This window comes from Calothrix anomala FACHB-343 (assembly GCF_014696435.1).
Taxonomy (GTDB): domain Bacteria; phylum Cyanobacteriota; class Cyanobacteriia; order Cyanobacteriales; family Nostocaceae; genus Aulosira; species Aulosira anomala_A.
The window spans coordinates 57672-115342 of the sequence record NZ_JACJQG010000019.1; the positions used below are offsets into that span (position 1 = coordinate 57672).

The window sequence follows — 57671 nt, forward strand, 5'->3', positions numbered from 1 at the left end:
CGGTAGGCATTACCAAGATTTCCCAGTGCTTTACCCTCACTTTGACGGTTTTTGATTTCCCGTGCTAGAGCCAAGCTTTGTTGATGGTAGTCAATGGCTTTAGGGTAGTCTCCCAAGTAACGGTAGGCATTACCGAGATTTCCCAGTGCCCTACCCTCACCTTGACGGTCTTGAATTTCCCGATAGATAGAGAGTGCTTGTTGCCAAGACTGCATTGCTGCTTTCCATTGACTGGTTTGATACTGCTGAATACCTTGGTCTAACAGACTATCAGCTTGAGTCTTTCGCGGGTCTGGTGTTTGCGCCAGTACTGGTAATTCTCCTGGTGAGGCGGAAAGGCTGAAAGTTATTTGTGTGGAGGTTGTGGCGATAACTAGGGCGAGGAAACTTAGACCAAGGTTAGGGTAACGCATAAGGAATGATGAAATTAAGATTGGGTGGTGAAGTATGGGGGTTAAGTAATTAAGTTAAGCTGTTTTGTCAAGGAATATGCTAAAGAGTTGGTGAATTTGGCTAAATTTTGGATAATTTAACCGCAGCACCAGAGTTATTTAATGGCTTATTGTTATATAGTTCTGAGCAGGGTGGGGGTTATGCAGTTTTGCGGGGAAGAAATTCACCAAATCGCCAATTACATCAAAAAATTCCCATAAACTGTAGGGGTTTGCCTTGCACCATACCTGTCAACTTAAGCTAAAAGCTATCACGGCGCGTGTTGTACAAATCCCTCGCCCTCATCCCCTAACCCCTTCTCCCCCAGGGAGAAGGGGAATTGAATCTCTTGCTCCCCTCTCCCTGAGGGAGAGGGGCTGGGGGTGAGGGTAAAACTTTTGCACAAAGCGGGTTTCACATTAAGGTGACACCAATAGGTAATGCCAAACTAATTCGTAATACTTCGACAAGCTCAGTACAAGTTCGTAATTCCCTGGGGGAAGGCTTGCGTCTATCTAATTCGTAATTCAACGAATGGTAAATGTGTGGTACCAATTCTTACCAATAGAAAAAATCATGCAACAGGTAGGGGCATTGGCACTGCCATGCCCTCTAGAATATATCAACACGCCGCCAATGATTAACCAGTATCAAAGACTCAACGACGAGAAAAAAAGCCTCATTAAGAGACTTCCAAATAAAAAAATATTGCGATCGTTAACTTACCAAACCTGCAACTCGTAAGGGCGGGGAAAACCCATACGTGTCAACTTAACGTGAAACCCGCTTGGCGACAACGTTCTGCCCTCACCCCCAGCCCCTCTCCCACCGGGAGAGGGGAGCAAGAGATTTAATTCCCCTTCTCCTGGGGGAGAAGGGGTTAGGGGATGAGGGCGAAAGTTTTTGTACAACGCCCGCTCTATATAGCTTTTAGCTTAAGTTGACACGTATGGGGGGAAACCCCGCCCCTACGGGTTAAAATCGTTCGTGGAATGTGCGATGAATTACATCAAGTTGCTGTTCTCGCGTTAATTTAATAAAGTTCACCGCGTAACCGGAAACTCTAATTGTTAACTGGGGATATAATTCTGGATGATCCATTGCATCCATTAACATTTCTCGCTTGAGGACGTTAACGTTAATATGGTGTCCGCCATCATGGAAGTAACCATCTAGCATTCCTACTAGGTTGCTGATTTGATCGACTTCTAATTTACCTAAAGCTGATGGTACTACAGAGAAAGTGTTGGAAATTCCATCTTGGGCGCATTGGTAAGGAATTTTCGCGACGGATTCCAGAGACGCAACTGCACCTTTACTATCTCTTCCATGCATGGGGTTTGCACCAGGCGCAAAGGGTTCGCCAGCTTTTCTCCCGTCGGGGGTGTTACCGGTTTTCTTGCCATACACAACGTTTGAGGTAATTGTTAATACCGATTGTGTTGCTGTGGCTTGGCGATATGTGGGATGTTTCCGCAGTTCGTTCATGAACTTGGTAACTAAATCTACCGCTATTTCATCAACGCGATCGTCGTTGTTGCCATATTTGGGATAATCGCCGGTAATTTCATAATCAACGGCTAATCCCTCGGTGTTACGCAATACTTTGACTTTGGCATATTTAATTGCTGATAAAGCATCTGTGACTACAGATAACCCAGCAATCCCGCAAGCCATTGTGCGTAAAATATCGCGATCGTGGAGTGCCATTTCGATGCGTTCGTAGCAGTATTTATCATGCATGTAATGGATGACGTTCAGGGTATTAATATACGCCTTGGCTAACCACCCCATCATTGTTTCAAATTGCTCCCGTACCTGTTGATAATCTAGGTAGTCGGAAGTAATTGGCGCGATCGCACTTGCAACTTGTTCGCCAGAAATTTCATCTTTACCGCCGTTAATCGCATATAGCAAACACTTGGCTAGATTGACTCGTGCGCCAAAAAACTGCATTTGCTTACCGATGCGCATTGCCGAAACGCAACAAGCGATCGCATAATCATCACCCCAGTAAGAACGCATCAAATCATCGTTCTCATACTGAATTGAGCTAGTCTGAATGGAAACTTTAGCGCAAAAACGTTTAAAATTATCAGGTAACTGTTCCGACCACAACACAGTTAAATTTGGTTCTGGTGCTGGGCCTAAATTAGACAAAGTATGCAGAATCCGGAAACTATTCTTCGTTACCAAAGGCCTACCATCTTCACCCACACCGCCAACGCATTCTGTCACCCAAGTGGGATCGCCGGAAAACAGTTGATTATAATCTGGTGTCCGCAAAAATCTTACCATGCGTAACTTCATCACAAAATGGTCGATGAGTTCTTGCAGTTGGGATTCGGTAACTGTTCCTTGTTGTAAATCTCGTTCAAAGTAAATATCTAGGAAAGTTGAAACCCTTCCCAAAGACATCGCCGCACCGTTTTGTTCTTTCACAGCTGCCAGATAGCCAAAATATAACCACTGCACAGCTTCTTTCGCTGTAGCTGCGGGTTGACTAATATCAAACCCGTAACTAGCAGCCATTGTTTTCAATTCAAACAAAGCTTTGATTTGTTCGGAAATTTCTTCCCGCGAGCGAATTGTATCTTCAACAATCTCATCTAACTCTAAAGATTGGAGTTGTGATTTTTTATCATCGATGAGACCATCAACACCATACAACGCTACGCGCCGATAATCGCCAATAATTCTCCCCCGTCCGTAAGCATCTGGCAATCCGGTGATAATACCATAGCGCCGACATAAGCGCATTTCGCGAGTATAGGCATCAAATACGCCGTCGTTATGAGTTTTGCGGTATTTGGTAAATATATCTGCGGTTTGGGGATTGAGTTCGTAACCGTAAGCTTTTAATGCATCTTTAACTACACGAATGCCACCAAACGGCATAATAGCGCGTTTTAGCGGTTTATCCGTTTGCAATCCGACAATCTGTTCCAATTCGCGGTGAATATAACCCGGTTGATGGGAGGTAATTGTGGAAACAACTTCTGTATCTGTATCTAAAATACCTTTCTCGCGCTCAACTGCCATCAAATCCTTGACTTTATCCCAGAGTGCTTGAGTGGTGGGAGTCGCACCTGTTAAAAAAGATTCATCGCCACTGTAAAGGGTGTAATTCTTTTGGATGAAATCGCGGACATTGATTTCTTCTGTCCATTTACCACTTGTGAAGCCTTGCCATTGTGCCAACATCGGAGATTCCCCCCAGTTGATGAAGCTAAATAATTGACTGCGGTATCTTTGCTTGGGATAACGTAGCACACCTAATTGTGATATTAGCGCAACTGTAAGTGGTGATTTTTTATGAGTCTTGTGGGATCGCGTCGCCTTAATAGTTTTGGGCAAAAGTTAAATTTTTATTCTCGCTATAGCTGGATTTTTACTGAAGGAAAGGTTGCAACTCATTAATTAGGTTTGCGACTTGTAAACTTACTTTCTGAGTCATTTAGCAACAGTTATGACTCGCAAACTTACTTTCTGAGTCATTTAGCAACAGTTACGACTCGCAAACTAACTTTCTGACTCGCAAACTTACTTTCTGAATCATATTTTAGCTTCACAACTCATACATAAGGTTTTTAGAGCATAAATTAATGTTTAGGGTTATAAATATATAAATTACAAATTTTTACACCTAATTTATTCATTTATTGCCATTCATTAAAATAATCTAGCTCCCATGCTCTGCGTGGGAGCGATGATCGTGAGGCTCCGCCTCAATTTATCAGCTTTCGAGGCGGAGCCTCGCAATACGCATTTCCAAAAGGAGGCTGTAAACGAGATAAGGGACATCCAATTTTTTAAATACCCAATAAATTGGTAATGCGAGCATCTTGCTCGCTTTTGAACACCAGCGAGCAAGATGCTCGCACTACGAAATATGGGTAATTTATTCTTTGTAAGTCCCTAAACACCAATATCTACGTTGGGTTTCACGATCTTCTACCCAACCTACACCTAAACTTACTCTCATACAAATGACCATTGTACGCGATTCATCGCGTCTCTGATAAATAAAAAAACACCCCTATTTATTACTAAACAAGGGTGATAATTGTGTGGATGAGAAGAAAGCAATGAGGTTAGACTTAAAGCTAGAATTGAGTTACATTGTTTGTAGGTGTATGCTCAATTATTGCTGGTAGTGTTGGTTGGGTAATTGGTAACTCTTTTTCTAAGAATTTGTTAATAGCTTGAGAGATAGATCCTTTAATATCAGCTATTACTACATCCAATCCGCTAGCAACATTTACTCCGCCAGCAACCCGATCTAATTCTTGTTCGCCAATTTCAACAGCACCGAGATTTTCAATTTTCTTATTCATGGCTTTACTCATTAACCGATCGCAATATTTAAACCAGCAGAACTAGAAATTTCTTTTAAGCTAGCAATCGAAGCAGTACCGCTACCATTGGGGCCTGCGTAGGTTTGTTGTGCAACTATTAACTCTTTTTGGAAGAAACCGTTACTAGCTTGAGAATTATAGCCTTGAGCATCACCAATGACTACAGATAATCCACCAGCAACATTATCTAATTCTTGTTCAGAAAGTTCAACTACAGCGATGTTTTTGATTGATTCAGACATTGTTTTTACTCCTAATTATGTTTTGATGTTTGAGTTGGGAAAAGAATGAGAATTAACTAATTGCAATATTCAACCCAGCAGAACTAGCAACTTCCTTCAAGCTAGTAATTGAACCAGTGCTGCTACCATTGGGGCCTGCGGTGGTTTGTTGTGCAACTACTAATTCTTTTTGCCAAAATTTGTTACCAGCTTGAGAAGAATATCCTTCAACATCACCTAGTACTAAAGCTAGTCCACCAGCAACCTTATCTAATTCTTGTTCAGAAAGTTCAACTACAGCGATGTTTTTGATTGATTCAGACATGGTTTTTACTCCTAATTTTGTGTTGATGTTTGAGTTTTGTAAGAATGAGAATTAACTAATTGCAATATTTAAACCAGCATTAGTAGCAATTTCTTTCAAGCTAGTAATAGAACCAGTGCTGCTACCATTGGGGCCTGCGGTTGTTTGTTGCGCAACTACTAACTCTTTTTGGAAGAAATCGTTATTAGCTTGAGAAGCATAGCCGTTAACATCACCCAGAACTAAAGCTAGTCCACCAGCAACGTTATCTAATTCTTGTTCAGAAAGTTCAACTACATCAAAGTTTTGGATTGAATGAGACATGGTTTTACTCCTAATTTTGTGTTTATTGGTTAATTTGATTGAGGCGTTGCGTTGCATATATTCGGGAATATCGGCAAAGTTAAAACTAATTTTTTATTCCTGATTTTCGCAACGCCAATTTTGTATTACTTGGCGATTGGATTAACCAATTGCAATATTCAAGCCAGCAGAAGTAGAAATTTCTTTCAAGCTGCTAATAGAACCAGTGCTGCTACCATTGGGGCCTGCGGTTGTTTGTTGCGCAACTACTAACTCTTTTTGGAAAAAGTTATTACCAGCTTGAGAAGCATAGCCGTTAACATCACCCAGAACTAAAGCTAGTCCACCAGCAACGTTATCTAGTTCTTGTTCGTCAAGTTCAACTGCACCGATATTTTTGATTATGTTAGACATGATTTTGCTCCTGATTATTTCTTGATATTTTTGGATGTTTTGATGATGGATAATTAACCAATTGCGATATTCAAACCAGCAGAACTTGCAACTTCTTTCAGGCTGGTAATTGAACCAGTGCTGCTACCATTGGGGCCTGCGGTTGTTTGTTGAGCAACTACTAACTCTTTTTGGAAGAAATTGTTGTTAGCTTGAGAAGCATAGCCGTTAACATCACCCAGTACTAAAGCTAGTCCACCAGCAACGTTATCTAATTCTTGTTCAGAAAGTTCAACTGCACCGTTGTTTTTGATTGTGTTAGACATTGTTTTTTTCCTTGATGTATATGTGAATTTGTCAGATTAAGCAGCGTTTATTAACCGTGTTATAATTTTTTATCTTGGTTATCTCGCTGCGCTTTTCGTTTCGCTTGATGTGTTCATAGTAGGAAATTTGCCCAAGGATATACATCGGAATAAAGTTCGGATTGCCAGAAAATTTATCTCCTCCGAACTGTCTCCTACTAAAGTTGGAAATGAATTAAAGGTGCGCAACGGGAGTAGAGAAATTTTGGCGCAATACCCTAGAAGGGTATCGCTATAAGAACAAAGCCTGTCTTCACAGGCTGTAAAGCAATACGGTTCAGTTAAGGATAAATGTAGGTTGGGTTGAGGAACGAAACCCAACATTTTCCGAAGTTTGTTGGGTTTCACTTCGTACCCTTCGGGAAGCAAGCTACAACCCAACCTACGCGGTTTAAGGTTTTTGACTGTAAATTTCTACGCAAAAACTGCAATAGCCTTCTCCAAAGCTGGAAAAGGCTATTGCGTGAGGAACTTATAGAAATTTTGTTTAAAGATGCACCTGATTATAATTTGGTATTACTTATTACTGCTGAGAATCGCCAGGTTTACTGGTTTCAGAATTAGTATCACTGTTGCTAGGGTTGGTGTTTGACTGGTTTGCGCCTGAAGATTGGCTATTTGTTAAGGTATCGTTTTGATTGTCGGAACTGGGGGATTTACTGGTAGAACTGGGTTGAGTGGGAGTATTAGGTGATGTAGTTGGCGCTGTTTGAGTAGTGGGTCGCTGGGGTGGAACTGTAATATTAATATTTGGTTGTGTAGTAGGTGCAGCTTTGACTGGAGACTGCTGTTGCGGAACGATTACAGGTACTTCTCTGGTTCTTTCGATGATTGTGGTTCGCGTTGGTGGAGATTGGCTAGCTGCGGGAGAAGGGCTGGCGTTAGATGGTACGGGAACAAGTACGGGGGTTACATTATCATTAGCTGTGTTGTTGCGCTGGTTAAAATACCAAAATGCGCCTACACCCAAGGTAACTAGTGAAGTCAAAATCACACCTAATAGTAACCCGTTAGCTGTATTACTGCTATCGCGTTCTGCTAAATTTGCTTGTTGATATCTCCGCTCGCTATCACGGCCATTTACATAACCAGTTCCGTAAGTATTAACGTTAGGTGTATTGTTAACTGTTTCGGTGGTTCTCTGCACACGAGTCCGGGTTTCACCGTTAGCATCTGTGTAATATTCTTGCTGACTTTCACTGCGATAATTTTCGCGATCGCCTGGATTATTCATAAGTTTTATTCCACTCCTCGATAGTAAAATTTGGTGACCTGAATCAAGCAATAGTCAAAGGTTTCTAGTTGGTTTTAAAATCTTTTTATCTAGATTTGAATGGGTTTTATTTATCATTTAACCTTCGATATTTCTGAGAATAACCTTTAGCTTCAGGGCAATGGCTCTATCGCGAGTAGGGATTTTTTCCTCCGTCTAAAGATGGAATATTATCAAGATTTTATGAAGTTAGGTGAGATTTATTACTCAGCCAAAGGGGACACTAAGCAAATCGAAGTGTCCCATCTCCTTGCTTATTTGAGTTACCAGTTAATCAGAATTAGCTTTATAAAAAGATTAATATCTTATCTCCAAGACCAATTGAGGTAGAACCAATTTTTAATTTTCTGACACCATCTTTTAACTAAAGGTTGAGAATTAGATACAGGTCTTGCTGATTTTGACCATCTGTTTGATGAGTAGGTAAAGGGAGTTTTGACACCGTTCAATTCTTGTTCTAGCTGTGCGGCTTTATTTAAATCTGAGGTGGCTCGATGTTCGTAGCCTAATTGAGAGCAAACAAACCCGCGATATTTGTAAGCCTGAATATAGCGAGGATTGAGGCGAATTGCTCTGGTAAAATCTGCGATCGCATGTTGATATCTCCCTTGGCTAGCGTTTTGTACACCCAAGTTGTAAAAAGTCTCTGCATTCCAGCTATTGACAGCGACTTTAGAGGAATTTCTCGGTTTAGCTGTTGATGGCGGTTCGCTGGTTGTGGGTAGCGGTTGAGATTTCAGGTGGTTATAAGCGACGTTGATTTTTTTGATTTTTTCTTCAGCTACCCGTTTTTTATCTGGATCGACAAAGCGATCGGGATGCCAAGTTTTAATTAAATTACGGTATGCTTGCTTAACCTGCGCCAGCGATGCTCCAGGTTTCAGCCCCAGAATTGCATAAGAATCATTAATGTTGAGTTTAAAATGCGATCGCGGCTGGTCGTTAGACATATCGCCAAATGAAAAAATCACTAACTTTCTACATCTATGCTAACGATTTCGCATTTATAATGCGTAATTCAGAAAGTCAACAGTCAACAGTCAATAGTCAATAGTCAACGGTCAACAGTCAACAGTCAACGGTCAACAGTCAACAGTCAACCGTCAACCGTCAACCGTCATCTGATCGAGTTCATAGGCTCCAGATATATAGGTAAAAAACATGGTTGATGGAATTTACCAACATGCTTGCGCGTCTAAAACTGGCTTCTCAATTTACGCTGTTGCTGTCACTGATTTTTATTACAGGAATCGGATTAGGGGGTTTTGCATTGTCGAAAGCGCTGGAACATAAGGCGCTGATGGAAATGAATGCCAGGGGACAAATGGCAATGAATATGATTAACTCGGTGAGCAGTTATACCAGTAATGATATTGCCCCACTGATTACCCAACTCGCAGATCCCGAAACTACTTTTATTCCCGAAACTATCCGCAGCATTGCAGCCAGAAGGGTATTTGAAAATTTTAAAAGTAATTGGCAATACAAAGACTTGATGTATAAACAGGCGACGCTCAACCCAACGAATCGTGACGATCAAGCTGACCGATTTGAAGCCAAAATCATTGAACGCTTTGATAGCGATCGCTCTTTAACCACAATATCCGATTTTCGCACCGAAGCCGGAGAGCAATTATTTTACACGGCTCAACCTGTAACCGTGAATAGTTCTAGCTGTTTGTCCTGTCATGGTAACCCAAATCAAGCTCCCAAAAGCCACGTGAAAAAATACGGTACACAAAACGGTTATGGCTGGAAGCTAAATCAAGTTATCGGTACTCAAATTATATATATCCCTGCCAGCGAAGTTTTTGCCAACGCCCGCAAAGCACTTTTTTTATTTATCAGCATCTTCATGGGCATTTTTGCATTAGTTATCCTCTCCATTAACTACTTACTCAAGTGGAGAGTAATTCAACCGTTAAAACCAATGGCTCAACTTGCGCAAACAATTAGTAGAGATACCGTCAGCATCAACGAAATCAGGGAATTAGAACGCCAAGGACTAAGCAAAATTGCTCATCGCACCGATGAATTAGGACAATTAGGGCGAGTATTTCAGAAAATGGTACGCGAAGTTTGCGATCGCGAACAACAATTATCCGCCCAATTACAACAATTGCGCGTAGAAATCGACCAAACAAAACGAGTACATCAAGTAGAAGAAATTGCCGAAAGCGATTATTTCCAAAAATTACAGCAAACAGCTAAAGAAATTAGAGAAGGAAGTAAGGGAGATAAATAATACCAATTTTGTATGAAGATGCGCTTAATTATTTTAAGAGAAAAAACGAACCGCCAAGATGCCAAAAAATAAGATATTAAGCGAATTTGGTACAGGTAGCTTCATATAGCAACGGTATAACAAATGCCAAAACACAAATGACAAAGGACAAATGACTAATGACCAAAATAATTTCAATACATTCTTTTCGCGGTGGTACTGGTAAATCTAACGTCACTGCAAACCTAGCTACTTTAATTGCGCGTACTGGTTTACGAGTAGGAATTGTTGATACAGATATTCAATCCCCAGGTATTCACGTGCCTTTTGGTTTAGATGAAACTAAAATTAAGCACACTTTGAATGATTATTTATGGGGACGCTGTGCAATTGAAGCTGCTACTTATGATGTCAGTTCTGTATTTGCAACTAAAAAAGGTTGGTTTACCAATAATCGCGGCAAAATTTATCTAATTCCTTCCAGTATTAAAACCGGGGAAATTTCTAGGATTCTCCGGGAAGGCTATGATGCACGGTTACTCAATGATGGTTTTCGCCATTTAATGCAGCGTCTTCAATTAGATTATCTCTTTATTGATACGCACCCAGGTATTAATGAAGAAACTCTACTTTCTGTAATTATTTCTGATGTACTATTGGTAATTTTGCGCCCTGATAAACAAGATTATCAAGGTACAGCAGTCACAATTGATGTAGCACGAAAATTAGAAGTTCCTAAAATGTTATTAGTAGTCAATAAAGTATTACCTAGTTTAAATACTCCAGCTTTAAAACAACAAATTCAAGATAGTTATAAAGTACCTGTAGCAGGGATTTTACCTGTGTGCGAAGAAATGTTTCATCTAGCCAGCAGCGATATTTTTTCAATGCGCTATCCAGAGCATCCTTGGACAAAAACTATAAGTGCGATCGCCCAATGTTTAACTGATAATCCTAAACCCACAAATCCGGCATTTAATTTTGGCAGAATAGCCAGATAATTCAAAATTCAAAATTCAAAATTCAAAATTAAAGACAGTAAATGTGTAGCTTGGATAGAACCACATCTATGGTAGGGGCACGGCATCGATAATATTTTGGTACATCCAATAATTTTACTGGTGCCGTGCCCCTACAGCGTGGTCTATTTACAGGAAGATGCTGTAATACCAATTGCAAAAAAGAATGCGACAGATTGTAGGGGCACTGGCACTGCCATGCCCTCTAGAATATTTTGATGTGTCGCAAATATTATTTAAATTGGTATAACTTAATTTGCGCGGTTTTCTCTGCGGCTCTGCGTGAGCTTTGCAAACTCCTAGCCCACACAGACCAAATTAATATCCTGACTGTGGAGCAGTAACTTTCCTTTCCGGTACAGGATTACTACCATCCCAAACAGACCTTTGTCCATCAGCATTAATGATAGTGATTTTGACTTTTTGAGCAGTGAAATTATCACCAAAAACTTGTAACCACTCATACCATTGTTGATCGGGAAGCGCATTCATGTCTTTAAAGTTAATTCGCAATTTTTTGCAAAACTCTCCCGGATAATCAGGATCGGGTTCTTGAGTACATAAGTTCTCTTGTTTTACCTCAATCCGCGTTTCCGATTTTTCATTATTAGACTCATCTAAATAGACCATTTGCACGATCGCACTTGTTGCTTGCGAAAGGTGTTCACCAGATATAGTTAAGTGAGGCTCGGCTTGGGGATTTTGTAATAAATCTTGCGGCTCATCCCACAGTACTACCTGGGTAACATTAGGGCCTGCTTTGCGCACAGCTTTACCGCTAATATAACCACCCGCGCTAATTCCCATCAGCACTAAAATTTCTTGGGGAATGCTTGGTAAAGAAGATGCGGTTGTATAGGTAACTAGCAAAATGACAATAAACGCAATCCCAATAATTAAATTCCAAACTACCTGCTGTACCCGTTCTAAGGCGATTATACCTCCATGTACTACTAAATCTGACCAAGAAGGATTCACATCGCCAGATCCTTTAGTACCACGGATGTTAGAAGTTGCTTGTGCTGTGACTAATGTGACTAAACTAATCAAAAAAGTATAGGCAAATCCAGATAAAGGAATGAACTCCCAAATATTTTGAATAATTCCCCTACCAATGAACAGAAATAAATAGCCAAAGACAATGATTGTCAGCCACCAAACAAACTGAGTTCGTGCCAAACTATAGGTGTTTGTTTGTCGCTCTAGTAATAGCCACTCTAAAGCATTGAGTTCTTTTTGATTAGGACTTTTGAGAGATTTTGGAGATACGTTACCTCTTTTTGATTCTTTAGCTAGCAGGTAGATAATTCCTACTAAAAACAAAGTCGCCAGGGTAGTTATACCAAAGACAATTAATGTAGTCAAACTACTGATAGGACGGCTGATATTGACCTGTAATTGCTCTTCGGTAATTTGTGGGTCAATACTAGTGGCGTTTCCGGCGACTTCTACTTTGATAGGATGAGTACCTCTCGGTAAATTCTTCAATTGAGAGTTGCTAAATGTAGCAAAAATTGCCTGCCCATCTTCTGCCACTTTGACAGTATTAGTAGTCGCAGAATCAGGAGGATTACCAATTCTGACGGTAATTTTATTTTTAGCCGAACTCTCAGCTTTAGGGAAATTGTTTCCTGTAATTACCAAATTCAGTTTGTCTTGGGAATCAGCACGAAAACTTTCTGCTACGAGTGACTGAGGAATGCTGACATACAATTCTTTCGGACTGACACCCCGAATTGAAGCTACATCAGCTACAGTCAAGGGATCGCTAGTTGGTTGTTGAATTACTGTGGTTGTGGGTGCGGGAGTTGACTCTGGAGTTGACTCTGGAGAACTTTGTTCTTCCTGGGCTTGACCAACTCCAAAAGAGGTAAATAGTAAGATGCAAACTAGCGCCAAGGATAGGAGAGGATAAAAATACCTCTTGCTGATACGTTTTCCGGCAATTTTGAATAGATGCATAAATATTGTCTACTGTCAAGCTATCTCTGAACCTATTTAACACACAAGTTACAATTCCCCAACCTCAAATTGCGTTGATTTAGTTGATGTGTTTCAATATTGCACCAGCTAACCTGACGCATCTTGGTTATGGGTATGAAAATACTGGGGGATTTTAGATAATGAGTTTTTTAATACATCCCAGTATCATTGTTTATTAAACTGCTGACAGTGCCTTGAGGCGATTAATTGTAATTTTTATTTAGTATTCAGCAATTTTGCTTGCTTTCTTGGGGAAAAGCGAGGTAAAAATTAAAACAATACCCCTGTGTAGCGAACAGAAAACCGTAAAATCTCCATCAAAGTGCAATCGTTGGTGAGAATTAACATTTGTTGGGGTAAATGCGATCGCTTCTCAAATCCCATCTGGAAAATAAGCTTCTAAAATAGAATAATGTTGTCAACTCCCACGCAATTATTACGTATATCCCAAGGACAACTCAATTTACTAGAACGTTGTCCCCGTCAATTTCAACATACCTATTTAGAAAACCTCAATTCTCCCGCAGATCCCCAACATGAAGAACGGCAAACTTTAGGTAGCCGCTTCCACCTGTTGATGCAGCAGCGAGAAATGGGTTTACCAATTCAGAGTTTTTTACAAGCAGATACCCAACTCCAAAGTTGGATGTCAGCCTTTGCTGCTGCTGCACCAGAAATTTTAGCACCTGCGACTAATAGCCAAATCTTCCGCGAAAGCGAACATTTTCGGACTCTGCAAGTGCAAAACTATTTGCTGACGGTTGTTTATGACTTATTAATTGCCGATAAACAAACAGCGCAAATTCTCGATTGGAAAACTTACCCCAAACCACCCCATAAAAGTAAGTTAGAAAAAAATTGGCAAACAAGGCTTTATCTCTATGTTTTGACAGAAACTAGCGAATACTTGCCAGAAAATATTTCTATGACTTATTGGTTTGTCCAATCGGCAGGTAAACCGCAAAATATTAAATTTAATTACAATTCTGTCCAACACCAAAAAACCGCCAATGAACTGAAAGAACTATTAAACGATTTAACTTATTGGTTAGAACGTTACCAACAAAAAGAATTATTTCCCCAACTCCCAGTAGGGAATAAAGCCTGTACCTATTGTCAATTTTCCACCCGATGCGATCGCACTCAAGCCAGCGAACCAGAAAGCGATGTATTGCCCAACCTTGCCAGTATAAAAGAAGTAGCATTGTGACGGCTAGGGGCTAGGGAGACAATTGTACAGACGCGATTCATCGCGTCTCTAATAAATGACCAATGACAAATGACTATTATGACCAACATTGACGATCAAGACGCCGTTTATGTGCGTGATTTAGGAATTGATGATATCGCTGATGTTTACCATTTAGGTGAAGAATTATTTACCAGCGATTTATATCCTTATTTATATAGAACTTGGGATGAATGGGAAGTTATTGGACTTTACAATACAGATCCCGAATATTGCTTGGTGGCGGAAATCGATGGTGAATTAGCCGGATTTATTTTAGGAACTATTATTACCAAAGCTTCTTGGACTTATGGATATATTCTTTGGCTAGGAGTGAATCCCCAGTTTCAACGCAAGGGAGTTGCAGATAAGTTAGTTGATAAAGTTGTCGCCCGAATGATTGAAGATGGGGCGCGGTTTATGTTAGTAGATACAGATCCGACTAACACGCCAGCAGTTAAGTTTTTTAACCGCAAAGGCTTTGGTAATATCCGGCAACATATTTTCTTGTCAATGAATCTCAGTAAGCACCCACATTATGGCAGACTGATAGATTATGAACATCAAAAAGCTGAAAGAGCAGGTTACAGGCGATCGCGTCCTGCTGCAATTCGTAGCCGCAAACCTGAGGGATTTTCCAATGAAGTAGTCCTCAATCCCCTAGTTAATGAACCACAGATAGATTTAATTATTAATGATGAATAGGGTATTGGGCATTGGGCATTGGGCATTGGGCATTGGGCATGGGGCATTGGGCATGGGAAATATATTAATTTTGAATTTTGAATTTTGAATTTTGAATTTTGAATTTTAATCATGCAGTGGACTTTAGCCGCAACTGAACAACCGCCAGAGTGGTTTATCAAAGCTGTGAAAAAGTATACTCCGGCATCAAGTGGATTGTATGCAGCCCAATTATTATGGCAACGGGGTATAAAAGATACATCGCAATTAGAAGGGTTTGTTAACTATAAAGCTTATCAACCAGCTAGCCCCTTTGAATTTGGGGAAGAAATGCATTTAGCTGTTTCTCGGTTGAAATTAGCCCGGAACGCTGGTGAAAAAGTGGCTATTTGGGGTGATTTTGACGCTGATGGAATTACCTCTACTTCCGTGCTTTGGGATGGTTTGGGGCAATTTTTTGCGCAAAACTCTCAGTTAAGTTACTACATTCCCAATCGCCTCAAGGAATCTCACGGACTCAATAATGCGGGTATTGATAATTTAGAACAACAAGGTTGTACTTTAATTGTCACCTGCGATACAGGCAGTACTAATATTGATGAAATTATTTATGCGCGAAAGCTAGGTATTGATGTCATCGTTACCGATCATCACACTTTACCCGCAGAACGCCCGCCAGTGATGGCAATTATTAACCCGCGCAATTTACCTAACGAACATCCCCTGTATAATCTTTCTGGGGTAGCGGTAGCTTACAAGTTGGTAGAAGCACTTTATCAAAGTCTGCCTGATGTCCCGCAACAGCCTTTAGAAGATTTGTTAGATTTAGTAGCGGTGGGGTTAATTGCTGACTTAGTGCAGTTAAGCGGCGATTGTCGCTATTTAGCCCAATTGGGAATTCAACGTTTACAAGAAGATTTTAAACAACCGCCCACAGCTAGACGACGCCCAGGTGTGGGGAGATTATTAGAATTGTGTCAGAAAAGTGGCGATCGCCCTACAGATATTTCCTTTGGTTTAGGGCCGCGCATTAACGCAGTAAGTCGGATACAAGGCGATGCGAGGTTTTGCGTAGAATTACTCACAAGTCGCGACATTAAACGATGTAGCGAACTAGCAGAAGACACAGAATTAGCCAATTCTCGCCGTAAGTCTTTACAGAAAGATGTACAAAATCAAGTAGCACAAAAGCTGAGTCAATTAGATTTATCTACCACAAGTGCGATCGTTTTAGCAGATGCTCAATGGCCTGTAGGCGTACTCGGTTTAGTCGCGGGGCAAGTAGCACAGGAAACAGGAAAACCCACCATTTTACTAAGTACAGAAGTCCCCCCAGAAGATGAAACAGAAACTAGCACCCAGCCTCTCGCCCGTGGTTCCGCTCGTTCCATCAATTCTGTTGATTTGTACCAACTAGTAAAAGACCAAGCACATTTATTACATCGGTTTGGCGGACATCCCTTTGCGGCTGGGTTGAGTATGGTAGTGGAGAATATTCCGTTATTTTCCCAAGCGATTAACCAAAGGTTACGTCAATCTTTGGGTGGTAAAACTCTCACGGCAACCATTCAAGCAGATATCACCGTCACCGTTGCAGATTTAGGCAAAGATTTATTTTTAGAATTGAAAATATTAGAACCTTGCGGAATGGGTAACCCTGTTCCCAAGCTATTAATTAAAAATTGCTGGTTTGAAAATGCTTGGCATCGCAATCAACAGGATGCCCAAGGAAAGAAAGTACAATATATCAAAACCGAGTTTGATATTCGGGATGATTCCACCAGAAACGCCTTTGCAGGGATTTGGTGGGGACATTACAAAGACGAATTACCCATAGGTAGGTGTGATTGTATAGCCGAGTTGGACTATAACACCTTTAAGAAACGCTATGAAATTCGGTTAATTGCTGTGCGTGCGAGTGTGGATTCTGTATTTACCACTCATAACTCAGATTTAATATTAGACTGGCGCAATCAAGAAAAATCAGAATTAAGTAATCAGCAACCAACGGTAGTTGTAGCAGAATGTCCGACAAGCTGGGATGATTTACGCGCTTGGTGGAAGCGATCGCTTTATACTAATCAACAATTAGCGATCGCATGGAGTAAACCCAATCAACAATCACCTAACGAGATTTGGCTGACTCTAGTGGGAATTGCTAAATATCTCAGTCGCACTAATCAACTAGTTACCCGCATTCAACTGTTACAAAAATTAGGTATTGGCGACCATACTTTATTATTGGGACTCAAGGCTTTAAAATATTTAGGGTTTACAGTACAGCGTCAAGACCGTTATTTACACATCAGTCAAGAAGCAAAAAATACGGCGAATGGGGGAACCCCACCTACACAGGCTGATACTGCTATTGCTAAATTTTTAGCAGCTGTGCGCGAGGAACAATTTCAAAGAGCGTATTTTGCAGAAGTACCCCTATCTACCATTGTGACGATGGTTAATAGTCAGTAGTCTTGCGATGCATAAAGATTGAAATGAATGAACCGCCAAGACGCCAAGAACGCCAAGCTAGTTAAGATTAGTATAGTGTGTCTAAGTTTTCTTAATCTCTGATCTCTATGTTCTCTGTGTTCTCTGCGTCTCTGTGGTTCAATTAATTCCTTTTTAACCGCAGAGAACGCAGAGGCGCAGAGGAAAAACCAGATTTGACAAATTTAACGCGGGTATAACAAAATGGAGCGCGATCGCCCTCTAAATTGCCGATAATTTGGTTGATAATCAGGACGCTGATCGAATACAGGATTTCTCAACGGCTGGTTACGAAACATCGGATGCACCATATTCGGATAGGTGACACTAGGATTGATAATGGTTTGCGGATAGGGAGGATAGGAATAAATGGTAGTTCTACGATAGTTATCGTCACCGCGACGGCGATAATAATTACCTCTGTTACCAGGGTGCTTATATACCCGATTTATAGGTATAGGAGTTGCTATCGAGCTACCGTAATCATACGAGCTTACCCCTGGTTGTGTATCGCCATAAATAATAATCACCGATTGGGCAGAAGCTGGGGCAATTGTAGCGCCTAACAATGCTAGCGTTGCACCTGCGCCTAACCAAGTCTTTTGCCAATTCTTGCTATTATGCATATTTTTATACCTCAAAAATTTGATAAACAAGAATTTTTAATTACACTTTTAACTACACTTACTGGAAAAAATTCCTCTACCAGCATTTTTGACATAATTCTTGAAACTGACGGGAAACTTCATCCTCTTGTAGCGTGCCGTAAAATCTTTTATATTTCCCACGCTCACAAATTCCATCCCCTCATGGGTAGAGTTTTTTATACCCATGCTCCATGCCCGATGCCCCATGCCCCATGCCCAATGCCCCATGCCCCATGCCAAATTTCCCAAAAACTGCTCGCATTGGCACAATAAATTAAGGCAGTAATGATTTGTGTGTAGAACGTGAATACTGAAAGTTTAGAAATTGCTAAATCTCACTACCAAGCCGGAAGAGTTGCTTTTGAAAACGGGCAATATCGAGAAGCTGTAGAGAATCTAGAGAAAGCTAGCGCCCTTGTGTCTCGCAATACTAAGCTTGGGGGTGAAGTAGATATTTGGCTAGTAACAGCCTATGAAGCGGCTGGGAGAGGTGAAGATGCGATCGCACTTTGCGAAAAACTCAAGCGTCATCCCTACTCAGAAATTAACAAACAAGCGCGGCATTTACTTTACATTTTAAAAGCACCAAAGCTGAAAAGACCGAGTGAATGGATGACGGAAATTCCTGACTTGGGTAAATTACCAGATAATGACGCCCAAACTCGTGTCACGCTCAAACCTCGCTCAACTTCTAATACTAATAAAAAATCTCCAGAACCGGAATTTGTCGATCTCAGCCAGGTCAATACAAAGGATAATCGCTTTATCTGGTTAGGGTTAATTGTGATCGGATTCATCCTTTCTTACTTGGTTTGGTTGAGTTTTTAAGAAAAACTTTCTTTACATCAACCCTAGCAAAGGTTACAAGTAAAGATTGGTTAAATATTCGCGCTTTTCGGAGATTTATAGTCATGAATTGGTTGTATTTAGGAAAGATTTTGGCACGGTTAATTAGACCATTAAGTTTTGTATTAAAAAAGCAAGAATTGTTTACAAAAAATGCTACTTACAAGTCGAATAGCCGTAACTTTCCTACACCACGCAACAGTCGGAACGGCAAAATTCCCAAACCGATTTTATGGTTTGTTTTATTAACATCTTTGCTGTTAACTGGTTGCGTAAAGTATGACGTAGGCGTAAATTTTGACCACTCCAATCATGGCGAATTTGTGCAGCACATTAAACTAGGCGAAAGGCTAACTAGTTTTAGCGGCGACTATGTATATGAATGGTTAGATAGTATAGAACGTCGGGCGCGGAAATTAGAAGGAAAAAGCAATAGGATTTCTCAAGAAGAAATAATTGTCTCAATTCCCTTTAATAATGGGCAGGAATTACAAGAAAAGTTCAACAATTTTTTTAATTCCCACGTTAATCAAAAAGCGGAATCTGTAGAAAATGAAGCAAATTCAGAATTACCAAAAATTGAATCTAACTTGCTCATAGAAGAAAACAACTTTTTACTATTAGTCAGGAATCGCTTAATTTATGATTTGGATTTGCGATCGCTCTCGTTAATCGCCAGCAATGGTAATGTTTTATCAAATACGGGTTCAATTCTCGATTTGGATTTTAGCTTAACAACTCCCTTCGGAGCGAAAAATTTAGCGATCGCGGAAAACGCCATTGAGCCAGAAAAAATCAACAATCAACTCGTCTGGAAGCTAAAAACCGGCGAATTAAACCATATAGAAGTACTATTCTGGCTTCCTAGTCCGATAGGTATTGGTGCATTGTTAATTGCTTTATTTGTTTGGGGTGGCTTATATCTCAGATATACATTTATGCCAGATCCCAGACTGCAATTAGCAGCAAAGGCTACTGTTACAGAATAGTTGAGTTTAGCTGTCAATAGTCAATGGTCAATAGTCAATGGTCAATGGTTAATGGTTAATGGTCAATGCTCAACTAACTATATCTTGGACTCTTGACTGTTGACTCTTGACTGTTGACTCTTGACTGTTGACTCTTAAATTAGATTAAAAAAGGTGAGACAGCTTCGAGAACTTCTGCTGGGTATTCTTCATGGAGTCCCAAGGAACCAGGAAGAACAACGCTGCGCACTCCTGGTAAAGCCGCGATCGCTTCCATTTCGGCTTTGGATTTTGGCGGACTCGATTCTGCAATGACAATCATTAGTGGTACAGATAGCGATGTCTGGCGACAAGCTGCTACGCATCTACGCACTAATGCGAGAAAATCAGATTGACTGTGTACCGCATCAATATTACCAGTGACAAAAGCCGCAGAAGCAAATCGCGCTCCTGGTTTTTGGGTAGTTTGCCATTTCTTGTCCATAAAACTGGGTGTTAATCTAGCCGCATCGACAAACACGTGGCGACGGTACATCCAATTTAAGAAAGATGGTAGGGTATTGAGTTTGTAGAGAATTTGACCCACAATAGGCGATCGCACTAATCCTCTCACCATACCTGCAATTTGCGAACTTGCGCCCATTGTCGGTAAAGGCCCCCGCCAAGTGGGAGCCGTTAACACAATTTTGTGAAAACTAGCAGGCTGTTTAACAGCTAATTGCAAAACGTAACTAGCCGCATGACCGGCTGCTATAACGTTAATTGCTGTGTTAAACACCGAATTAACAAAATCTGCTAAAAATTGCTGATATATCTCAGGACGGTAATCTAAACTCAGTCGCGAAGATTCGCCAAAACCAGGCCAATCTACAGCGACGACTTGGAAATGCGGCGCTAGTAGCCTCGCCAATTCGCCCATTTCTTCGCGGGTGGACACACTACTAAAAGCAGGGAGTAGCAATAAGGGAGAACCATGACCAAGAGTTTCGTACACTACCTTTAATGGTTGATTTTCCCAATTCCAGACAAATTCTTTAACTACTCCACCAAAGCCAACAGCGCTCTCAGTTGATAATAAATTGGTAGACATGAGTTTTTACTCGGCACTCACTACTACTGTTCTAATTTACATTCCAATGCTTTTTTCTGCATAGTTTTAAAAATGTTATAAAAACCGTTAGCGCGGGAAGGTGTCAGACTAACATTTAAACCAGTAGCTTGGATAAAATCTGGTGCGAGTTGGACAATTTCTGTAGGCGATGAACCATTTAAACCTTCAATTAACAGTGCTACTAATCCCTTAGTTAACTGCGAATCGGAATCACCTTGAAATTTCACCTTTCCATCATCCAAGCTTGCGGTGACATACACCTGAGAAACGCAACCAGGGACTTTATTTTCGGGTATCTTGTCAGCTTCCGGGAATTCTGGGAGTTTTTGCGCGTACCAAATCAATTGTTCATAGCGCCGCTTCGGATCGGAAGCACGTTGAAAGCGCTGAACAATCTTAGCTAAAGCAGGTGGTAAAGAGTCTGTAGAAGAAGACATAACAGGACTGGCAAATAAATCGGTCTTCCCTTGAGTGTAATTTATCTAGAGTGCGATCGCGTTTATCATGAGCATTTCCCAAGACTTGTGTACCCATTCATTGGGCAGTCGGGATTGAGGATTTTTGATTTTCCAGTTACTCCAGTTGCTTATGATATACATTGTAACTACACTGTAAGTATGAGCCAGTTGAGATTCGAGTGGGATGAACGCAAGGCTAAGTCTAATGAGCAAAAGCATGGTGTATCTTTCGAGGAAGCAGAAACTGTCTTTTATGATGAGAATGCCCGCTTAATCTATGACCCTGAGCATTCTATAGAGGAGGATCGCTACATACTGTTAGGGATGAGTGATTCACTGCGTTTACTATTGGTATGTCATCTCTATCGAGAAAGTGAAGAAGTTATTCGCATCATCTCTGCTCGAAAAGCTACGAAACAAGAGAGTCAGCAATATCACAATTTTTCCTTATGAAAGAAGAGTACGATTTTTCCCAGTCTGTTAAAAATCCCTATATTAAAAAGCTGAAGAAGCAGGTAACAATTCGGCTTGAAGAAGATGTGGTTGATTATTTCAAGGCTCTAGCTGAAGAAACTGGTATCTCCTATCAAAGTCTCATCAATCTTTATTTACAGGATTGTGTAAAATCCCAGCGCAAGCCGTCTTTAGAGTGGGTAAAGTCTAGTAAAGCGATGAAATAGCAGCGATCGCGTTTATCATGAGCATTTCCCAAAACTTGCGTACTCAGTTGTCTATCGCCACTGACTTGTACCGTTAACTTGTGTCGTTAACTCGCAGTGCGATCGCCCCTGCAAGAAAAAACAGCCCCCAAATTATTAGGGGCTGAAATTGTCGATTTCAACAAACTAATGAAAGCTAACTTAATCTTGCAAAAGTACTCCCGCTGAAAGTCCTAGGCGGCGAAATCCATAAATGATACATCACTGTTATCCAACAGAGGTTTATTGCTCAGAACCGCAAATTGTCCTCCAGAACCTAATCCGGCGACTGCACCATCGGCATTATAGAAAAGGTTGCCAGTAAAAGTATTGTAAACAATGAAAGCAGTGCTACCTCCTGCTAGACTGACTTCAGTAGCACTATCGGCAGTAATTGCGACAAATTCATTGGCAACTATGCCATCATTACTCATGGTTAAGGAATTAAATACACTATGGGATAACAGGATGAGATCGGTGCCCTTGGTAAAGTCGGTTATGGTATCTGTGCCTAAATCGCTAAAGTTAGCCACTCCACCAAAGCCAAAATAATCTACCCCTTCACCCCCTGTGAGGCGATCGCTACCTTGAGTGCCCTGGAGGAAATCGTTCCCTGTTCCACCAGAAAGGGTATCATTACCAGCGTCACCTATGAGGGTATTATTACCAGCATTACCTGTGATGATGTTACTGAGGCTGTTGCCTGTACCGTCGATATTTGCTGTACCTGTCAGGGTTAGCCGTTCAACATTATCTGTCAAGGTGTAGCTAATTGAGGCATTAACTGTATCTGTGCCTGAGTTAGCATTTTCGATGACTACATCTGCTAAACTATCCACCGTATAGCTATCGTTGCCAATTCCACCGTTGAGGGTGTCATCACCAAGACCACCGTTGAGGGTGTCATTACCAGCACCACCTGTGAGAGTATTATTACCAGCATTACCTGTGATGATGTTACTGAGGCTGTTGCCTGTACCGTCGATATTTGCTGTACCTGTCAGGGTTAGCCGTTCAACATTATCTGTCAAGGTGTAGCTAATTGAGGCATTAACTGTATCTGTGCCTGAGTTAGCATTTTCGATGACTACATCTGCTAAACTATCCACCGTATAGCTATCGTTGCCAAGTCCACCGTTGAGGGTGTCATCACCAAGACCACCGTTGAGGATATCATTGCCATCACCACCGTTGAGGCTATCATTGCCATCACTACCTATGAGGCTATCATTGCCAGTGCCACCAATCAGGGTATCATTGCCAGCGTCACCTGTGAGGGTATCATTGCCAGCGTTACCTGTGAGGGTGTTATTGCCAGCGTTACCTGTGAGGGTGTTATTACCAGCGTTACCTGTACCGTCGATATCTGCTGTACCTGTCAGGGTTAGCCGTTCAACGTTATCTGTTAAAGTGTAGCTGATTGAGGCATTGATGGTATCTGTACCTGAGTTAGTATTTTCAACGATGACATCTCCAATACTGTCAACCGTGTAAGTATCGTTGCCACCGCCCCCTGACATGGTGTCGTCACCAGCTTTACCATCTAGGGTGTTACTACCACTGTTACCTGTAATCGTGTTGTTGAGTGCGTTACCCGTACCTGAAAGGTTGCTAGTGCCTGTTAACACTAACTTTTCTAGATGATTTCCCAAGGTGTAGCTGATGGCAGCGTTAACCGTATCTATCCCTTCGTTGAGGTTTTCTGTGACTACATCGCCAACACTATTAACGGTGTAAATATCATTGCCTGAACCGCCAATCAGGGTATCATTACCGAGACCTCCATTTAGGGTATCATTGCCAAAATAACTTGTGAGGAGATTATTGCCACTATTTCCTATGATAAAGCTATCAAAATAACGTCCAGTGCCGTTGATGTTAGTCGTACCCGTTAAAATAAGATTTTCTAGGGCACTTCCCAAGGTATAGCTGATGGCAGCTTTAACTGTATCTATGCCTTGGTAACCTATTTCTATGATCGTATCCCCAACACTATCCACAATGTAAGTGTCATCGCCAGCGCCACCTCTGAGGGTGTCATTTCCGGCTTTGCCATCGAGGATGTTATTGCCGCTACTACCTGTGATGTAGTTATTTAGGCTGTTTCCTGTTCCATTGATGTTAATAGCAGCACTTAACATCAAATTTTCTAGGCGATCGCTTAAAGTATAACTAATGCCGGCGTAAACGATGTCTATCCCTTCGTTGAGGTTTTCATAAACTCGATCCCCAACCTCATAAACATAATAGGCATCATCTCCCAATCCCCCGATCATGGTATCGCTACCATCTGCTCCGTTTAGGGTATCATTGCCCAGTCCCCCTATCAGACTATCATTGCCCCCAATTCCTCCAGAGATATAATCATTACCTGCACCGCCTTGTACAGTGTCATTACTTGCATCGCCACCGGAGAGAAAGTCATCGTAGGGCGTTCCTGTAATATTGACCCCTTCAAAGTTCAAATAGTAAAAGTAATAATTACTAGTGGGGTTCTGAGAAGTAATATAGCTAGCACCGTTAATAATCCCCTGATTATTCACCCCAATGTTCGCACCAGTTGCAGTGCTATAGTCTGCGTATAAGATATCGATTCCGGCTCCGGCATCAATTGTCCCGCCAAAGATATAATTCGTGACATTGAAGATATCATTGCCACTTCCTGTGTAAATCGGGTTGATTCGTTCCAAATTTTGAACGATAGTATTACTATCTCCGGCTAAAGTGACACTAGTATCGGTCAAATTTAATGTCAAATTGTTAGTCGAATCCTGTAAATATAAAAAGAGGGTATCTATACCTTCTCCCCCATCTACGTTATCTCCTATACCCACTTTTAGGGTGTCATTCCCTATCCCCGCTTGTAAGATATCACTTCCTCCAGCCCCATCTAAATCATCATTCCCTTCACCCCCTTCTAAGACATCACTCTCACTATCCCCGTATAAAACATCATTCCCTGTACCGCCAATCAGCAGATCGCTTCCTTCTCCACCACCAATGACATCATTTCCCCCTGAACCGTCAAGGGTATCACTCCCCTCTAACCCGCTAATGTAATCATCTCCACTACTTCCGACAATCAGGTTAGGTTTTTCATCTCCGACAAAACTGGCCATTTCCACGCCGATATTTACCCCATCCAGGCTAATAACTGCGCGATCGCTCTCGGCTTTCAAGTGTCCTAACTCTGTCTCAGACAAACTCTCTCCCATCACCAACGCCGAGAAAATTCGTCCTTCATCCCCATCACTATCATTATTGCCATTCAATACCCCATCTATATAATGGCCATATTCCTCTAAAATTAACCCTACTAACCCTTGAATATCACTAACTTGCTGTAAATACTCATAAGCTAGATAAATTGTCCCTGTTTCTGCACTATAAGCCCCAATTGCTCCATTTAGGTCAGACTGATAGCGAATTTCTAAAAGCGGAAAATTACTAAAATCCCCATTTATCCAGGTTGTCTGTAAGCTATCTGCTTCCGGGTTTGGGTTAAAAGCCAATGCCATTTTAGAGACAAATTCAGGTTCCTTGGCAAAGCTTTGTAATCTAGATTGACTTGATAAAATTCCCTGTTCTAAGACAGCTAAAACAGATAGATCGAGTTCTAGAGAATTGACCGTTAAAGAGAAAATTGCAGTCATAACTAATTCCAAAATCAAGAATGAAAACTCGCTTTTTACACCAAGGTAAAAAGTTAGGTTGGTGCGTTGTGCTGTGCAATAACAAGATTTACGCTAATACTGAACACATAAGCACTTTTTGAAATACAACAACTAAATATTTTTTTACGGAAAAATACTGAAGTTTTGTGATGAGAAATTAGTAACGACTGCCTTCCTGATGTTTGTCCCATTCGTTACTTTGAATGACCAGCCCCTAGCTCCTACGATCAAGACAAGTTAAAATAATTCCTAATTGATAATTCGTAATTCGTAGTGTAGGGGCGGGTTCACAGATATCCTTATTGGGTATCGACGATCCAAATAAACCCGCCCCTACAGACGGGGATTCAGACCCAGACTCAAACTGGCTCCACGTATAGACGAAGGGAAATTAAACCCAAAAATTACGAATTACGAATTACGAATTAGTAATTACTTAAAGTACAGACAACAGACTTAAAATTAGGCACAAAAGGAGCGCGTAACCGATGGGGAAGGGGAGATTAGAAGCGTTCAGTGATGGAGTGTTGGCGATTATCATCACGATTATGGTGCTAGAACTTAAGGTACCGCATGGTGCTGATTTAGCCGCGCTGCGTCCGTTGATTCCGGTATTTTTGAGTTATGTGCTGAGTTTTATTTATATTGGCATTTACTGGAATAATCACCATCATTTATGGCAAGCTGTCAGACATGTGAATGGTAGAATTCTTTGGGCTAATCTGCATTTGCTGTTTTGGTTGTCGCTCATTCCCTTTGTGACTGGCTGGATGGGTGAAAACCATGTCTCTGCTTGGCCGATCGCTCTTTATGGTACGGTATTGTTGTTTTGCGCGATCGCTTATTACATTCTCACAGTAGCTTTAATCAATCATCACGGTAAGGATTCTACTTTAGCGATCGCCATCGGTCGAGATATTAAAGGCAAAATCTCACTGGTATTTTATGCGATCGCTATTCCCCTATCTTTTGTCAATTCCTGGATAGCCTTTGCATTCTACGTTCTCGTGGCGATTATGTGGCTCATTCCCGATCGCCGCATTGAAAAAACTCTGATGTCCTAAAGTATAGCCGGTACTCTGGCTGAGAATTCCTCAAGGCTGCTGGAAAGGGGGGATATACACAAAAACACCGCAGCAGTACAACTGTAAAAGTTAAGTATTTAGAATAATCGTTAAATATTGCTGCAAAAGTAGTGTGATTTCTTGAAATTGGTTGGCAAATATTCAGATCATATTGCTAAACGATCAACAAGTTTTAGGAGCGAAACAGTTGCTTACTTCAACCTTATTAGCTGCTTCCACTGTACCCACAACCCTACAATGGAGTCCAACCGTTGGGATTATCATGATTATCGCGAATATTATTGCGATCGCCTTTGGCAAATCTACCATCAAGTATCCCAGCGTCGGCCCTGCTTTGCCCTCACCTAATTTATTTGGTGGCTTCGGCGCACCTGCATTACTCGCTACCACCGCTTTCGGTCATATTTTAGGCGCGGGTATTATCTTAGGGCTGCATAACCTCGGCAGAATCTAGGTTGTTAGCTGATTTCACCTACTCTTTTGTCTATAACCATTAAATTAAGCTAGAGATTCATTTCTCTGGCTTTTTTGCGTTCAATACCAAGTTACCAACAATTGTCTTAATTAACTTTTTTAACCAGCAATTGTATGGTTAAAAACACCAAAGTGTAGTTTGACTTACTAACAAGACATCACCAAAAATCTTTCTTTCCGTCAACAGTCAACAGTCAACAGTCAACAGTCAACAGTCACTAAACAGGTAGAGGCGCTAAACCGTGTAACTGACGTATAGCGTTGATACACACCGGACAATCACAACCAAATAACTTGATTGCTTCATCACTTTCTGCTTCAGTAAATTCTAGTTCTGCAGGTTGATCGGGTGATTGCACTTGCGGTACTTGCGCTACTGTCATCTCTGGTTTAGTTGGAGAAACAGTATTCTCAACTTCTATGCATACCTGTTTAGTCTCTGCTGAGTGGGGGGAACGTACACAAGATAAATGAGTACCTACGGGAGTAACTGTTTGATTAGCATGTACAGGCTTGGTCATCATGACCATAGATAGCATAGATGCAAACAGTGCGGGGGAAGAAAGCAAGGATAAGACAAATCTTTTGTTCATTTATTCTCCAATTTTGGTCAATAAAGATGCGACTTATGTTTTCACATCATCGGCAATCGATCAGTCCATCTTATACAAATTCTCATCAAATGGCTTGAGATGAGATGACCAAAATTGTACAGGTATTTGAGCTTGTATTTTAAACTACTTGCTTGGGCTGAGATTTTGCTAACTCACTAGGCGCAAATGCACCATGTTCTGTAATGATGGCTGTAATTAATTCTGCTGGTGTAACATCAAAAGCGGGATTATAAAATTCCACCCCTTCCGGCGTGAGTCTGGTATCACCTACTTGATAAATTTCTTGCGGATTGCGTTCTTCAATGGGGATTTGGCTACCATCGATTAAGGCAAAATCAACGGTAGATAGAGGCGCAGCGACAAAAAAAGGAATATTATGTGCTTTAGCTGCGATCGCAACGCTATATGTACCTATCTTATTCGCAGTATCGCCATTAGCAGCAATTCTATCTGCACCCACAACCACAGCATGAATTAAGCCTTGTTTCATGCAATGGGCTGCCATATTATCAGTTATGACAGTCACGGGAATCCCTTCTTGCACGCATTCCCAAGCTGTGAGTTTTGCACCTTGTAACCGGGGACGAGTTTCATCAGCAAACACCCGCGCTAATCTTCCTTCTCGCCAAGCAGAACGCACCACACCTAAAGCAGTACCATAACCAGCAGTTGCTAATGCACCAGCGTTACAATGAGTCAAAATTGTCAGCTTTTGGGGGGTTTTGGGTAAAACTGCTAAACCATTATCGCCAATCGCCTGACAAGTTTGTAAATCTTCAGCGTGGATAGTTTGGGCAGTTTGTAACAGCGTTTGTTTCAGTTCTGCAACTGTGCCGATACTTTCATAGGCTGTTCTCATCATCCGACTAATTGCCCAAAATAAATTTACCGCAGTCGGACGAGTAGAACGCAACAATTGAGCGACTTGCTCTAAGCGTTGTAAAAATTCATTGCGGTTGTCGGTTTCAATCTCCCTCGCACCAAGATAAATACCATAAGCTGCGGCGACACCAATCGCTGGCGCACCTCTAACAATCATCGTTGTGATTGCTAAAGCCATATCTTCACTGCGGTGAATTTCTACAAAAGCATACTCGTTAGGTAAGCGAGTTTGGTCAATCAGCGATACTGAATCATTGTGCCAAATAATTGGATAAACTTGGTTAGAAGCAGAGGTCATAAAAATCGGGAATTATTGCAATTAGGGATTAATTATAAATGTTGGCAACACATCAATATATTCTAAAGTACAAGGCAATCTTCCCTACAATTTGTCGCATTCTTGTTTCAAATTGCTATTAGCTATGTTTACAGGTTTTAGACGCCGTAAAAAAATATTAGGCTTAGTCCTATTATTTATACTGACTGTATGCTTTACCCTGGTAAATGTGCGTTCATTTGGGGAAACAATTATGACATCAGCGCCGCAATTGCTGACAGATCCATTTTTGCAGCTACCAACAGAAAACTCGGTGCGGGTGGTTTGGTTTACAGAGTTTGCAGGTAGTCAACATACAGTTAATTATGGGGAAAATTTAGCCAAGACGGCAAGGGCAAGTACAATTAAACTCAGTCGCACTAGAGAAGATCAACAATCGCGTGTAGGTAATCAAACTGCAAATAGCCAAGTTTATCAGCAAACTGTTAACCGTGATATTTGGCGACATGAAGCGGAAATAACCGGATTAATTGCTGATTCGCGGGTAAATTACCGCGTAACTAGCTGGCGAGAAGATGGAGAAAGTGTCAGCAGCGATGTGTTTACCCTTGCGCCTAAGCCTAAACCGGGGACACCATTAAAAATTTTACTCACTTCAGATCATCAACTTAAACCGATGACAGCCGCCAATCTGCAAAAGGTAGTGGAAACTGTAGGAAGAGTAGACGCAGTTTGGTTTGCTGGGGATTTAGTGAATATTAGCGATCGCGCTTCTGAATGGTTTGATGATAATCGGGGTGGTGCGTTTTTTCCCGCTTTACAAGGACGCGCTAACTATAAAATGACTCACAACGGTGTTAGTACAACCTATACTGGCGGACAAATTATTCAACATGCACCATTATTTTCTTGCATTGGTAATCATGAAGTTATGGGAAGATTCCAAAGGCTGGAAAGTTTAGATGATGAATTTAATGATTCATTTCCCCGTGCAGTTGCGCAAAGATTATATAGCGGTAAATCTTTAAAAGATAATTCATTTAATACTGATACTTACGAAGAAATTTTCACTCTGCCAACTAGTAACACAGGCGGAAAGCGATATTATGCTGTTACCTTTGGCGATGTGCGTTTGGTAGTTTTGTACATTACAAATATGTGGCGCACTCCTAAATTAGATTCACCATATAGAGGTAGATATAACGAAGCAACCGCAGATTTAAATAATCCTGAAAATTGGGGATATGGACAGTTAATTTATGAGCCTCTTGCTCAAGGTAGCCAGCAATATAATTGGCTAGAAGCAGAACTTAATAGCGATGAATTTAAACAAGCAAAATATAAAGTAGTGATGTTTCATCATCCACCCCATACTTTAGGTGATAACATTGTCCCTGCTTACACCGATCCAGTGCAGATAATTGAACGCGATGATATTGGTAATATCAAAGCAGTACGTTACGAATATCCTAAAAATAATGATTATATTATTCGTGATGTTATTCCTTTATTAGAATCTGCCAACGTACAATTTGTTTTATATGGGCATTCTCACCTATGGAATCGCTTCCTTAGTTCTAGCGGAATGCATTTTTTAGAAACATCAAATGTCGGTAACTCTTACGGTGCAGCTTGGGGTGATAGAAAGCGAGAAGTGCCTGATGGTTATCAAGAAGAATATGTTAAACAGGGCAATCCTAATGGTTTAGAACCAATAGTACCAAATATCGCCCCCTTGTTAGGCGAAGATGGGAAACCTACACCATATATTGCGAGTAATGACATCACTGTTTTTAGTATTTTTGATACGGAAACAGGTACAGTTAGCAGTTATCGATTTGATACGCGCAAACCAGATTCTCAGGTAGTTAAGTTTGATGAATTTCAGTTAAAATAATCTATTTAACTGCTTGTAACGCAATTTTTCACAATCAGCTAATTATAGCAATTTAAAAACAGAATGCCACAAATTGTAGGGGCATGGCATTGCCATGCCCTCTAGAGTATATTAATGTATCTGGCGTTCCGTTGTCGCATAGCGCCGTCTACAACATAACATTGAAATCCACACAAGGGCGGGGAAACCCCGCCCCTACGAAAATTTTAATTACGTATCGAAATGCGGATTGGAATGAGCATTTATATACAAAAAATGTTAATAATGCTCGCTGCGTAAATCATCAACCACATCTCTACTAGCAGCTATTTCTACATAGTGCTTGGCTTGTTCTAGATTACCTTTGGCTCTATTACGCCAACTTCTAGAAGCATTAGTATCTTCTTGTTCAGATATATCTTTTTCTGCACTACGTAACAGTTTATAAATAGCACGGAATTTATCTAAATGTTTTACAGAAGTATCAACATTTGGGTTATCTTGTAAATCCTTTTTATCCAAGACTGCGGCTTTATCAATCTCTTGGATAGCGAGATGAACTTGCTGATAGGCTAATTTTGTTTCTTGTTCGACATTCGTTTCATCACGTTGCTGTAAAAGCAATTCAGCTTTGCGCAAATCGCTGCGTGCGTGGAGATAAGCAGGATGTTGAACAGAGGTAACGGCTCCAGCAATACCAGAATTTAGAGAAGCTGCTACTAATCCTGCTAAAAGGCTAACCAAGCTAAGTTTACGAATAGTCATAATTTTGCACCAAATTACAAATGTGAATTTGATGATTGCTTAGACTGATGGCTGACTAAAAAAGTTGTGTAGGATATATGTCAATGCTGTGTATTTTTACTGGTAAAAAACAGATTTTTTATTCATAGAGGAGAAAGCCTAAATCTCTATATTTATTATTTCTCCCCTATAAGATTACAGTACGCGCAGCAAGCTAGGAATGCTATCTATTGCTTCCAAGTTATGTATCTCTGTTAAAGCTTGGCGAAAATCACCTTCTTTAACATCATGGGTAACAACAACAATCTCTGCTAAATCGCCTTGAAAACCAGTTTGTACTACTGATTCTAAGCTGACGCCATAATTACCAAAGCAAGTACCTAGTTTACCAATTACCCCTGATTGATCCTTGGTGAGGAAGCGGGTATAAAAACGAGTGACTAGTTCGGATATGGGTGCTATTTGACAGTAATCTTGATGTCTACAAGCTAACAAAGGATTGGGTTTTGTCTCGCTGGCTGTTTTAGTTTTGAGTGTTGCGGTTAAATTTAAAATATCAGATGATACCGCACTCGCAGTTGCACCCGCACCCGCACCAGGGCCAAAAAACATGACTTGCCCAATAGGTTCACCTTCTACAAGTATGGCATTATACACGCCGTTGATACTAGCTAAGGGGTGCGCTTTGGGTAAAAGGGTGGGATGAACTCTCACAGATAACTTTGAAGTATCCTGTCCGTGAAGTTTCGCGATCGCTAATAATTTAATCACAAAGCCTAATTTTTCAGCATAGGCTATATCTGTTTTGCTAACTTGGCGAATTCCTTCACAATAAACGTCTTGGAGGTGAATCCGTCCCCCAAAGGCTAAGGAAGCTAAAATCGCAATTTTATCGCCAGCATCTAAACCATCGACATCAGCAGTGGGATCGGCTTCAGCATAGCCCAATTTTTGAGCATCAGCTAACACATCCTCAAAATTGCTGCCTTCTTGTTGCATCCGCGTGAGAATGTAGTTAGTAGTACCGTTAACAATACCTGTAACTGTGTGGATGCGGTTGACGCTTAAAGACTGCTTTAGGGGTTGAATTACCGGAATACCACCACCAACTGCGGCTTCTAGCATGACATAAACGCCAGCTTCATTAGCAGTTGTGAAGATTTCATTCCCAAAACGCGCGATCGCAGCTTTGTTAGCGGTGACGACATGCTTACCGTTTTTCAAGGCTTGGAGAATCAGCGATCGCGCTGGTTCCAATCCCCCCATGACTTCAACTACTATATCTACAGCCGGATCGTTAACAATTGATTCTAAATCTGTAGTAATTATATCTGCTGGTAGTTCAACCGCTCGTGGTTTATCAAGCGATCGCACTCCTACCCGATATATTTCTAGTTCTTCTAATAACGGGTGACGCCCAGTCGCATCCTGTAACAACTGTACAGTACCCGCCCCTACAGTACCTAATCCCAGTATTCCTAACTTAACACCCACAATTTTTGTACCAAATTTGTACCAAAATTTAATTTTAAATCCTCAGTGCTGAGTAATAGTTTCTCACAACTTTTAGCCCACAAACCCCACCAACCATCCGGGTGTTGTGTCCTGCAGAGCTAGGACAGGCAGTTTAAATCTATTTTACTTCTTATTGTCCATCGCAAAAACTGCGATCGCTGTCATCAGGTAGCCAAACATCATATCTTACCTTACTTTCAGAAATTTTTAATGTTATGTAAAAATTCATACATAACATCTTTATTTTTAGTAATTTCTGTCTAGAGATAGATGTAACAATAATTATTCTTTTTTCGGGAAAAATTGCCAAGGAACCATTAAGTTTAGATAAATTGTCGGGAAAAATTAATTTTTTAATTTATTCAGCCTTGACATTCTTAAGCGTTAGCGACTAAAACAAAACAGTGCGTGAATACACAGATTTATAGCTAGTCAGTTCCATGATCTAGTTGACAGCTATTTATCAAACTTTGCTATTCCAATACTTGCGAGTGCTAGCATCTACAACTAGCAAATATCACAGTGAATATTAGCTGTTGATGTTGCTATTTTTACACCATTAAGGAACTGCCAAGTAAAAAATATTCCATTGCTATTTTTTACAGTCAACAGTCAACAGTCAACAGTTAACAGTTAACAGTTAGCAGTCAACAGCTATATCTTCATGGCAAATTGCTATTGCCAGATTACAGCATATATATCTGCTTTGGTGCTTAAATTTTATGATCCGAAATTCTCTACAAAATTTTGAAAATCAGTTTTTCACAACCGAGCAATACCAAAATTTATTGAAAAAACTCCCAGAGAATTTACAAGCCAACTATCGCCGGCGACTAGAAATTATGTTGCTGGCGGATATGGGAAAATCACAAACTGAAATCTGCCAAATTTTAGGTTGTTCTCAAGAAATGGCACGTTATTGGATGGCGATTGCCAAAGCTGGTTTAATTGCAGAATGGGAACAACGCCCCATAGGTAGACCAAAAATTGTCAGTCAACAATATAGAGAAAGATTAAAAGAATTAATTAGTCATAGTCCTCGTAAATATGGCTATGCTTTTAGTAATTGGACATCTCAATGGTTAAGCAAACATTTAGCTACAGAATTTGGCATTGAAATTAGTAATCGGCATATTAATAGATTACTCAAGGAAATGGGTTTATCTACACAAAAACGCCGTGTAGATAAAAAACAAAATCTGCCGGATAAAAAAGCTAATGTTGTGAGAATTTGTGACTTGCAATCTACCAGTTCTGCTCACCTTTACGAGCAATTTAATCTAATTCAAGTTAATAATTAAACTTGGGATAAAGGAGAGGTAATGTTATCAAAGTTTTCCCAAGCACAACTAAGTCAATTTTTAACTGCTCTCTTGAATGAGAAGCTGACTGATAGGGAATTAGAGAATTGCTGGAGAAATATGGAAATTATTGAACCAGCAGTAGCAAAACTATTTTGGCAGTCAACAGCTGCGCCTGCAGGAATTTATTTAGTAATTACAGGTAAAATCAGATTGCTAGATAGTTCTGGTAACTTAATCTCTACCCTAACAGCAGGGTCATCATTTGGGGAAATGACCTTGTTTCCCGATGCAGAATTTAGCTATTATGCAGCGAGAGCTTCGACGAATTTACAACTGTGTTACCTCAAGCAAGATGTATTGCAGATTTTGATGGCTCGATACCCCAAAATCTGCGATCGCCTTTTACTACGTGCAGAACGTTGGGATTTACTGATGTTGTATCGTCAGCAACAACCACAGGCAACCGTGGAAGGGATTCATCAAGCCTTGGCTTTGTTTGAAAGAGTAGCTATACAAGACTTTTCTCAGATATATCTCAATTCCGAAACTAAGTTAGTTTTGCTACATCAAGGTAAATTGCGACATGCTGATGGTAATTGTTTAATACCGGGTAAAATTTACCCTGCGCCAAAACAAGGTAATTGGCAAGCAATCCAACCGACAATTATCTATCAATTGCGGACTGCTGATTGGCAAACAGCACAGCAATTTTGGCCGCAATTGGCAGAATTTAGCAATTCTGTACCAGATAAAGACGATCGCCCATCACCAATTCCTAATGTAATACCTTTTCCCGCGATCGCAACGCCAAAAAAGCCACAATCACGGGTTTATTTTCCCTCACCGCAAATCAAAGCCAAGCATTTATGGTTACAGCTAACTAAGCGCTATCCCTTTTTTGAACAACAAAGCGCCACTGATTGTGGTGTCGCTTGTTTAGTGATGATTGGGCGTTATTGGGGTAAAAGCTTTAGTATCAATCGATTGCGAGATTTAGCTAACGTCAATCGCATCGGCGTTTCCTTACGGGGTTTAGCTACTGCTAGTGAAAGTATTGGTTTTGCTAGCCGTCCAGTCAAAGCCAGCTTAGATAAATTAGCACAACAACCCCTACCTGCGATCGCTCATTGGGAAGGCAATCATTATATCGTCGTCTATGAGATTAGCAAAAAACAGGTAATTGTTGGCGATCCGGCGATCGGACAACGTACCCTCACCCATCATCAATTTCAAGCTGGGTGGACTGGTTACGCTTTAATATTACAACCTACCCCCCTGTTAAAAGAAAGCGAAGAAGCTAATACCCCATTTTGGCAATTATTCGAGTTAGTTAAACCACATTGGCAAGTATTATTAGAAGTCTTTATCGCTTCCTTATTAATCCAAATATTTGGATTAATTACACCGCTATTTACCCAGTTACTTTTAGATAGAGTCATTGTTCAAGGTAGTACTCTCACCTTAAATGCTGTCGGTTGTGGTTTATTAATTTTTGGTTTATTTCGTGTTGCCCTCAACACATTACGACAATATTTATTAGACCACACAGCCAACCGGATTGGCGTAGCACTGATGGTAGGTTTTATTAAACATACCTTCCGCCTCCCCCTAGCATTTTTTGAATCGCGTTATGTCGGGGATATTATTTCTCGCGTTCAAGAAAACCAGAAAATTCAGCGCTTTCTTACTGGCGAAGCACTGTCAATTATCCTTGATTTATTGACAGTATTTATTTATATCGGCTTAATGTTTTGGTATAGCTGGCAAATGACTATCCTAGCATTAGCAATTGTGCCGCCATTTTTAATTTTAGCAGTTGTGGCTACACCATTCTTTCGCCGCATTAGCCGGGAAGTTTTTAATGCTTTAGCCAACGAGAATAGTTATTTAATTCAATCCCTGACAGGTATTCGTTCTATTCGGTCAATGGCAATTGAACAAAGCGTGCGTTGGCGTTGGGAAGAATTGCTCAATAACTTAACTAAAAAATTATTCCGGGGTCAGATAATTGGCAACCAAATGGAATTTTTTAGTTCAACAATTGAAACTGTAGCAACTACAAGCTTACTATGGTTTGGTGCTTGGTTAGTGATTCAAAATCAACTCACAATCGGGCAATTAATTGCTTTCAATATGTTGTTGGGTAATATCATTCATCCGTTTCAACGCCTGACTGTACTTTGGAATCAATTACAGGAAGTAATTATTTCCACAGAACGGATTAATGATGTATTATCAGCCGCACCAGAAGAAGATTTACAAAATCAACCCCGACAATATTTAGAGCAAATTCGCGGTCATATTCGCTTTGAAAATGTCACCTTCCGCTATCATCCAGATAGCGATATTAACGTCCTCGAAAACCTCAGCTTAGAAATTTTCTCTGGACAAACTGTAGCCCTAGTAGGGCGTAGTGGTTCGGGAAAAACCACTCTAGCAAAATTAATTTTGGGTTTATATACACCCACAGACGGGAAGATTTTAATTGATGGTTATGATGTCACCAGTTTAGCATTGCGATCGCTCCGTTCTCAAATTGGCGTTGTCGATCAAGAAACCTTCTTATTTGGTGGTACAATTCGCGAAAATATTAGCATCGCTTTCCCCGAATCTTCCTTAGAAGAAATTAGAGAAGCAGCGCGTTTAGCCGGTGCTGATGAATTTATTCAACAATTACCAATGGGTTACGAAACCCAAATAGGTGAAGGTGGTGGAATGCTATCTGGTGGACAACGCCAACGTCTAGCAATTGCGCGGGCTTTATTAGGTAATCCTCCCATACTGATTTTTGACGAAGCTACCAGTCATCTAGACGCAGAATCAGAAAGGATTATTCAGAATAATTTAAATACAATTCTCCAAGGACGTACCAGCTTAATTATTGCCCATCGCCTCTCAACAATTCGCAATGCCGACTTAATTTTAGTATTAGATCGGGGCTTATTAATAGAAAGCGGTACTCATGAAGAATTGATTGCGAAAAAAGGTCATTACTACTACCTCAATCAACAACAACTCGCCCAAGCAAGTTGAAATAGTAAGTAGGTTGACGTAATTAAAAATAATTGCTGAGGGTTGTCATTTGTCATTTGTCATTTGTCATTCGTAGGTTGGGTTGTAGCTTGCTTCCCGAAGGGTACGAAGTGAAACCCAACAATTATAAGATATGACCTACGCAAAAATCTCTCAAACTCTTATTACTCTGTGAACTCTGTGTACTCTGCGGTTTATTTTTTCGGACTTACGCACACTTTACGAATTCTTCTCCCAAGGGGAGACGCTGCGCGAAGGCGTCTTGGCGTCTTCTCTGCGAGACGCTGCGCGTTGGCGGAAGCCTCTCGCAGAGAAGGCGGTTCAATAAATTAAAGTTTTTGATAATTTTTGCGTAATTCAAGATAGTAGGTATTCCTGCTAAAAAACACCAAAATAACAATGAATCACCACTGAAAATATTGACAAGGCTAGAGTTTATATATGCCTAATACTGCTAATCATTCATCATCAGTAATCACCGAAAAAATAGTAGATCAATTAACAACGAATACCATCACCGAAAATGATGCTGTAAGTACTAATTCTCCAGATTGGCATTATGGTACAGAAGAATTACTAGATGCTTTACCAAAACGCTGGACAAGAAGTTTACTCTATTTTCTAGTAGTTTTTAGCGCTATTGTTTTACCTTGGGCAATGCTGTCGAAAATTGATGAAACAGGAAGCGCTAGAGGGAGAATTGAACCATTAGGTGAAACTCAAAGATTAGACAGTCAAGCTAGTGGGAATATTATTGCTGTAAAAGTCAAAGAAGGCGAACAAGTCAAAGCCGGACAGTTATTAGTAGAACTAGATTCTGATGTCCTCAAAACTGACTTACAACAGGGAACAGCAAAACTAGAAGGACTAATTAATCGAGTAGCACAATTAGAACTCTTGAAAAACCAATTACAACTAGCAATTGGGGTACAAGAACAACAAAATAAATCCCAAGAATTAGAAAAACTCGCTCAAGTTAATCAAGCACAAGAATTTTTAGATGCGAAACAGAGTACTTATAATTTACAAAAACTAGAGAAACTGGCATTAGTCTCTCAGGCTGAACAAAACCAGGTTTCTACTGAGACTTCCTATAAATTAGCTATCAATCGTTGGCGTACAGATTTAACCGAAATTCAACGTTATCGTCCCTTAGGAGAAGAGGGCGCTGTTCCTCAAATTAAAGTTGTGGAATTAGAAAAAATTGCCGATGAAAGCGAAAGAATATATGAGCAAAGTGAATCTGATGTTAAACAAGCACAATTACGCCTGCAAGAAGAAAGAAACCGTTATCAGGGAATAATGCGTCAAGCCGAAGCAGATATTAAACAAGCAAAGTTGAGGTTACAAGAACAACAAAATAGTTATCAAGGTTTAATTCAAGCAGGTAAATTAGCTTTGCTAAAAAATCAGGAACAACTGAAAGATTTGCAAACCCAAATTACCAGTTTAAAATCAGAAATGGCTCAAACCAGAAGCCAAATCACTGCTATTAGAATACAATTAGCACAACGCTTAATCAAATCGCCAATTGATGGGGTAATTTTTAATTTACCCATCAAAAAGCCTGGCGTAGTTGTCCAAACCGGTCAAACAATCGCCCAAATTGCTCCTAAAGAGATACCCTTTATTCTCAAGGCTAACATGCCTAGTCAACAAAGTGGTTTCTTAAAGGTAGGAATGCCAGTTAAAATCAAATTTGATGCTTACCCATTCCAAGATTATGGAGTAGTTGCAGGTAAAGTTATGCGGATATCGCCAGATTCAAAAATTCTAGAGACTCCTCAAGGTAAAGTAGAAGTTTTTGAAATGGAAATATCTCTCAATCAAACTGAGATTAAATCCGCAAATAAATCTATTCCCCTAACACCTGGACAAACCGCAACAGCAGAGGTAATTGTCCGTCAACGTCGCCTAATTGATTTCATTTTAGATCCGTTTAAAAAGCTGCAAAAAGGCGGATTAGAGCTTTAAATATGATGGTTGACGGTTGACTGTTGACTGTTGACTGTTAAAAGCCCTGAAGATGTATTTTGCAATTTAAAAGCAGATCGCACAGATTCAGGTACAACACCATACTATATTGCATCTACTCTGTCTGCTTTCACATAAATCAAAAAAATCTTTAAATTCTCGGAGGATTAGAAAAATGTTTAAAACTTTAAATGTATCGCAAAGAGAAATAATTGAACAACTAAAAATCTCTTGTCAAGTGCCGAGTTTATTAGAAGCGATCGCAACCAGAAAAATTATCTTAAATACAGCCAAGGAAGCAGGTATCAAAGTAGAAAATGAAGAACTCCAACAAGCTGCTGATGCTTTAAGAGCAAGCAACAGACTCATTAAAGCCGAAGATACTTGGAACTGGCTACAAAAACATCATTTAGATTTAGAAGATTTTGAACAAATCGCCGAAATTAATTTGCTATCTGTCAAATTAGCAGCGCATTTATTTGCCGAAAAAGTTGAACAATACTTTTATGAAAATCAACTAAATTATCTTGCAGCAGTTACCTATGAAGTTGTCTTAGAAGATGAAGATTTAGCCTGGGAATTATTTTATGCAGTCACAGAAGGCGAAATTACTTTTCAGGATGTGACTCGTCAACATATCCAAAATCCAGAACTGCGGCGCACTGGTGGTTATCGGGGAATTAAAAATCGTCACGAATTTAAACCAGATATTGCAGCTGCTGTCTTTGTCGCTAATTCACCTGAGTTACTTAAACCGATTGTAATTGCCCAAAAAGTACATTTAATTTGGGTAGAAGAAATCATCCAGCCAAAATTAGATCAGCAGTTGCGAATACAGATTATAAGTGAGTTATTTGCAGATTGGTTAAAACAACAAATTTCACAACTAGAAATTATTCCCCACTTTGAATCAGATTCCTATTCTCAACCAGTTCAAGAATTGCTGAGGATAGCATCTTAAAAATTCAAAATTCAAAATTCAAAATTCAAAATTAAGTATATGTTCAGTTGGGTTTACACAGGGTAAGCCCAACCTACAACTATTATGATAAATTGAAGCAGAGCTTCATAAATATTCGCTCCCACGCAGAGCATGGGAGCGAGTAAGTGAGTAAAAAAATACCATTTGTGTATATAAATATTGCTATTCAATGAAACTAGCATTTTTTTAGCAAAATACACAAAATGGTATCATTATTTATGATTTGTATTTAATTACTTAGATAAGTAACTGATTAAGAAATTTACTATTTTATCAGATGTCGCGAGAAAAATTTTGCCAAACTCTGCATAGCTGGCTAATATTCCTGTTAGTAACTTAAAAGCAGCTTTTTTGCCAAAGCCACCATTAACAAATGCCGCTTCAGTTTCATCTACTTCATTAATGAAAGAATTAGAGTCAATAGCCAAGTCGGAAATTGTGATTCTAGACATGATTTTTACCCGGTATAAGTGTTTTGGAAAAATTAAGCTGTGTTTGCTTAACTCTTGAATCTATCTTCGGCGATATCCAAACTGAAATCAATAGATTTAAACAGGAGATAAGACCTAATTCAAGGAGTTTTGTCTCTTGATAAATGAGGGAAAAATATTCAATAATTAAATGTTTATATTGATGATAATTAATGTATGACTTGGCAAGCTAAATCTGCTAAAGACATAATTACAGGAGTTTTGTCCAGAAATAATAAATGGCGTTGCATATTTGGGGGATGAATTCAGACTTTTGGACAAAACTAAAAGTCGATTCTTTGCGCCTTTGCGCCTTTGCGCCTTTGCGTGAGATAAAAATCATCCCATCAATCAGCAACGCCTAATAAATATTTGATTTTCATCTCGCTTTTTTCTCAATAAGTCGCTTATCTATTGATTCAGGGATGCTTGAAGATGACTAGAACCCGCGATCGCGTTTGAGAATTGGCGAAAGTGCGATACTGAACCTAACTCAACCAGAAACCCTTACCAATGCCCAAATCCACGATTTCTCAAAACAAGCGCTATTATAAACAGATAATGATTATCACTACAGATGCTTTGAGATTATGCTCTCTGCTGAAACATCCAATTCTGTCCCTGTAACTGTTCTCACCGGCTATCTTGGCGCAGGTAAAACCACCTTACTCAATCACATCCTCACTTACGAACACGGTAAGAAAGTAGCCGTCATTGTCAATGAGTTTGGGGAAGTAGGCATTGACAATCAATTGGTTATCGATGCAGATGAAGAAATTTTTGAGATGAATAATGGCTGTATCTGCTGTACAGTCAGAGGCGACTTGATTCGCATCATCGGCAATTTGATGAAGCGGCGTGATAAATTTGACCATTTAGTCATTGAAACTACTGGTTTAGCCGATCCCGCCCCAGTCATTCAGACATTCTTTGTCGATGAAGATATGCAAAGCCAGCTATCTTTAGATGCGGTTGTCACCGTGGTTGATGCCAAGCATATCTGGCAGCATTGGGAAGCCGATGAAGCCCAAGAACAGATAGCCTTTGCGGATGTAATTTTATTAAATAAAACAGATTTAGTCGCGCCAGAAATTCTAGACGAACTAGAAAAGCGAATTCGGGGAATGAATGCCTTAGCAAAAATCTACCGTACCCGCAATTCTGAGTTAAATATGGATGCTTTATTAGGGGTACAAGCCTTTGATTTAGATCGCGCCTTAGAAATCGACCCCAATTTCTTAGGTGAAGATGCCCATCAACATGATGAAACTGTTTATTCTGTAGCTTTAGTAGAACCAGGCGAACTTGACGGGCAAAAATTAAACGCTTGGATGACAGAATTACTCCGGACTCAAGGCCCCGATATCTTCCGCATGAAAGGTATTTTAAATATTGCCGGCGAAGATCATCGCTTTGTTTTCCAAGGAGTACACATGATATTTGATGGTAAACCCGATCGCCCTTGGAAACCAACCGAAACTCGCAAAAACGAACTAGTATTCATCGGGCGCAATCTCGATGAAACCAAACTCAAGCAAGATTTTCAAGCTTGTTTAGTCAATAGTCAATAGTCATTTGTCATTTGTCATTTGTCCTCCTTGTCCTCCTTGTCTCCCTTGTCCTCCTTGTCTCCCTTCCCTTGTCCCCCTTCCCTTGTCCCCCTTCGCTTCCGTCCCTTCCCATGAACTCCACCACCAAAGCCCAAGAATTTACAGAATTCTCTTCGGCGTTACTTTCAGATTATGTAACTGCGATCGCTTGGTCAACTGATGGTAATACATTAGCTGCAACTTCAGCCGCCGGGGAAGTCATACTCTGGAATGAAGATGATTTAGTAAATTTACAGGCTGGTTATGGTAAATCTGTAGATTGCTTGGCTTTTTCACCTGATGGTAAATTTTTAGCGATCGCGGGACAAGATGGACAGGTAAAAATTTGGCAAGGTGATGAATTAATCGCCACTTTGGATAATGCCCCGGCATGGGTTGATAAACTAGCTTGGAATCACACGAGTAATCAACTGGCTTTTAGTTTGGGGCGTTATGTCCAAGTTTGGGATGCGGATACTAATGATATTGTTGTTACCTTAAATTTTGATAACTCCTCAGTGTTGGCGATTGACTGGCGCAGGGATGGGCAATACTTAGCCATTAGCGGTTATCAAGGGGTTAAAATTTGGCACACCCAAGACTGGGATGAAGAACCATATATATTATCCATGCCGACAGTCAGTGTAGCAATGGCATGGTCTCCCGATGGCAGATTTCTCGGTTCTGGAAACATGGATCGTAGCGTCACCGTTTTGGAATGGGGAAACCCCGATCCTTGGGTGATGCGCGGTTTTCCTGGTAAAATTCGCCACCTAGCATGGTCAGAAGCTACCACTCCTTTAGGCGCACCGATTTTAGCATCATCCAGCGTTGAGGGTATTGTAGTTTGGGAAAAGCTAGAAGACGAGTCATTAGGCTGGGAAGCCAGAGTTTTAACTAATCATGTGGGAGTAATAAATGCGATCGCCTTTGCACCCCAAAGCTTTTTACTCGCTTCCGTAGCTGCTGACGGCTGGCTGTGTTTATGGCACAACGCCCAAGAAGTCAGCCAAATACTTACAGGTGCATCAGCCGGATTTTCCTGTCTCGCTTGGCACCCCCAAAATCAGTATATTGCCGCAGGTGGCGAACAAGGAGAATTATTAATTTGGTCAAAAGTCAGCTAAAGCACTTTAGTTTGCGTATCTAAAATATCTATAAATCTTGTAGAGTAGGCATCTTGCCTGCCCAAATTATGCAAATTTAATGGAATTAACTGTCAAATTTGGTTTATGAGCTATTTCGCTAGGCGCTGCGTTTGGCATAACATTTTTGACATGCTATTTTCTTTTCAGGTAAATACACCACGCTGTAGGGGCACGGCATCCACAATCTTCTGGTGTATACAATAATCTTACTAGTGCCGTGCCCCTACTTTGGATCTGTGGTTCAAATGCATGAAAACTGCTGTAAAAAACATCCTATAATATCTGCTGTTTAAGCCGCTCTAATACATACTCCATCACAATAGGCTTTTGGATATAACCTTTAGCTTGTTTTTCAATTAATGAACGCCAAATCAATCTCTCTATTGCATTCAACAATTGCCATTGAGGAACAGTAGGACAAATACTTTTAGCTAAAGTATCAACACTTGTGACTTCCTGATTAATAGCTATAGAGTACATAATATGCCATTCTAACTCAGAAAGATGATGCAACTGTTGCTTGAGTAATTGGCTAATATTACTGAGCAATAAGGTATTTAGCTCTAGGAATTTCCCTATCTTGCCATCAAATAGCTCGATGATGGCATTAGCAATCATATTTATTTGTAAAGGGTTATTACTGTAGCGATCGCACAATTGCTGCTTTTGCTCATCTGAACCCAGCAGTTGCTTTGATTCCAGTAGGTGAAGGGCTATCTCTTGAGAACCTTGCAAGTGAAGGGAACGCACCGATAATCCTGTGCCTTCAAAGGTGGCGACAAGAGTAGGCTTTTCTCTAGAGGTTAGAATCATACAGCTCTTATGCTTTGTTTTGGCGATCGCTTGGATTAAATCACCATATATCTGATAACCTGAGCGATACTTTCCCATCAAATTTGCATTTAAGGCTGTTTCTAGGTTGTCTAAAATTAGTAGACATCGGGAAGTACGCAGATAATGAATCAGCAGATTGATGTCCGGTTTGCTTTGTTGCCGATTAGACAAAAATGATACTAATTCACTCAAAAGGTGATTTCCCGGAGTAGTATATTCTAGCGATCGCCAAATCACATACTCAAACCGATCTTGAATTGATGTTGCTAATTTAGTGGCTAAAGTCGTTTTCCCCACCCCAGCCATACCTAAGACTGTCACCAAGCGACAGTCATCTTCTATAATCCATGACTCTATCTGTGTCAGTTCTTCTGAGCGTCCGTAAAATGATGAAACATCAATTGCCGCACCCCAATCAACGTCTTTTTTTTACAAATGTATATGTATTAATACTGAAATTATTTAATTGAAGATGAAATGTAGAGATTTCTCTCCAATCCAGATTTAATTTGTGACATAATTCTTCAAAATTTGCATGACCAACTGGTTTCCCAGTTAGGAATTTACTAACTGTAGCTAGAGCTAGTCCTGTGTCATGAGCCAAGCTTCTTTGGTTGGGGTAGCCATTAAGTGTAAGTGCTACTTTTACTTGATCTATACACTCGTGGCGAACTTTCAAAGATCTTGACATTCTGCATGATATTTATCTGATTATGTACTCAGTTTACACTAGCGCTTAGACGAGTATATATATGTTCATACTTTCTTCATAAAGAAGAATAGTTTATCGATTTTTTAGCGAACTAAATTTTATTTAAATAAAGAATATCTAAAAATTATCAAACTTAGTCAAAAGTCATAATAAGTCAGTAATTTCTAGGACGGAACTTAGTAAGCATCCAATTATGATGATTTCACATATAAGTAATTTCACTTATAGTTGCAGAGATATGATCTTTTGTGCTTGACACTCCTCTTTTAGATGAGAGTGAGTCCTAAATTAGTGGTTGTTGAATCAGAGTATGAACGACATTACATTTCTTCAACTCTTACTCTTTGCGCCTAAAAAAGCGGGTTCCGCTTGGGGAATGCGTGAAGCTGGTTCATACATTCAATCAGCAACGCCTAAATTTGCTTGAGTAATGCAGACTTTGCACTTATTTATCGATGCGATCGCCATTCCAGGAGTAAAACCATGACAACCTACAAAACCATACCTAACAACTTATATAAAATCCAGTCGTCAAGAAAAAAATCCTCTAAAAATAATCAGGATGTTATTTTTAGCGAAAATCTCCAGATTGGTTCTAGTAGTGAACTCGACTTGTCTGAGATTTACGGAATAGTAGAGCGAGCGTTAAATAATACGTATCAATATCTCAGCAAGTTTCGATTTGATGGAGAGTACACCGAGAACTTGGAGACAGCGTTTGGGAATGATTTTGATGGGGAAGTAGCTAATCAACTATTTGATAAATTTGCAGCAGGTAACTTTACCGATATTCCCACTATAAAGATTATAAATCGTAATGCAATTAATGGTGCAAATGGGGCTTTTTCTATCACTACGGGCAAGATTTATTTAGCGGCTGATTTTGTTAGCCAAAATGCTCAGAATCTTGATGCTATTGTGGCTGTGTTGTTGGAGGAAACTGGACATTATATTGATGCTCAAATTAATGTAGCGGATGCAGCCGGGGATGAGGGGGATATTTTTGCGAGGTTGGTGCAAGGGAAGAGTATAAGTCAGCAAGAGTTAGCGGATTTGCGGGCTGAGGATGATACCGCGACGGTGACGTTGGCTGGTCAAATTGTTGGAATTGAAATGAATAATCCTAATCATTTCACACTAACAATGAATTTTGATACTTTTACTTTGTCATCTCCTCTTGAGACTTTACACAGAAAAAGCCAGCCTGTGTCTGACAGAATTGCTCTTAGTAATTTTAACCCCAATAAAAAAACTTTTGTATTAATTCATGGATGGCAATCGAATCCGAGTGATGGATTTCGTAACACACCCGATCTATTGTCTCAGCAATATCCAGATGCTAATGTGATTTCACTTGATTGGAGTTTCTGGGCGAATCCGCTAAATATAGGAAAATTTTTCGACTATATAATTGATTATCCTATGGTTACAAGCTGGCTTGATGATGTGGCAGCACTATTAAAGTCAGATCTAAAAGAAATAGGAGTACAACCTCATAACCTGACAATTATTGGACATAGTTTGGGATCTCATATAGCAGGACTTACAGGTCAAGAGTTTAAACAAGATTACTCTCTTGTAAAAGAGATTGTTGGACTCGATCCTGCGGGGGTTTTATTTGAAACTGTTGGACCAGATAGCCGAATAAGTCCTAATGATGCTGAAAGAGTAGTGGTCATTCATTCTAGTAATTCTTTAACGGGACTGGGATCAAATATAACATGGGGCTTAGGCTTGTATCGTGATGATCTAGGGCATTTAGATATATACATTAAGAAAGATAATAAGCTTTATGGAGCAGATACTACACAACCAAATGAGCATGGTTTAGCAGTCGATGTATATAAAGATTTGGTGCGTGGACACGTATATGGGGGCAATAATCAATTTGGAAGTAATTTAAATTTTAATGATTCTTTTGATTTGAACAGGTTGAACGACCGCACCTTGACGGGGGAATACACCATAAATCTTAATACAAGGTTTATACAAAACTTTCTTAATAATGGTACAAATAATAACGATACTTACCTTATTGACGCTGATTCTCAATTAGGCTCACAAAGAATTAATGAAACCACAATTGCACTGAAGACTGCCCATAACACTTATATTCGGACTGATGCCGGTAGTGCTTTCTTTCAAAATGGTCATGCAGGACCTTGGGAAGAATTTCAAATTATTACTCAGGATGATGGAAAAATTGGATTACAAACTATTAGAAATACCTATCTCAGAGCAAATTATGCTTGGATTGTAGATCAAGCTGGTAGTATTAATGATTGGGAAAAATTTAAGGTTATTGACCGGGGAAATGGAAACATTGCATTAGAAGCTCATTGGCCTCAAAATTTATTGAATGGATATCGAAATACATATATTCAAGCTACAAACACAGGTTTAATAACTCAAACCAATAACCTTGACTCTTGGGAAACATTTACGCCTATTGTCCGCAATAACGATATAGATACGCTAGACTTCTCTGCAACTACCACTAAAACTATCAACCTAAACCTTGGCTTTTTTGGAGAACAGCAGATAAATGAAAATCTTTCTTTGACTTTAAGTACTACTCTAGGTTCGCAGACTTTCATAGATATAGAAAATGCTGTAGGTGGTAGTTTAAATGACACATTACTAGGAAATGATTTAAATAATCTTCTGAAAGGAAATAATGGCAATGATAATCTTGAAGGTCGTGATGGCAACGACACTATATCAGGCGGGAATGGAAATGACTATTTAAGTGGTAGTCAGGGTGATGATACTCTTTATGGTGATTTTGCAACAACTGACAGCAGCTCTAACTCATTTAACTACAACGGCAGTACATATCTTCTAACCGGTGCCGGTACATGGCATCAAGCGCAAGCGCAAGCGCAGAGTTCAGGCGGAAATCTTGTCACTATTAACTCACAAGCAGAACAAGGCTGGTTAATTAATACCTTTGGTAGTACTGACCAATTTTGGATTGGGTTGACAGATCAGGTGACAGAAGGCGAGTTCAAGTGGGTGAGCGGTGAAACCTCTACTTACACCAACTGGAAACCTGGGGAACCAAATAATACTTACCCCGGTGGTGCGCCGGAAAACTATGTACTGATGAATTCGGGTTCATCTGGCACATGGAACGATATTATTCCTGATGTTTCTTACATGGGCATTATTGAAATCAGAGATGCTAATGACATCCTCAATGGTGGCGATGGTGATGATTATCTTTTTGGCGGTGCAGGAAACGATACTCTCAATGGTGGTGCAGGTATTGATACACTGATTGGGGGTTTAGGCAATGATATTTACATTGTTGATACCACTAGTGACACAATTACCGAAAATGCCGGAGAAGGCACAGATACCATTGAATCGAGCGTCACCTTCAGCCTTGCTAACCTGCCAAACATTGAAAACCTGACTCTTACAGGAACAAGTGCGATTAACGGTGCAGGTAGTGCAGCTAATAACGTCATCACTGGTAATAGTGGTAACAACACCCTCAATGGTGGTGCTGGTAATGACACCCTTAATGGTGGTAACACTAATCCTTTCCTGTCTTTAGATGGTGTAAATGATTATGTAAATCTCAACAACCCATCTCACCTGAATTTCACTGGAGAGATTACCATCGAAGCTAGGGTAAAAGTAAAGGCTACTGGTTTCCTGCGTAACATTGTTTCTCATGGTCATGGGATAAATCCCAGTGGCGAAGTAGTTCTTAGGATTGCTGGCGATCAATATCAAATTGGCTCTTCGGGTAGTAGCGAGAATTTTACTGTCTATACCGTACCCAGCGAAGATATTGGCAATTGGGTTCATCTGGCTGGAGTGTATGACACTCAGGCACAGGCATGGAAACTCTACCGCAATGGTATGTTGGTTAGTTCTACTGCTTCCAGCACAGGAGCAGTGCAGGTTAATGAAAACTGGGCAATTGGTGCCAGAGGAACTGGAACAGAACGATTTTTTAATGGCGATATTGACGAAGTTCGCATCTGGAATAAAGCCCGGACTCAGCAAGAAATTCAAGCTAACCTAAACCAGACTTTGGCAGGAAATGAGGCTAACTTGTTTGGTTACTGGAATTTTGACAACGTTGCTGGCTCGACAATTACTGACTTAGCCAAAGGCAATAATGGTACTTTGACTAATGGTGCATCGATTATTTCAGGTAATGACATCCTCGTAGGCGGTTTAGGCAATGATACTTACATTGTTGATACCACTAGTGACACAATTACCGAAAATGCCGGAGAGGGTACAGATACTATTCAATCGAGTGTTAGCTTCAGCCTAGCTGCACTGCCAAACATCGAAAACCTCACCCTGACAGGAACAACTGCGATTAACGGTACAGGCAACGCCGCTAATAACGTCATCTCAGGCAACAGTGGTAACAACAGCCTTAATGGTGGTGCTGGTAATGATAGATTAACTGGGGGATCTGAAAAAGATACTCTAACCGGAGGGCTAGGTGCAGATAGGTTTGACTACCGCAACTTAGCTGATTCCGTCCTCGTTAACTTTGATGTGATTACTGACTTCAATGCTAATGCTGGTAATGATCTATTCCTCGTTTCCACTGTACGAGCCGGATTTTTGAATGCTGGATCTGTTGCAACTCTTGATAAAGTGGGCATTGAAGCAAAATTAACCACCGCTAATTTTGCTGCTAACTTTGCTGCTCAGTTCACCTTTGGTAGCCGTACTTTTGTTGCTATTAATGATGCTACAGCAGGGTTTAGTGAAACTGCTGATGCTATTATTGAGGTGACAGGATTAACTGGCACTCTGGGAATTAATAACTTCACAGTATCTTAGTTGTAACAAATAATGTTCATGGAAGTCGGCGGGAAACTCCATCCCCTTGTGGGTGGAGAGGGATAGCCGCCCGCCGACTTGGGGCATTGGGCATTGGGCATTGGTAACCATTCATGCCCAATGCCCCATTCCCCATGCCCAAAAACTCCGATCCGTGGGTGGAGTTTTTTATTTGATGATTGGCGATCGCATAGCGAATCTTACTTAGGACTTACGCACAAGACAACGAAAGTAGAGTTTATTCATGAACGTTACGCAAGAATTAGGTTTGCGATCGCATCTTGCGTAAGTCCTATTACTGCTCAACCACAGATCTGATGCATTTGGATATTGGGAGGATATTAACCCTCAAAAAGTATTGTGATTAACATTAACTACTTCTAAACCTATCCTCACAGGGAAAGGTTTGGAGAGGGATTATTAGGTAAACTTTACAACTTCCAAACAACCTCTTAAGCTACATCATTAAACTGAAGTTGAGGAATTTGATTGCACACTTCTGCATTCTCTTCCACAGCTTTACGTAAGTCATATTGCGTTTGTAAATTCAACCAAAACTGAGGGCTGTTAGCAAAATAGCGAGATAGCCGCAAAGCTGTATCTGCTTTAATACTGCGCTTTCCTGATAAAATTTCGCTAATCCTTGTTTGAGATACATTTATATCTTTGCTCAATCTATAAGGTGTAATATTTAGCGGTTCCAAAAATTCTACTTGTAGAATTTCACCAGGATGGATATTTGGCAGACGGTTGTTAATCATGATTTTTGTATTCAGTGGTAGTCTACTATTTCAACTTCCGAAGCATTATTTTCTTCTGTCTAAACAAAGCAGATTCGCCATTGTTCATTAATCCGAATACTATACTGTCCTTTTCTGTCACTAACTAGAGTGAATGCGCAAATCATTAGTTATGAGGGGTTGCGAGGGGTCAGATCCCCGACTTCTTTAAGAAGTCGGGGATCTTGCAGCCCAGATGCATTCGTAGGGGCGGGGTCTCCCCGCCCTTTACTGTGCAATAATCAGTGATACTGGGCACTTATTGAGAAATTTACCAGTCATTAATCTCAGTAATCGCGGTTGAACGTAGTCAATTTATTGGCTATGCTGTATCGCTAGCAGTCTTTATTGGTGAACTATGAAAATACTCAAATTGATTTTACTTGCTTGTCCTGCTTTTCTCGCATCTGTGCTATTCATCACCAATCCCGCACATGCAGCCAGTATAAACTCTGCACCAGCTACAGAAATTGTTATGGTAGCATCTGCACAACCAAACCATGAATTAATCGCCCCAAAATTAACATCAGAATCTAATCCCATCATGGATCAACTCGGTTGTAGTTGCGCTGCTTGCGTTAAATCTAAATTTCATTTACTCCAAGGCAAATTACCCCTTTAATTGTCATCCAGAAGTCGTAGGGGCGGGTTAAACGAGATAGTAGTGAATGATTACATCTATCTATGAACCCATCCCTACAGGTTGCGATCAATTTGGTTAAAATCCTAACAAAGATAATTATTTCACCATTGCGCTACTTGCTGTTTTAATTCCTCTATATCTAAATAGTCACTCACAAAAGCTTTGCGTAATAGCGGGTGCGGAATATATTCATCATATTTTTGCAATTCTGGCGCTTCAGATTCACTCACCAAATACTCAGGAATAATTCTTTCTTCTGCCAAAGCTACAATTTCTTTACCCAAATATTCAACTTTATCTTTTCCTAATTTAACTGTTAAATAATAAGGACTGCTACCGCCAATACTTTTAATTTCTAAAGACTCTCGACAGCAAGAATTCAGCCATCTTTCCAAAGTGCGGAAAGCTAAAGTTCCCATCCAAGGGAAAATACAACATTTACCTTTACCTAAAACAATTATATTTTTTTTATCTAAGCCAGCATCTCTAGTTAACTGACGCACTGTGCGTAAACATTGCAACGCATTAGGCTGTAAATAGCTATATTCTAAATCTTCTAACAAAACTTGCCGCATTCGTTGCAAAACTCTTGTGTGAATAATTCCCCCTCCACCACGCCAATAAATACTCGCTTTACCCTCTACTTGCTTCACAGAAATCACCCTTTTCTTAAAGTCAACTTCTGTTACTTCCCATGTTCTCCCAGCTAAGGCGAATTGATTCCCCACAATTGGCGGTTTGACAATACTCCCAATTTCTGTTGCACCTTGCTTAACTACATATTCCTGACTATCAGCAAAGACAGCATAAAATTGAAACTTGCGCACGATACGTTCACCAGTCAAGCCAATAATTAATTTACCAGTTTCCGTTTTTTGAATATGGTCAATATCAATTAAATATCTCAGCAATAATCTAAAATCTTCTTGAGAAATCGCTGCAAATGGAGGTAAGCTAAAAACTTGCTTTGCTAAAGCCGCAGGTGTCATTTCTCCCGTTGCTGCTAAAATACTCATTGTCTGCTGATATAGCAAACTAAAAGGATATTTTACAGGCTTAATCGGCTCAATCCAACGTTCTTCTAAATAAAGTTGAATAATCGCGATAGACTGCAATAATTGCCAAGGAATTTGTTCTACTAAAGGTGCATCTAATCCTGGTTGAGTTTCTGCACAGACAAAGCGCATATCAGCCGCTTCACCTCTTCTTCCCGTGCGTCCTAATCTTTGTAAAAAACTCGCGACAGACAGCGGCGATTCTAACTGAATTACCCTTTCTAAATGACCAATATCTATGCCTAATTCTAGAGTTAAAGTAGCTGCTGTCACTGCTGGATTATTCGGTTCTCGCATTGCATTTTCAGCTACTTGTCGTAAACTTGCTGAAATACTACCATGATGTACGTGATAAATATCTGGTAAAGATTGTTCTGTAGCAATTCTTCTTAAAGATGCAATTACAGATTCCGTTTGCGTGCGGTTATTACCAAATATCAAACATTTGCGGGACTTGCTAAGATTAAATAAATATCTATCATATTGCGTGACTTCAATTTCATCAACTTCATCGTTGAGATAAAAATGTTCCACAGCTAATTTTACTTGGCGTTTTCCCGACTCAATTTTTGGCGTAATTACTGATTTATCTGTTCCCGAACGTAACCAATCTTCCGCCATTGAATAATCGCCAAGGGTAGCCGATAAACCAATGCGTCGGGGTTGGGTTTGGGTAATGTTTGCTAAACGCTGCAATTGACAAATGATTTGACAACCGCGTTCTGAACCCATAAAAGCGTGAATTTCATCAATAACAACAAAGCGTAAATCCCCAAATAAGCGGATTAATTCATGATGTTTATTTACTAATAAACTTTCTAAAGATTCTGGCGTAATTTGCAAAACACCTTTGGGATTTTTTAATAGCTTATTTTTCTGATTTTGAGATACATCACCGTGCCAATGCCATACTGGAATATCTGCGGCTTTGAGTAAACCATTGAGGCGTTCAAATTGATCGTTAATTAAAGCTTTAATGGGGCCAATATATAGCGCACCTATGGTATTAGCAGGGTTTTCATACAATCGAGTCACCACAGGTAAAAATGCGGCTTCTGTTTTTCCTGCGGCTGTTGCGGCTGCAACTAGTAAATGAGCATCGGTATCAAATATGACTTGACAAGCGGCTATTTGTGCTGGGCGTAATTCAGTCCAGTTGTGATTATAGATATATTCTTGGATAAAAGGCGCAAGTCGATGAAAGATTTCATTGGTCATAGATTTTAGTCAACAGTCCATAGTCAATAGTCCATAGTATTTAACTTTGGTTATTAACTGTTGACAAGCCTAATTTTTATCGGTTGCAATGAATTCTGTTTCAATTCCTCATAGGGATTAGTGAAATTTCAACTATGGGCTACTTCACCTTGGCTCTTTTGGTATCGTGTTTCAATCCCTCATAGGGATTAAGTGAAATTTCAACTCTAAACAGCTTGGGTTACATCAGCTTATTAATGTTTCAATCCCTCATAGGGATTAAGTGAAATTTCAACGTTCAGATGCCAGTTTAGCCAAAAAGTTGCATACACGTTTCAATCCCTCATAGGGATTAAGTGAAATTTCAACATTTCTGGGTCGTTCGCTTTGCCAAGTTTAGCTGACGTTTCAATCCCTCATAGGGATTAAGTGAAATTTCAACTGTGCAGGTGTCCAAGTTTCCCAACCAGGAGCATGTTTCAATCCCTCATAGGGATTAAGTGAAATTTCAACAAGGGTAGATACACCCAAAACATCCACACAAGTAGTTTCAATCCCTCATAGGGATTAAGTGAAATTTCAACTCCAGGTTAATAATGCGATCGTTTCTGATTCCGCTTTGTTTCAATCCCTCATAGGGATTAAGTGAAATTTCAACTCCGTAGGGTCGCCAAAATCATTTAAGATTGCTTGTTTCAATCCCTCATAGGGATTAAGTGAAATTTCAACTGCTGCGTTAATGTCTCGGTCGTGGTGTGTTCCGCAGTTGAGTTTCAATCCCTCATAGGGATTAAGTGAAATTTCAACTTACATCTTTCTGGTTGGTTTTTGGTTTCGATTTGTTTCAATCCCTCATAGGGATTAAGTGAAATTTCAACCCCAGTGGCGTGATTGGCATGTGCCCAATGGGCGACAGGTTTCAATCCCTCATAGGGATTAAGTGAAATTTCAACACTCGCACCCAGTCACCTTCCCTGAACCGGGAAATAGTTTCAATCCCTCATAGGGATTAAGTGAAATTTCAACTGCTTCTTGTCCATATTCACCAAAGCTTTGGTTGGTAATTCGGTTTCAATCCCTCATAGGGATTAAGTGAAATTTCAACTCCGTGCAGATGCCGATACTAACCGCGCAGTGCAGATGTTTCAATCCCTCATAGGGATTAAGTGAAATTTCAACCTGAGGCTATTAATTCCCCCTGGCGGAATTCCTTGTTTCAATCCCTCATAGGGATTAAGTGAAATTTCAACCTTTGAGTGCATCAGCAAATTCCTTGGCTTTGATGCCGGCTGTTTCAATCCCTCATAGGGATTAAGTGAAATTTCAACACGGGGTTGCGACCGGAAGGCGTAATGTGCGATCCGTTTCAATCCCTCATAGGGATTAAGTGAAATTTCAACTCTTTTCAAGGAACGCGTCATCAATGCTCAATTTTCGTGTTTCAATCCCTCATAGGGATTAAGTGAAATTTCAACAAAAACATCATTATCTCTTCAAGTTAAAGAATAATGTTTCAATCCCTCATAGGGATTAAGTGAAATTTCAACATTTAGAAGCTGATTTAATCGCAGAATTATTTTGTTTCAATCCCTCATAGGGATTAAGTGAAATTTCAACTCCGCAGGGTAGTAGAAGATATTGAGGAAAATCTAGTTTCAATCCCTCATAGGGATTAAGTGAAATTTCAACCTGAACACCGCAAGTATCCAGAAGTAACTGGCACTCGTTTCAATCCCTCATAGGGATTAAGTGAAATTTCAACTGTACGCCCCTATAATCCCCCAGTAATTGTTAATGGTTTCAATCCCTCATAGGGATTAAGTGAAATTTCAACTGCGGAAGCTCCAAAGTTAACTGATATGCAGTTTTCAAGGTTCGGTTGCGCGGATGGCGTAATCATAACATACGCGATAGAAAAAAAGCAAAGCTAAAAAAGCTGAAAGGCAGTCTGTATAAGGCACGCGGGTGCCTGGACAACAATTAACAGTTAAAAGACTTACAGAGAAAGAGTTTCACCGATTTTTCTGGTAACTTCAAATTTTACACCTACCCCTTCGCGCATTCTGCCTAGAAAATTGTCGGATTGGGCAAGGTTTAACTGTACTTCTGTAGGCTTGACTTTATTTTAAACAGTGTTTGCGGCACATCGATATATTCTAGAGGGCATGGCAATACCCATACGTGTCAACTTAAGCTCAAAACTTTTCTCTATCTCGTTTCCAGCCTCCGGCTGGAAATGCGTATTGCGAGGCTCCGCCTCGTCTCCTGAATAAATTGAGGCAGAGCCTCAGGATCATCGCTCCCACGCAGAGCATGGGAGCCAGTTAACTTTGCAACTAAAAGGGTTTCGCGTTAAGTTGACACGTATGGGCAATACCTTGCCCATACCATCTGTTGCATTCGTTTTTCAAACTGGTATCAAGATTATAGCTCTGGAGGAGAAAGGCGATCGCATTTTCTAAAACTACTTAAAACTGAATCATTTCTAGCTGAATTCTATGCAGCCTCGTTAAAAATCGCTATTACATCGATTTAACATTGAAAAGCTGAAACAATTTCTGAAGCGGAAAATCATTCCAATTCACAGCTACGGATGATTGAATAGTTAAATCTCCTTGTTGCAATTTAGTCATTAAAACTGAGTCATTTTCTAGATTATGAAACAAGACATCTAAAAGCTGGGATTGATTGCGAGGAATATTATAGTAGACTTTATCGTTTTCAATTCTCATCCCTTTTGGTAACACTCCATTAGGAATTGTACCCCCTAGAAATATTTGCCACCCAGCGATGAGATAACGGTAGGCTATGGATTCAGTATCAAACTGAGGTTTCTTTAATAATCGCAGTTCTCCTTCAATATAGTCTTTGTGCAGCGTAATTTTTTCTGGAGTAAAATGCACTTCAACTTGCATTTGGTTATATTCTATTGTTGCAATCAGCCCTTCATCGATATCAGGTTTTAAGCTTTTTAATTGCTCAACTCTAGATTCAGCTTGTTGGCACAGAACTAAAACAGCTTTTTTTCTCAAAGTCAATTGTTTAGTTGCTGCGCTAAATATAATATATTCTTCTAGTGCTTGTTTTAGTAATTGTTTAGATGCCTGAAAGGTTGCTGTTAATTTATTGAATATACTCATATTTACTTAACTATCAAGGTAAGATTATTGCTTTCTTTGTCTCTTGTATAGAATTTTATGTCAGAAAATTGAAAACACAAAGAGCGATCGCATACGCGAAAATTTACCAGACACGCAACTGCGTATCTGGTAAACTACTTTGGTAAATTAGGTATAAAAACTACACCTGTAATTCCTAGATGAATACAAACTTTCTCTAAAAATAAAGTTTGTTATGGCATTAATTTACCAAGTCGGGGAATACTTCCTGTACAGCCGGATGTACTAAGCGATGATTATTAACATTCACACCCTTAGCCAATGCAGAGTTAACATCTAACGCTTTTATGCCCAAGTTTGCTAATTGCACCACATAAGGTAAGGTACTGTTATTTAGTGCTTGGGTGGCTGTCCAAGGTACTGCACCTGGCATATTGGGAACGCCATAATGCACCACGCCCTCTTCAATGTAAACAGGGTTTGTATGGCTAGTAGTGCGTAATGTTTCTACACAACCGCCTTGGTCAACAGCAACATCCACAATTACCGAACCAGGACGCATTTTTTGTACCAATTCGCGGGATACTAATATTGGTGCTCTACGTCCTGGCACTAAAACAGCACCAACGAGCAAATCAGCTTCTTTAACTGCGGCTTCTATATGGGCGGAGTTGCTGTAAAGTAGTTCAACTCTAGAGCCAAATAGAGTTTCTAGGTAAGATAAGCGCTCGACATTTACATCTAATATTTGCACGATCGCTCCCATGCCTACAGCGATTTTAGCGGCTTCTGTCCCCACAACGCCGCCGCCTAAAATCACTACTTTACCCGGTTTCACGCCGGGAACACCGCCCAAAAGAACGCCTCG

General features: G+C 40.2%; 48 protein-coding genes and 1 CRISPR repeat array (2 of these 49 cut by a window edge). Of the genes, 22 read left to right on the plus strand and 26 right to left on the minus strand.

Annotated elements, in window-relative coordinates; genetic code table 11:
* Nucleotides 1–413: the beginning of a CHAT domain-containing protein gene (locus tag H6G08_RS13095; RefSeq protein WP_190542875.1), read on the minus strand. 1903 nt of this gene lie to the left of the window's left edge; 413 of the gene's 2316 nt are visible here — the first part of the coding sequence; the start codon lies at nt 411–413; its stop codon lies off the left edge, out of view.
* A 107-nt stretch (nt 414–520) separates the two neighbouring features.
* On the opposite strand from H6G08_RS13095, the gene H6G08_RS13100 reads away from it, so the two are divergent.
* Nucleotides 521–697: a hypothetical protein gene (locus tag H6G08_RS13100; RefSeq protein ID WP_190542878.1), complete on the plus strand. Its 177-nt coding sequence runs from the start codon at nt 521–523 to the stop codon at nt 695–697.
* A 710-nt stretch (nt 698–1407) separates the two neighbouring features.
* Here H6G08_RS13100 and pflB read toward each other — a convergent pair.
* The 9 genes from pflB to H6G08_RS13145 form a co-directional block, all read right to left on the minus strand.
* On the minus strand, nt 1408–3789 hold the full coding sequence (pflB, locus tag H6G08_RS13105; RefSeq protein WP_277877823.1) for a formate C-acetyltransferase: 2382 nt from the start codon (nt 3787–3789) through the stop codon (nt 1408–1410).
* 749 nt (nt 3790–4538) lie between these two features.
* Entirely contained in the window at nt 4539–4769 is a 231-nt protein-coding gene (locus tag H6G08_RS13110; protein ID WP_190542881.1) for a hypothetical protein, read from the minus strand.
* Nucleotides 4770–4780: 11 nt separating this feature from the next.
* Nucleotides 4781–5032, minus strand: coding sequence for a CTB family bacteriocin (locus H6G08_RS13115; RefSeq protein ID WP_190542884.1), 252 nt, complete (start codon nt 5030–5032; stop codon nt 4781–4783).
* A 52-nt stretch (nt 5033–5084) separates the two neighbouring features.
* Entirely contained in the window at nt 5085–5336 is a 252-nt protein-coding gene (locus H6G08_RS13120; protein WP_190542887.1) for a CTB family bacteriocin, read from the minus strand.
* 51 nt (nt 5337–5387) lie between these two features.
* The gene (locus H6G08_RS13125) at nt 5388–5639 is read right to left on the minus strand and encodes a CTB family bacteriocin (RefSeq protein ID WP_190542890.1); all 252 of its coding nucleotides are present in this window, start codon (nt 5637–5639) and stop codon (nt 5388–5390) included.
* Between the two features lie 141 nt (nt 5640–5780).
* The gene (locus tag H6G08_RS13130; RefSeq protein ID WP_190542893.1) at nt 5781–6032 is read right to left on the minus strand and encodes a CTB family bacteriocin; all 252 of its coding nucleotides are present in this window, start codon (nt 6030–6032) and stop codon (nt 5781–5783) included.
* Between the two features lie 53 nt (nt 6033–6085).
* The gene (locus tag H6G08_RS13135; RefSeq protein ID WP_190542895.1) at nt 6086–6337 is read right to left on the minus strand and encodes a CTB family bacteriocin; all 252 of its coding nucleotides are present in this window, start codon (nt 6335–6337) and stop codon (nt 6086–6088) included.
* Nucleotides 6338–6899: 562 nt separating this feature from the next.
* Nucleotides 6900–7610: a hypothetical protein gene (locus H6G08_RS13140; RefSeq protein ID WP_190542899.1), complete on the minus strand. Its 711-nt coding sequence runs from the start codon at nt 7608–7610 to the stop codon at nt 6900–6902.
* Nucleotides 7611–7954: 344 nt separating this feature from the next.
* Nucleotides 7955–8599: a J domain-containing protein gene (locus tag H6G08_RS13145; RefSeq protein ID WP_190542901.1), complete on the minus strand. Its 645-nt coding sequence runs from the start codon at nt 8597–8599 to the stop codon at nt 7955–7957.
* A gap of 233 nt (nt 8600–8832) precedes the next feature.
* Between H6G08_RS13145 and H6G08_RS13150 the strand changes: the two genes are divergently transcribed.
* Nucleotides 8833–9894, plus strand: a complete 1062-nt coding sequence (locus H6G08_RS13150) for a Tll0287-like domain-containing protein (protein ID WP_190542904.1) — start codon at nt 8833–8835, stop codon at nt 9892–9894.
* 158 nt (nt 9895–10052) lie between these two features.
* The gene (locus tag H6G08_RS13155; RefSeq protein WP_190542907.1) at nt 10053–10874 is read left to right on the plus strand and encodes a MinD/ParA family ATP-binding protein; all 822 of its coding nucleotides are present in this window, start codon (nt 10053–10055) and stop codon (nt 10872–10874) included.
* Nucleotides 10875–11210: 336 nt separating this feature from the next.
* On the opposite strand, the gene H6G08_RS13160 is transcribed toward H6G08_RS13155, so the two are convergent.
* The gene (locus H6G08_RS13160; RefSeq protein ID WP_190542910.1) at nt 11211–12854 is read right to left on the minus strand and encodes a hypothetical protein; all 1644 of its coding nucleotides are present in this window, start codon (nt 12852–12854) and stop codon (nt 11211–11213) included.
* Nucleotides 12855–13287: 433 nt separating this feature from the next.
* Here H6G08_RS13160 and H6G08_RS13165 point away from each other — a divergent pair, with 433 nt between their 5' ends.
* The 3 genes from H6G08_RS13165 to recJ all read left to right on the plus strand — a co-directional run bounded on the left by H6G08_RS13165 (nt 13288) and on the right by recJ (nt 17256).
* Nucleotides 13288–14085 (plus strand): PD-(D/E)XK nuclease family protein, encoded by a 798-nt coding sequence (locus H6G08_RS13165; protein WP_190542913.1) that lies wholly within the window; start codon nt 13288–13290, stop codon nt 14083–14085.
* A 78-nt stretch (nt 14086–14163) separates the two neighbouring features.
* On the plus strand, nt 14164–14808 hold the full coding sequence (locus H6G08_RS13170) for a GNAT family N-acetyltransferase (protein WP_190543023.1): 645 nt from the start codon (nt 14164–14166) through the stop codon (nt 14806–14808).
* Between the two features lie 111 nt (nt 14809–14919).
* A complete protein-coding gene (recJ, locus tag H6G08_RS13175) occupies nt 14920–17256 on the plus strand; it encodes a single-stranded-DNA-specific exonuclease RecJ (protein ID WP_190542916.1) in 2337 nt (778 codons plus the stop codon).
* A 203-nt stretch (nt 17257–17459) separates the two neighbouring features.
* Here recJ and H6G08_RS13180 read toward each other — a convergent pair whose 3' ends face one another.
* Complete coding sequence (locus H6G08_RS13180; protein WP_190542919.1) at nt 17460–17900, minus strand: hypothetical protein; 441 nt, start codon at nt 17898–17900, stop codon at nt 17460–17462.
* Between the two features lie 324 nt (nt 17901–18224).
* Between H6G08_RS13180 and H6G08_RS13185 the strand changes: the two genes are divergently transcribed.
* Both H6G08_RS13185 and H6G08_RS13190 read left to right on the plus strand, forming a co-directional pair.
* Nucleotides 18225–18749: a tetratricopeptide repeat protein gene (locus H6G08_RS13185; RefSeq protein ID WP_190542922.1), complete on the plus strand. Its 525-nt coding sequence runs from the start codon at nt 18225–18227 to the stop codon at nt 18747–18749.
* Nucleotides 18750–18832: 83 nt separating this feature from the next.
* On the plus strand, nt 18833–19756 hold the full coding sequence (locus H6G08_RS13190) for a DUF3153 domain-containing protein (protein WP_190542925.1): 924 nt from the start codon (nt 18833–18835) through the stop codon (nt 19754–19756).
* A 139-nt stretch (nt 19757–19895) separates the two neighbouring features.
* On the opposite strand, the gene H6G08_RS13195 is transcribed toward H6G08_RS13190, so the two are convergent.
* Both H6G08_RS13195 and H6G08_RS13200 read right to left on the minus strand, forming a co-directional pair.
* Nucleotides 19896–20825 (minus strand): alpha/beta fold hydrolase, encoded by a 930-nt coding sequence (locus H6G08_RS13195; RefSeq protein ID WP_190542928.1) that lies wholly within the window; start codon nt 20823–20825, stop codon nt 19896–19898.
* 23 nt (nt 20826–20848) lie between these two features.
* Entirely contained in the window at nt 20849–21283 is a 435-nt protein-coding gene (locus tag H6G08_RS13200) for a SufE family protein (protein WP_190542931.1), read from the minus strand.
* Between the two features lie 180 nt (nt 21284–21463).
* Here H6G08_RS13200 and H6G08_RS13205 point away from each other — a divergent pair, with 180 nt between their 5' ends.
* Both H6G08_RS13205 and H6G08_RS13210 read left to right on the plus strand, forming a co-directional pair.
* On the plus strand, nt 21464–21757 hold the full coding sequence (locus H6G08_RS13205) for a BrnT family toxin (protein ID WP_190542934.1): 294 nt from the start codon (nt 21464–21466) through the stop codon (nt 21755–21757).
* A complete protein-coding gene (locus H6G08_RS13210) occupies nt 21754–21984 on the plus strand; it encodes a DUF6364 family protein (protein ID WP_190542937.1) in 231 nt (76 codons plus the stop codon). The genes H6G08_RS13205 and H6G08_RS13210 overlap by 4 nt, the downstream gene beginning before the upstream one ends.
* Nucleotides 21985–22196: 212 nt before the next feature.
* Here H6G08_RS13210 and H6G08_RS37495 read toward each other — a convergent pair whose 3' ends face one another.
* A complete protein-coding gene (locus tag H6G08_RS37495) occupies nt 22197–25655 on the minus strand; it encodes a calcium-binding protein (protein WP_242046147.1) in 3459 nt (1152 codons plus the stop codon).
* 509 nt (nt 25656–26164) lie between these two features.
* Between H6G08_RS37495 and H6G08_RS13235 the strand changes: the two genes are divergently transcribed.
* Both H6G08_RS13235 and psaK read left to right on the plus strand, forming a co-directional pair.
* Nucleotides 26165–26740, plus strand: a complete 576-nt coding sequence (locus H6G08_RS13235) for a TMEM175 family protein (protein WP_190542940.1) — start codon at nt 26165–26167, stop codon at nt 26738–26740.
* A gap of 208 nt (nt 26741–26948) precedes the next feature.
* On the plus strand, nt 26949–27215 hold the full coding sequence (gene psaK / locus H6G08_RS13240) for a photosystem I reaction center subunit PsaK (protein WP_190542943.1): 267 nt from the start codon (nt 26949–26951) through the stop codon (nt 27213–27215).
* Nucleotides 27216–27453: 238 nt separating this feature from the next.
* On the opposite strand, the gene H6G08_RS13245 is transcribed toward psaK, so the two are convergent.
* Both H6G08_RS13245 and mtnA read right to left on the minus strand, forming a co-directional pair.
* Complete coding sequence (locus tag H6G08_RS13245; protein ID WP_190542946.1) at nt 27454–27828, minus strand: hypothetical protein; 375 nt, start codon at nt 27826–27828, stop codon at nt 27454–27456.
* A gap of 139 nt (nt 27829–27967) precedes the next feature.
* Nucleotides 27968–29029 carry an S-methyl-5-thioribose-1-phosphate isomerase gene (gene mtnA, locus H6G08_RS13250; RefSeq protein WP_190542949.1) on the minus strand — a complete coding sequence of 354 codons (1062 nt, stop codon included), beginning with the start codon at nt 29027–29029 and terminating at the stop codon, nt 27968–27970.
* 232 nt (nt 29030–29261) lie between these two features.
* Here mtnA and H6G08_RS13255 point away from each other — a divergent pair, with 232 nt between their 5' ends.
* Entirely contained in the window at nt 29262–30905 is a 1644-nt protein-coding gene (locus tag H6G08_RS13255; RefSeq protein WP_242046148.1) for a purple acid phosphatase family protein, read from the plus strand.
* 258 nt (nt 30906–31163) lie between these two features.
* Here H6G08_RS13255 and H6G08_RS13260 read toward each other — a convergent pair whose 3' ends face one another.
* Nucleotides 31164–31649 (minus strand): hypothetical protein, encoded by a 486-nt coding sequence (locus H6G08_RS13260; RefSeq protein WP_190542956.1) that lies wholly within the window; start codon nt 31647–31649, stop codon nt 31164–31166.
* A 174-nt stretch (nt 31650–31823) separates the two neighbouring features.
* Nucleotides 31824–33122 (minus strand): homoserine dehydrogenase, encoded by a 1299-nt coding sequence (locus tag H6G08_RS13265; RefSeq protein ID WP_190542959.1) that lies wholly within the window; start codon nt 33120–33122, stop codon nt 31824–31826.
* A gap of 743 nt (nt 33123–33865) precedes the next feature.
* Here H6G08_RS13265 and H6G08_RS13270 point away from each other — a divergent pair.
* The 4 genes from H6G08_RS13270 to H6G08_RS13285 all read left to right on the plus strand — a co-directional run bounded on the left by H6G08_RS13270 (nt 33866) and on the right by H6G08_RS13285 (nt 40415).
* A complete protein-coding gene (locus tag H6G08_RS13270; protein ID WP_190542961.1) occupies nt 33866–34444 on the plus strand; it encodes a helix-turn-helix domain-containing protein in 579 nt (192 codons plus the stop codon).
* Between the two features lie 21 nt (nt 34445–34465).
* Nucleotides 34466–37480: a peptidase domain-containing ABC transporter gene (locus H6G08_RS13275; protein WP_190542963.1), complete on the plus strand. Its 3015-nt coding sequence runs from the start codon at nt 34466–34468 to the stop codon at nt 37478–37480.
* Between the two features lie 441 nt (nt 37481–37921).
* Nucleotides 37922–39454 (plus strand): beta-barrel domain-containing protein, encoded by a 1533-nt coding sequence (locus tag H6G08_RS13280; protein WP_190542966.1) that lies wholly within the window; start codon nt 37922–37924, stop codon nt 39452–39454.
* Nucleotides 39455–39629: 175 nt separating this feature from the next.
* Entirely contained in the window at nt 39630–40415 is a 786-nt protein-coding gene (locus H6G08_RS13285; protein WP_190542969.1) for a peptidylprolyl isomerase, read from the plus strand.
* Nucleotides 40416–40669: 254 nt separating this feature from the next.
* On the opposite strand, the gene H6G08_RS13290 is transcribed toward H6G08_RS13285, so the two are convergent.
* Entirely contained in the window at nt 40670–40888 is a 219-nt protein-coding gene (locus tag H6G08_RS13290; RefSeq protein ID WP_190542971.1) for a hypothetical protein, read from the minus strand.
* A 608-nt stretch (nt 40889–41496) separates the two neighbouring features.
* On the opposite strand from H6G08_RS13290, the gene H6G08_RS13295 reads away from it, so the two are divergent.
* Together H6G08_RS13295 and H6G08_RS13300 are read left to right on the plus strand one after the other, a co-directional pair.
* Nucleotides 41497–42477 (plus strand): CobW family GTP-binding protein, encoded by a 981-nt coding sequence (locus H6G08_RS13295; protein ID WP_190542975.1) that lies wholly within the window; start codon nt 41497–41499, stop codon nt 42475–42477.
* Nucleotides 42478–42587: 110 nt separating this feature from the next.
* Entirely contained in the window at nt 42588–43622 is a 1035-nt protein-coding gene (locus H6G08_RS13300; RefSeq protein WP_190542978.1) for a WD40 repeat domain-containing protein, read from the plus strand.
* Nucleotides 43623–43916: 294 nt separating this feature from the next.
* Here the strand turns inward: H6G08_RS13300 and H6G08_RS13305 are convergent, their stop codons facing one another.
* Nucleotides 43917–44879 carry an NB-ARC domain-containing protein gene (locus H6G08_RS13305; RefSeq protein WP_339381691.1) on the minus strand — a complete coding sequence of 321 codons (963 nt, stop codon included), beginning with the start codon at nt 44877–44879 and terminating at the stop codon, nt 43917–43919.
* Between the two features lie 793 nt (nt 44880–45672).
* Between H6G08_RS13305 and H6G08_RS37500 the strand changes: the two genes are divergently transcribed.
* Nucleotides 45673–50010, plus strand: a complete 4338-nt coding sequence (locus H6G08_RS37500) for a LamG-like jellyroll fold domain-containing protein (protein ID WP_242046150.1) — start codon at nt 45673–45675, stop codon at nt 50008–50010.
* On the opposite strand, the gene H6G08_RS38170 is transcribed toward H6G08_RS37500, so the two are convergent.
* Nucleotides 49969–50097 (minus strand): hypothetical protein, encoded by a 129-nt coding sequence (locus tag H6G08_RS38170; RefSeq protein ID WP_277877822.1) that lies wholly within the window; start codon nt 50095–50097, stop codon nt 49969–49971. The genes H6G08_RS37500 and H6G08_RS38170 overlap by 42 nt on opposite strands.
* Before the next feature lie 33 nt (nt 50098–50130).
* Between H6G08_RS38170 and H6G08_RS13330 the strand changes: the two genes are divergently transcribed.
* Entirely contained in the window at nt 50131–50328 is a 198-nt protein-coding gene (locus H6G08_RS13330) for a hypothetical protein (protein ID WP_190542981.1), read from the plus strand.
* A gap of 134 nt (nt 50329–50462) precedes the next feature.
* On the opposite strand, the gene H6G08_RS13335 is transcribed toward H6G08_RS13330, so the two are convergent.
* Nucleotides 50463–50771, minus strand: coding sequence for a HigA family addiction module antitoxin (locus H6G08_RS13335; protein ID WP_190542985.1), 309 nt, complete (start codon nt 50769–50771; stop codon nt 50463–50465).
* Nucleotides 50772–51147: 376 nt separating this feature from the next.
* Here H6G08_RS13335 and H6G08_RS13340 point away from each other — a divergent pair, with 376 nt between their 5' ends.
* Nucleotides 51148–51411: a hypothetical protein gene (locus H6G08_RS13340; RefSeq protein ID WP_190542988.1), complete on the plus strand. Its 264-nt coding sequence runs from the start codon at nt 51148–51150 to the stop codon at nt 51409–51411.
* Between the two features lie 122 nt (nt 51412–51533).
* Here H6G08_RS13340 and H6G08_RS13345 read toward each other — a convergent pair whose 3' ends face one another.
* The 3 genes from H6G08_RS13345 to ald form a co-directional block, all read right to left on the minus strand.
* Nucleotides 51534–53705 carry a DEAD/DEAH box helicase gene (locus tag H6G08_RS13345; RefSeq protein WP_190542991.1) on the minus strand — a complete coding sequence of 724 codons (2172 nt, stop codon included), beginning with the start codon at nt 53703–53705 and terminating at the stop codon, nt 51534–51536.
* A gap of 168 nt (nt 53706–53873) precedes the next feature.
* Nucleotides 53874–55518: a CRISPR direct-repeat array (repeat unit 37 nt; unit sequence GTTTCAATCCCTCATAGGGATTAAGTGAAATTTCAAC).
* A 688-nt stretch (nt 55519–56206) separates the two neighbouring features.
* Nucleotides 56207–56824 carry a hypothetical protein gene (locus H6G08_RS13350; protein ID WP_190542994.1) on the minus strand — a complete coding sequence of 206 codons (618 nt, stop codon included), beginning with the start codon at nt 56822–56824 and terminating at the stop codon, nt 56207–56209.
* A 220-nt stretch (nt 56825–57044) separates the two neighbouring features.
* Nucleotides 57045–57671 carry the 3' portion of an alanine dehydrogenase gene (gene ald, locus H6G08_RS13355; RefSeq protein WP_190542997.1) on the minus strand. Its footprint extends 465 nt past the window's final position, so the window shows 627 of its 1092 coding nt (coding positions 466–1092); its start codon lies beyond the right edge, outside the window; it ends in the stop codon at nt 57045–57047.

Excerpts from the sequence above, each read along its gene's own strand:
- H6G08_RS13335 (WP_190542985.1), bottom strand. The coding sequence starts at position 50,771 with ATGATTAACAACCGTCTGCCAAATATCCATCCTGGTGAAATTCTACAA.
- H6G08_RS13120 (WP_190542887.1), bottom strand. The coding sequence starts at position 5,336 with ATGTCTGAATCAATCAAAAACATCGCTGTAGTTGAACTTTCTGAACAA.
- H6G08_RS13200 (WP_190542931.1), bottom strand. The coding sequence starts at position 21,283 with ATGTCTTCTTCTACAGACTCTTTACCACCTGCTTTAGCTAAGATTGTT.
- mtnA (WP_190542949.1), bottom strand. The coding sequence starts at position 29,029 with ATGACCTCTGCTTCTAACCAAGTTTATCCAATTATTTGGCACAATGAT.
- H6G08_RS13340 (WP_190542988.1), top strand. The coding sequence starts at position 51,148 with ATGAAAATACTCAAATTGATTTTACTTGCTTGTCCTGCTTTTCTCGCA.
- H6G08_RS13130 (WP_190542893.1), bottom strand. The coding sequence starts at position 6,032 with ATGTCTAACATAATCAAAAATATCGGTGCAGTTGAACTTGACGAACAA.
- H6G08_RS13155 (WP_190542907.1), top strand. The coding sequence starts at position 10,053 with ATGACCAAAATAATTTCAATACATTCTTTTCGCGGTGGTACTGGTAAA.
- H6G08_RS13275 (WP_190542963.1), top strand. The coding sequence starts at position 34,466 with ATGTTATCAAAGTTTTCCCAAGCACAACTAAGTCAATTTTTAACTGCT.
- H6G08_RS13150 (WP_190542904.1), top strand. The coding sequence starts at position 8,833 with ATGCTTGCGCGTCTAAAACTGGCTTCTCAATTTACGCTGTTGCTGTCA.
- H6G08_RS13245 (WP_190542946.1), bottom strand. The coding sequence starts at position 27,828 with ATGAACAAAAGATTTGTCTTATCCTTGCTTTCTTCCCCCGCACTGTTT.
- H6G08_RS13165 (WP_190542913.1), top strand. The coding sequence starts at position 13,288 with ATGTTGTCAACTCCCACGCAATTATTACGTATATCCCAAGGACAACTC.
- H6G08_RS13170 (WP_190543023.1), top strand. The coding sequence starts at position 14,164 with ATGACCAACATTGACGATCAAGACGCCGTTTATGTGCGTGATTTAGGA.
- H6G08_RS13345 (WP_190542991.1), bottom strand. The coding sequence starts at position 53,705 with ATGACCAATGAAATCTTTCATCGACTTGCGCCTTTTATCCAAGAATAT.
- H6G08_RS13300 (WP_190542978.1), top strand. The coding sequence starts at position 42,588 with ATGAACTCCACCACCAAAGCCCAAGAATTTACAGAATTCTCTTCGGCG.
- recJ (WP_190542916.1), top strand. The coding sequence starts at position 14,920 with ATGCAGTGGACTTTAGCCGCAACTGAACAACCGCCAGAGTGGTTTATC.
- H6G08_RS13255 (WP_242046148.1), top strand. The coding sequence starts at position 29,262 with ATGACATCAGCGCCGCAATTGCTGACAGATCCATTTTTGCAGCTACCA.
- H6G08_RS13160 (WP_190542910.1), bottom strand. The coding sequence starts at position 12,854 with ATGCATCTATTCAAAATTGCCGGAAAACGTATCAGCAAGAGGTATTTT.
- H6G08_RS13125 (WP_190542890.1), bottom strand. The coding sequence starts at position 5,639 with ATGTCTCATTCAATCCAAAACTTTGATGTAGTTGAACTTTCTGAACAA.
- H6G08_RS38170 (WP_277877822.1), bottom strand. The coding sequence starts at position 50,097 with ATGCCCCAAGTCGGCGGGCGGCTATCCCTCTCCACCCACAAGGGGATG.
- H6G08_RS13195 (WP_190542928.1), bottom strand. The coding sequence starts at position 20,825 with ATGTCTACCAATTTATTATCAACTGAGAGCGCTGTTGGCTTTGGTGGA.
- H6G08_RS13290 (WP_190542971.1), bottom strand. The coding sequence starts at position 40,888 with ATGTCTAGAATCACAATTTCCGACTTGGCTATTGACTCTAATTCTTTC.
- H6G08_RS13135 (WP_190542895.1), bottom strand. The coding sequence starts at position 6,337 with ATGTCTAACACAATCAAAAACAACGGTGCAGTTGAACTTTCTGAACAA.
- H6G08_RS37500 (WP_242046150.1), top strand. The coding sequence starts at position 45,673 with ATGACAACCTACAAAACCATACCTAACAACTTATATAAAATCCAGTCG.
- H6G08_RS13330 (WP_190542981.1), top strand. The coding sequence starts at position 50,131 with ATGCCCCATTCCCCATGCCCAAAAACTCCGATCCGTGGGTGGAGTTTT.
- H6G08_RS13295 (WP_190542975.1), top strand. The coding sequence starts at position 41,497 with ATGCTCTCTGCTGAAACATCCAATTCTGTCCCTGTAACTGTTCTCACC.
- H6G08_RS13205 (WP_190542934.1), top strand. The coding sequence starts at position 21,464 with ATGAGCCAGTTGAGATTCGAGTGGGATGAACGCAAGGCTAAGTCTAAT.
- H6G08_RS37495 (WP_242046147.1), bottom strand. The coding sequence starts at position 25,655 with ATGACTGCAATTTTCTCTTTAACGGTCAATTCTCTAGAACTCGATCTA.
- H6G08_RS13180 (WP_190542919.1), bottom strand. The coding sequence starts at position 17,900 with ATGCATAATAGCAAGAATTGGCAAAAGACTTGGTTAGGCGCAGGTGCA.
- H6G08_RS13350 (WP_190542994.1), bottom strand. The coding sequence starts at position 56,824 with ATGAGTATATTCAATAAATTAACAGCAACCTTTCAGGCATCTAAACAA.
- H6G08_RS13110 (WP_190542881.1), bottom strand. The coding sequence starts at position 4,769 with ATGAATAAGAAAATTGAAAATCTCGGTGCTGTTGAAATTGGCGAACAA.
- H6G08_RS13190 (WP_190542925.1), top strand. The coding sequence starts at position 18,833 with ATGAATTGGTTGTATTTAGGAAAGATTTTGGCACGGTTAATTAGACCA.
- H6G08_RS13285 (WP_190542969.1), top strand. The coding sequence starts at position 39,630 with ATGTTTAAAACTTTAAATGTATCGCAAAGAGAAATAATTGAACAACTA.
- H6G08_RS13280 (WP_190542966.1), top strand. The coding sequence starts at position 37,922 with ATGCCTAATACTGCTAATCATTCATCATCAGTAATCACCGAAAAAATA.
- H6G08_RS13115 (WP_190542884.1), bottom strand. The coding sequence starts at position 5,032 with ATGTCTGAATCAATCAAAAACATCGCTGTAGTTGAACTTTCTGAACAA.
- H6G08_RS13140 (WP_190542899.1), bottom strand. The coding sequence starts at position 7,610 with ATGAATAATCCAGGCGATCGCGAAAATTATCGCAGTGAAAGTCAGCAA.
- H6G08_RS13270 (WP_190542961.1), top strand. The coding sequence starts at position 33,866 with ATGATCCGAAATTCTCTACAAAATTTTGAAAATCAGTTTTTCACAACC.
- H6G08_RS13260 (WP_190542956.1), bottom strand. The coding sequence starts at position 31,649 with ATGACTATTCGTAAACTTAGCTTGGTTAGCCTTTTAGCAGGATTAGTA.
- H6G08_RS13145 (WP_190542901.1), bottom strand. The coding sequence starts at position 8,599 with ATGTCTAACGACCAGCCGCGATCGCATTTTAAACTCAACATTAATGAT.
- H6G08_RS13235 (WP_190542940.1), top strand. The coding sequence starts at position 26,165 with ATGGGGAAGGGGAGATTAGAAGCGTTCAGTGATGGAGTGTTGGCGATT.
- H6G08_RS13210 (WP_190542937.1), top strand. The coding sequence starts at position 21,754 with ATGAAAGAAGAGTACGATTTTTCCCAGTCTGTTAAAAATCCCTATATT.